The sequence below is a fragment of the Pseudomonas sp. P1_C12 genome, from assembly GCF_056406435.1.
The window spans coordinates 1-57,671 of sequence record NZ_JBFUAE010000011.1 but is presented as its reverse complement, the minus strand read 5'-3'; the positions used below and the strand labels follow the sequence as shown (position 1 = coordinate 57,671).

Sequence of the window (57,671 nt, the reverse complement as noted above, 5' to 3'; positions counted from 1 at the left end):
TTGTCTGAATGGTTGAACAATGAACACTGGAGCTGCGTTTCCAGCAGCACCAGTTGCCTGCGCAGGCGGGTGGCCTTGAGGTTGAGACTGCGGGCGGCCTGCATGAAGCAACCGCAACGGGCGCTGACGGTGAAACACAGCGCCAGTTCGGGGTCGATACCTGCTGCCAACTGGCGCCAGGAGGTGTTTTTATCAATGGCTACACGATACTCGGTAGCCCCCTGGCGGGTGCTGGTTTCCATGACTGACATCGAGGACTCCCTGTCGATCTGACACTGACATTTGCATCCTGCGGGTCGTTCATGAACCTGCCATGACAAAGACTCAGGCGCTGGGCGTCTGACGAAAGCTCACGGCCAGACGGTTCCAGCTGTTGATGGTGGTGATGGCGATGGTCAAGTCGACCATTTCACTTTCAGTGAACTGCTCCCGGGTTTGCGCGTAGACATCGTCCGGCACGTGGCTTTCGCAGAGCAAGGTGACCGCCTCGGTCCAGGCCAGCGCGGCTCTTTCCCGCGGATTGAAAAAATTACTGTCGCGCCAGACCACTATGGAATAGAGGCGCCGATCGCTTTCGCCCAGGCGCCGTGCATCCACCGAATGCATGTCTGTGCAAAAGGCACAGCCATTGAGTTGCGAAGCACGAATCTTGATCAGGTGCAGCAGGCCCTGCTCGATGCTCAGGCTGCTGGTCAGGGCCTCCATCGCGATCATGGCTTTCATCGCTTTGGGGGACGCGCTGTAGTAATCCAGGCGGGGGGTCATGGAGCGATCTCGTGCAGCAGTGATGTGACCTTCACGGTAGTCGCTGGCGCGCAGGCATGACAGATCCAATCAGGCGATTTCCCCGGGGACCACCGCCACCAGACCAATTGACGGTTTTTCCACTGCACAACTTCTGCACGACAAGCGGATAAGGGTAATCTTGCGCGACGCACACGCGCCTCAACAGACCCGGAGCCTCGCCGGTATGGAACTACATGTTGTCATCAACGGCCGCAAGGACCTGGCCGGCCAGCTGTACAACCAACTGCGCAGCGCCATCGAATCCGGTCGCCTGGCCGCCGGGACGCAACTGCCGCCCAGCCGCTTGCTGGCCGGGCAATTGGGTATTTCGCGCAAGACCATTTCCGATACCTACGCCCAGCTGACCTACGAAAACTTCCTCACCGGCGTGGTCGGCAAAGGCACTTACGTCAACGCGCGCACTTCAAAGGTGCAGCGTAAACAGAGCCATTGCGAGCTTGCCGGTTTCGAGGTGATCGAGTCCTGGCGCAACCTGCCGGTGTTTCTGCGTCACCCGACGCTTGAGGGCTCGCTGCGCTACGACTTCATCGGCGGCGCCACCAGCAAGGGCCAGTTTCCCCAGGATGACTGGCGACGCTGCACCTCTCACGCACTGCGCCAGATTGCCGGTTCCAAAGGCCTCTACAGCCTGCCAGAGGGTTTGCCAGCCCTGCGCAACGCCATTGCCCGGCACATCGCGTTCTCGCGCGGGGTCAATTGCCAGGATGAGGATGTGGTGGTGTGCAACGGCGCGCAGCAGGCGCTGGACCTGATCGCACGGGTGCTGATCAGTCCAGGCAGCCTGGTCGCCATGGAGGACCCCGGTTACCCGCCGGCGCGGCTGCTGTTCGGCACCCATGGCGCCACGGTGATTGGCGTACCGGTGGACGCCGAAGGCATTGTGGTGGACCAGATTCCTCGCGGCACGCGCCTGATCTATGTCACCCCTTCGCACCAGTTCCCGCTGGGCATGCCGATGAGCCAGGCGCGCCGGGAAGCACTGCTGGTCAAGGCCCATGAGCTGGGCGCAATCATCATCGAGGACGACTACGACAGCGAATTCCGCTATGAGGGCCGACCTGCCGATTCCCTGCAAAGCATGGATGAACGGGGGATCGTCGCTTACGTCGGCACGTTCTCGAAAACCCTGTTGCCGGAGCTGCGGCTCGGCTATGCGATCCTGCCACCAGCGATCCTCGAGGCCGTGGTGCGTGCCAAACAGCTCACCGACCTGCATACCTCGACCCTGCCGCAATGGGCGCTGGCCAAGTTCATTGCCGAAGGCTGCCTGCTCAAGCACATTCGACGCTGCCATACGATCTATGCCGGGCGCCGCGAGCGGATCCTGACGCGCATGGCCGGCGACCTTTCGCCCTGGCTGGAAGCGGTGCCGTCCACTGCCGGATTCCACATGGTGGTGATGTGCAAAGTGCCGATGGATATTCCATTGGTGATCGAACTGGCGAAAAAAGTCGAAGTCGGGCTCTATGCCATCGACAGCTTTTTCTATCAGCAAGCGCCCAGGGCCGGGCTTTTCTTCGGTTTTGGCGCCATCGAAACCCTCGACATCGACATCGCCCTGGACCGTTTGCGCGACATCCTGCAGCAGGTAGCCTGACGAATTGGCCTGCGCCTTTATCCGGCGATTGGCTATTGGCGGTCCCCGGGGGCAGGCCTATCCTGCATAGGCGTTATCCCTCAATGAGCAGGATTCGTCCGGCCTGATTCAGGAGTGTGAGCAATGTCCCATGAAGTGATCAATACCGTACAGGTACAGGCCGCCGCCGGCCGCTCGGATGAACTGGGTAAGCAACTGCAAAAGATTGTCGAAACCCTGCGTGAACTACCGGGCTGCGAATCCTATATGGTCGACCGCTGCCCCGAGGACACCAATCGCTGGACCGTCAGCGCCCACTGGCAATCGGAAGCGGCCATGCGATCGCATTTCAACTGCCCGCAGGTCCAGGGTTTTATCAGCCTGATCGATAGCCAACTGGCCAATGCCGTGGACTTCAACAGTTTTCCGATCGTTTAAAAACAAGATCAAAAGATCGCAGCCTGCGGCAGCTCCCACACGGAATTCTCCGTAGGAGCTGCCGCAGGCTGCGATCTTTGCTTTTAACGCCGGTTAATTGGTCCCCTCGCCTTCCCGAATATTGGCTGTTTGATCGTTACCACTTGCGCACTACTGTGGATTGCAACAACCAACCACCGCAGGTAACGAACCATGAACGTGTTGCGCTTCTGTGCTGCCCCCCTTGCCGCCCTGGCCCTGATGTTTTGTGCATCGGCTTTTGCCCATGATCCTGCGGAAAAGGTCACTGTCCTGCAGGACGAAATGCTGAAGAACGTCCCCGGTAAAAAAGCGCTGATGATCGAAGTCGATTACCAGCCCGGCCAGTCGTCCATCGCCCATAAACACGATGGCACCACCATGGCCTATGTCATTTCGGGAGCAATCGTTTCTCAGGTCAAGGGCGAGCCGGCGAAAACCTACAAGGCCGGTGAGTTCTGGTATGAGCCAGCGGGGTCGGAACACCTGGTGTCGAAAAACGCCAGCGCAACCAAGCCTGCCAAGTTGCTGGTATTCATGGTTTTGGCCCCGGACGAGAAAGTGTTGATCCCATTGGAACACTGATGGCTGAACGTACAGCTATAAATAAAAAGGCTCGAATCACGGATTCGGGCCTTTTAATTTCCTCACGCAATTAACCGAAAACTTTTAAACCAAACAAAACTATTGGCCACCGGACAAGTGCAGGTATTGGCTATTTAAATAAATCATTCAGGGTTTAGTCTTGAGTCACCGCCGGTACCACGCCGGCAACTTTAACTTTCGACTGAAGTTGTTTCACTGGAGAAACACCATGAAACTTGCGCTTGCCAGTACGTTGACCATGGCTGTTGTTTTAACCGGCTGCTCGATCCCCACCGCGCCCACGGCGATCTCTTCGCTGAACGGTATCTTCACCGAACCGGTGGGCCGCAGCGGTGCCACCAGCATTACCAACGGTAGCCAAGTTTCGTTGGGCGTTATCTACAGCCAATCCACTCAGACCAATCGTGCCTACCTTCGGGATTATCAAGCCAACGCCGGCACCGGTTTCGGCCAGAGCCTGCTGGTGCAGCCGATTCATGACGCCTACGTAGCCACCTCCAGGCCAGACCAGGCGGTGGATTGGGTCAAGGCCTCCCTGCAGCGGCAATTTGGCTCGGTTATCGTATACCCGGACATTCAGAGCCTCAGGGCAGCGAAACCGGATGTAATGGCAGTGATTGACACCCGCAGTCAACTGATGACCTCCCGCAGTTCGGATATCCAGGCGGATGTCCGTGCGGACTTTTATGACAAGAACTTCAACTACATCGGTACTGCACAAGGCCATGACGCGAAAGCACTCAGCCCGGTGTGGGCCGACTATAAGCGCAGTGAAGAGATAGTTGCGGATATTAATCAACAACAGAACGTGCAAGTAAGGGCCCTGCAAAAATTTGATCAGTCGCTCAGTAACTTACTGACCAGCCCGACAAGTAATGTCTCGATGAGCACTGAAAATTCTTCAGTCTTCCAGTAATTAGTTGATCCTTAGTCCCCCATCGCGGGCAAGCCCGCTCCTACAAGGTTCTTCGGTGTTCACAAAACCTGTGGGAGCGGGCTTGCCCGCGATGGGGACCTACCCTTCACTGCAAAAATTCAGGAAAAAAAACCCCGCATCTTTCGATGCGGGGCTTTTTCATTCAACGCCTGATCAGGCAGCCGGTTCCAGCTCGGCGGCGACAGCGGCAGGCACTACCGCTTGACCGCTCAACGCCAGGTCCAGCAGTTCGCGGTTGGCCACCGCGTACATGGCGTAGTCGGTGCCGCTGGCAGCACGGATTTCCACCAGCATGACGCGCCAGCGTTCGATCATGCTCTCGTGCTGATCCATCCACAGCGCCAGGCGTGTTTCCACGTCCCGGGTACCATCGCCCTGTTGCAGGACCGAGATGGTGATCGCACGTTGCTGCCAGTCGACGTCATCGCGGAACGCTTCACGGGCCAGGGCCTGCCAGTTGTTTTCAACCGGCAGAGCGCTGATCTGTTGGATGTACCAGGTGATGTCCAGCGCGCTGCCCACGGCGAAGTAGGCCTTGGCCACCTCTGCCGGGTCCTGGCCAGTCACGTCGGAAGCCTCGATGATCGGCAGCAGGGTATACAGGTGCGAGGTGCCAGCCACCATACGCGCCAGAAGCTCCGGAACACCGGCTTCGACGTAAGCCTGATAACGGCTCTGCCAGTTTTCACGGATCTCGCCACTGAGCAGCTCGTCGAGCTTCAGACCCAACTCCTTCAGGTGCGGACCGAAGTGCGCGACGTCACGTGCAGCGTTCTGCTCGTTGCGACGGGCACGCAGGAACCAGCGCGTGGCGCGGCGGCCCAGACGCATCAGCTCGTCCATCAGCTCCAGTTGCACGTCGGCGGAGACCTGGTAGTCCAGGTTCTCGATCTGACGGAACCAGTGCGGGAGGTGGAAAATGTCGCGCACGATCACGTAGGCGCCGGCCACGTTCGCCGGGCTCATGCCGGTCGACTCTTTGAGTCGCTGAACGAATGTGATGCCCATGTGGTTGACCAGGTCGTTGGCGATCTGGGTGCTGACGATTTCGCGCTTCAGACGGTGACGACGCATCGCCGCGGAGAACTTGCTCACCAGGGTTGGCGGGAAAGCGGTTTCCATGTCGCGGGTCAGGTAGTCGTCGTCCGGCACCAGGGAGCCCAGCAGCTGCTCCTTGAGGTCGATCTTGCTGTACGAGATCAGCACCGACAGCTCGGCACGGGTCAGGCCATGGCCTGCCGCGATGCGCTCGTTGATTGCATCTTCGGCCGGCAGGAACTCGATGGCGCGATCCAGCTTGCCACGGCCTTCCAGGTCGTTCATCAGGCGCTTGTATTCGGCAATCCGCGGCAAGGCGCGACGGGCTGCCAGGGACAGGGCCTGAGTCTGCTTGTAGTTGTTGCCCAGCACCAGACCACCGACTTCGTCGGTCATGCTCGCCAGCAACTGGTTACGTTGCTTGTCGGTCATGTCGCCGGCCTGAACCACTTCGTTCAGCAGGATCTTGATGTTCACTTCGTGGTCGGAGCAGTCCACGCCACCGGCGTTGTCGATGAAGTCGGTGTTGGATCCGCCGCCATTGAGGCCGAACTCGACGCGACCCAGTTGGGTCATGCCCAGGTTACCGCCCTCGCCCACGACTTTGCAGCGCAGTTCGTTGCCGTTCACGCGCAGTGCATCGTTAGCCTTGTCGCCGACATCGGCGTGGCTTTCACTGCTGGCTTTGACGTAAGTACCGATACCACCGTTCCACAGCAGATCCACCGGAGCCTTGAGCAAGGCGTTCAGCAGTTCGGTCGGGGTCAGCTTGTCGGCCTGGATATCGAAGCGCTCTTGCATCTGCGGGGAAATCGCGATGCTTTTCGCGCTGCGCGAGAAGATGCCGCCGCCTTCAGACATGATGCTCGTGTCGTAGTCCGACCAGGCCGAACGCGGCAGGTCGAACAGGCGCTGACGCTCGGCGAAGCTCGATGCCGTCTCCGGGTTCGGGTCGATGAAGATGTGCAGGTGGTTGAACGCTGCGACCAGTTGCAGCTTGTCGGACATCAGCAAGCCGTTACCGAACACGTCACCGGCCATGTCGCCGACGCCCACCACCGTGATGCTGTCTTCCTGGACATTGATGCCGCGCTCGCGGAAGTGGCGCTGTACGCCGACCCACGCGCCCTTGGCGGTGATGCCCATCTTCTTGTGGTCGTAACCGGCCGAACCACCGGACGCAAACGCGTCACCCAGCCAGAAGCCGTAGTCGATGGCAATGCCGTTGGCGATGTCGGAGAAGGTCGCAGTGCCCTTGTCCGCAGCCACTACCAGGTACGGGTCATCGTCGTCATGACGCACGACGTTGGCCGGCGGCACCAGGGCGCCGTCCTTCAGGTTGTCGGTGATGTCCAGCAGGCCGGAAATGAAGATGCGGTAGCAGGCGATGCCCTCGGCCGCGATCTCGTCACGGCTGCCGCCCAGTGGCAGGCGACGCGGCAGGAAGCCGCCCTTCGCACCCACCGGTACGATCACCGAGTTCTTCACTTGCTGGGCTTTTACCAGGCCCAGGACTTCGGTACGGAAGTCTTCTTCACGGTCGGACCAGCGCAGGCCGCCACGAGCCACGTTGCCGAAGCGCAGGTGCACGCCTTCGACGCGCGGCGAGTAGACGAAGATTTCGAACTTCGGTACCGGCTTGGGCAGCTCGGGAATCAAGTGTGGGTTGAACTTGAAGCTGAAGTACGACTTGTTATGGCCGTTGGCATCGGTCTGGTAGAAGTTGGTGCGCAGGGTGGCCTTGATCAGGTCCAGGTAGCGACGCAGGATGCGGTCTTCGTTCAGTACCTGAACGTCGTCCAGCGCGCTGAGAATCGCGTGTTCCAGGCGTTGCTGCTTGTCGTCCAGATCGTCGCTGGCCAGCTTGCGTGCCAGGTAGAAACGGGTCTTGAACAACCGGGTCAACTCGCGGGCGATGTCGGTGTGGTTGTTCAGGGTGCTGGCGATATAGCCCAGGTCGAAGCCCAGACGGATCTGCTTCATGTAGCGGGCGTAGGCACGCAGCAGCGCCACGTCGCGCCATGGCAGGCCGGCGGTCAGTACCAGACGGTTGAACCCATCGTTCTCGGCATCGCCACGCACGATGTGGACGAATGCGTCCTGCAGCGTGTCGTTAAGCTGCTGGATGTCGAGTTCCAGGCCTTCGGCGGCAGTGAACGCGAAATCGTGAATCCAGAACTCGCGACCACTGTTGTGGCGCAGGCGGTACGGGAACTCACCCAGCACGCGCAGACCGAGGTTTTCCAGGATTGGCAAAACGTCGGACAGCGCCAGCGGGGTATCGGCGTGATACAGCTTGCAATGCAGTTCGCGCTGGCCGGACACCTGGCCCAGCGGCTGGTAGAAGCTCATCACCAGCGGATTTTTTTCGCTCAGGCTCAGCAGGTGCTGCATGTCGACCACAGCCGAGTGGGCTGCGAAACGCTCGCGGTAGCCGGCCGGGAAGCCTTTCGGGAAGTCGGCCAGCACGTTGGTGCCGTGGGCTTCGCCGAAGCTTTCGACGGTCAGGGCGGCGTAGTCGTCCTGCCAGCTGCGGCAGGCCTGCACCACTTCTTTTTCCAGCAGCAGCGGGTCGATGTCGAGGCGGTTTTTCGGGTCGACGCGCAGGATCAACTGCACGCGGGCCAGCACGGACTCGGAGAAGAAGGTCCAGAACTCGCAGTCAGTGGCTTTCAGGCGATCCATCAGCACTTGCTGGATCTTCTGGCGCACTTCGGTGGAATAGATGTCACGCGGCACGTAGGCCAGGCAGTAGCAGAAACGGCCGTACGGGTCTTTGCGCAGGAACACGCGAATCTTGTTGCGTTCCTGGATCTGCACGATCGACATCACGGTGCTGAACAGCTCGTCCACCGGGGTCTGGAACAGGTCGTCGCGCGGCAGCACTTCGAGCACCTGCGCCAGTTCCTTGCCCAAGTGAGCCTTGGCCTGGAAGCCGGAGCGGTGTTCGATTTCCTCGACCTTGCGGCGGATGTACGGGATCACCCGCACGCTCTCGCCATACACCGACGAGGTGTACAGGCCCATGAAACGGCATTCCTTGATGACCTTGCCATTGGCGTCGATTTCGCGGATCGACACGTAGTCCGGGTAAGCCGGACGGTGCACACGGCTTGGGTGCGCGGCCTTGGCGAACGTCAGCAGGGTCGGTTCGCGCAGGTAGTTCACGGCGTAGTCTTCGATGCGCAGGTCATCGTAGGTCAGGCCGGCGCGCAGCAGCTTGGTCAGGCCAAGGAAGGAGTCATTGTCGTAGACGATGTGGCCGCCATCGGCTTCATCGCTGACCACGAACTCTTCGTAGCCGAGGAAGGTGAAGTGGTTGCCCACCAGCCATTCCAGAAAGCTCTTGATTTCGTTCTTTTCGTCGGCATCGACGGCGAACTGGCTGTTGTCCAGCTTGGTCAGGATGTCCTGGACCTTGGCCTTCATCGGCTCGAAATCGCCAACGGCAACGCGGACTTCACCGAGCACCTGCTCCAGCTCTTTGCTCAGGACATTGAGCTCGGCAGTGTTGGCGCAGCGGTCGATTTCCAGGTACATCAGCGACTCTTGCTGAATGTCGTCGCCCTGGGTGCCTTTAGGCAGGATTTCCAGCAACTCGCCCTTGCTGCCACGACGCACGCTGAGCACGGTGGTTTGCAGGGTATGGATGCTGTAACCGCGGCGGTTCAGTTCGGTACGCACCGAGTCCACCAGGAATGGCAGGTCGTGGTGCAGCACTTCGACCGCGGTGTGGGTCGACTGCCAGCCGTGGCGTTCGTAATCGGGGTTGTAGACGCGCACTTGCGGCTGCGCGTGATCGAAGCGCTCAAGCAGGCGCCACGCAGAAAGGGTGCAGCCAGCAAGGTCGGACAACCGACGCTGCGTCAGCTCGTCAAGGGAAATGATGCCGAAGAATTGTTCAGCGAACAGCGCCACTTGTGGCAGTGCCTGTTCACTGATGTGCTGCGCCAGTGCCGCTTGCAGTTGGTGCTGGAAGTCGGCTTTGCTGGCTGCGGTGAAGAACGCCATCTGTGGTACTCCGCTTGGGCTTGTTATTGATGGAAGCGTCGCGTGCAAAACCCCTGTTCGGGGCTACCCGTCACCCTGTTCCTGATTCTCGGGCAGAGGAAACAGGGTGACAGGTGGGTGAAGCTGGACGAGACACTCAAGTCACATTCACCTTCCGTGAATGGGCATCTGCAAAAACGACTGGGCCGGGTGCAGCGCAATGTCTTTACGGGTGCTCATCCGTTGCGCAGCTTAACGAGTGCGGCAAGGCCCATGCTTGCGGTGCTGCGACATATTCGGTCATCGGTACGCAGCTCAAGGCACGCGCATCGAACAACACTAGCATTCGCACAGAAAAATGACGGTTATTTGTCCGGTTTTACGGGACATGCGTACCAGAAATGACCAGCAACACTCTGGCCGTTCGCAACCCGGCCATTCACACGTGGACGAGCAGAAATGTGCGCGGGCTGGCAGAATCGCCCTTTGTTGCGTTTACCACGCCCGCCGGGCCAGGAATTTCCCATGAAAATGAATACCGCCCTCTTGATCGTCAACCCTTGCGACGACGAAGAAGACAACATGGCCATGCTCTGCTGCCACAGCGACCAGGGCGAAATGTTCCTGATGAGCCGCTACCCGGACGAAGACGAGCTGGAAATCACTCTGGACGGTGAGCCTTCGACCCTTGATGGCGTGAAAGTCACGCTCAGCCCTTCCCTGCTGAAGATAGAAATTGCGGCGGCGGACGCAGATGCGCTTAATGGGGATGATGTGCTTGAGATCACCTTTGATGCTGATATGACGGACCTGGCCGAAGTGGAAGAAACCTTGCAGAACATACTGAAGGGGACTGGAACCTATATCAGCCAGATTTGAGGTGTTTGATCTGCCCTCATCGCGAGCAGGCTCACTCCTGCAATTGATCGTCGTACACCGTCAATGTAGGAGTGAGCTGCTCGCGATGGGGCCGGCACAGCCACCCAATCACTCCCCTGCTACAAAAATCCAGCAATTACCCCAATCATTTCCCGCACTTTGCGCAAAATGCCGTTAGTCGCCGCCCCCCGCGATGGATTAAAGTAACGCCCCCAGCCCTGGCGTATTTCGAACGTCCTCGGCCACCCTTTTGCAGGAACAGTCATCGATGGAACATCGTGAAGCGCTGCTCGCGCTGCGAACCTTTCTTTCAACGCAGATTCTCGGCCAGGAAAAACTCATCGAGCGCTTGCTCATCGCCCTGCTCGCTGACGGCCACATGCTGGTCGAGGGCGCCCCTGGCCTGGCCAAGACCAAGGCCATCAAAGAACTCGCCGAAGGCATCGAAGCTCAGTTCCACCGCATCCAGTTCACCCCTGACCTGTTGCCAGCCGACATTACCGGTACGGAAATCTACCGCCCGGAAACCGGCAGCTTCGTGTTCCAGCAAGGCCCGATCTTCCACAACCTGGTATTGGCGGACGAAATCAACCGTGCCCCGGCCAAGGTCCAGTCGGCGCTGCTCGAAGCCATGGGCGAGCGGCAAGTCAGTGTCGGGCGCAGCACCTATGAGCTGTCGCCACTGTTCCTGGTGATGGCCACGCAGAACCCTATCGAGCAGGAAGGCACCTACCCGCTGCCCGAAGCCCAGCTCGACCGCTTCCTGATGCACGTGAAGATCGGTTTCCCGGACGCGACGGTTGAACGCAAGATCCTGCAACAGGCCCGTGGCGAAGCCCTGAACGGCGAAGCCAAGCCTGAGCGGCGGGTTACCCAGCAGACGATCTTCGCCGCGCGCAAGGAAATCCTCGGCTTGTACATGGCCGACGCCGTGGAGGAATACCTGGTGCAGTTGGTCATCGCCACCCGCACCCCGGCCAAGTTCGATCCGGAAATGGCCGAGTGGATCGCCTACGGCGCCAGCCCGCGCGGTTCGATTGCCCTGGACCGCTGCTCCCGCGCCCACGCCTGGCTGGCCGGGCGCGACTTCGTCAGCCCGGAAGATATCCAGGCCGTGCTGTTCGACGTGCTGCGCCATCGCATCATCCTTTCCTTTGAAGCTGAAGCCGCTGGCATCGACCAGGACCGGGTGGTCCAGCGGATTCTCGACGTCGTAGCCGTCGCTTGACCCCGATGAACGCCAGCCTGCCGCCCGAGCCGGGCATCCGTGTCAGCCTCGCCGACCTGATCGAGATGCGCCATCGCGTGCGCGAAGTGCAGCTGTTTTCCACGCCGAGCCAACGCAGCCCGCTGATCGGCCTGCACCATTCCAAATTGCGCGGCCGTGGCGTCGACTTCGATCAAGTGCGGGTCTATCAGGCCGGCGACGATGTGCGCACCATTGACTGGCGCGTGACCGCACGCACCCAGGAGCCTCACACCAAGCTGTTCCACGAAGAACGTGAGCGGCCGATTTTCATCATGGTCGAGCAAAGCCGTCGTCTGTTTTTTGGCTCGGGCCTGATGTTCAAGTCAGTGCTCGCCGCACAAGCCGCGAGCCTCATCGGTTGGGCAGCCCTGGGGCATAACGACCGGGTCGGCGGGCTGGTCTATGGCGACAATCAGCACTACGAAATCAAGCCTCGGCGCAGCAAGCAAAGTCTGCTGCAACTGCTCAACCGGCTGGTGCGGGTCAATCAGTCGCTGAACAGCGAAAGCGAGCCGGACCGTGATGCCTTTGGTATCGCCCTGCGCCGCGCCCGGGAAGTGTCCCGCCCGGGCAGCCTTGTCATTGTGATTTGCGATGAACGCGCGCTATCGGAAAGCGCCGAGCAACAGCTGAGCCTGTTATCGCGTCATTGCGACCTGTTGCTGCTGCCGGTGTCCGACCCGCTGGATCATGCCCTGCCCGCCGCGGGACTTTTGCGTTTCGCCGAGCGCGGAGCACAACTGGAACTCGATACGCTGAATTTCGACCTGCGCCAGACTTACCGGGCCCAGGCCGAAGCGCGCATCGCTCGCTGGGAGCTGCTCGCGCAGAAACTGCGCGTCTTGCTGATGCCCCTGAGTACCCAGAGCGAAATGGTCGAACAACTGCGCGAGTACCTGAACCCACAAAAGCCGGGGAAAGGTCGATGAGCGGACTGGAACAACTGCAACCGCTGATTTCTCCCCCGCCGATCGACTTTTGGCCGCCTGCGCCGGGCTGGTGGTTACTGCTGTTAGTGCTGCCGCTAGCCGGTTTCGGGCTGTGGAAGCTACGGCATTTCATTCCTCGTAAACGCCCCGTGGTGCGCGCCGAACAGCCGCTGGACCCGGTTCGCCTGGCTGCACTGGCCGAACTGGCGCTGATGCCCAAGCCGTATGACGGAGCACCGGCCGGTGCCTGGCTGCAGCAACTCAACGGTTTGCTCAAACGCCTGTGCCGCAACCATTACCCCTACAGCCAGAGCCACACCCTCAACGGCCGCAAATGGCTGGCGTTCCTCGACAACCGCTGCCCGGCGGCCGGGCTGACTCGCTGGATGGTGCTTGTGGAAGGCGCCTACAAACCCGAATGCAAGCTCGACGACAAGGCGATCGCCGGCCTGACCCAGGCCGTCGACACATGGATTCGCAAGCATGTTTGAATTTGCCTGGCCGTGGATTTTTGCCCTTCTGCCGCTGCCGTGGCTGATGCGCATCGTATTGCCGGTGGCCGACAGTGGCGAACCGGCACTCAAGGTCAGCTTCCTGAGCGATCTCGAAGGCCTCGCCGGGCGTCGCGCCCGGGCCAACCTGCCGGCATGGCGCCAACAGACGCCGTTCATTTTGCTGTGGCTGTTACTGCTGGTCGCGGCGGCGCGCCCGCAGTGGCTCGGCGAACCCTTGCCGATCGCCGCCAGCGGTCGCGATCTGCTGGTCGCGGTGGACGTTTCCGGCTCCATGGATTTCCCTGACATGCAGTGGCAGGACGAAGATGTGAGTCGACTGTCGTTGGTCCAGCACCTGCTCGGCGACTTCCTCGAAAGTCGCGAAGGTGACCGCGTCGGCCTGATCCTGTTTGGCAGCCGGGCCTACCTGCAGGCACCGCTGACCTTCGACCGCCACACCGTACGCGCCTGGCTCGACGACGCGCGCATCGGCATTGCCGGCAAAAACACCGCCATCGGCGATGCTATCGGTCTGGCCCTCAAACGCCTGCGTTTGCGTCCGGCAACAAGCCGCGTGCTGATACTGGTCACCGACGGCGCCAACAATGGCGGTGAAATCGATCCGCTCACCGCCGCCCGACTGGCGGCCCAAGAAGGTGTGAAAATCTACCCGATCGGCATCGGTGCCGATCCGGAACAAAGTGGCTCCGTGGGGTTCCTCGGTGTCAATCCGAGCCTGGACCTCGACGAGCCGTCCCTGAAAGCCATTGCCGAAGCCACCGGCGGCCAGTATTTCCGCGCCCACGATGGCAAGGAACTGCAATCGATCAAGGACACCCTTGACCAACTGGTGCCCGTGGCCCAACAACCTACCCAGGCCCGCCCGACTCAAGCGTTGTATCACTGGCCGCTCGCCTTGGCGCTGTGCTTGAGCATACTGCTGGTGGTTCCCGTACTCTGGCCGGACAACCCGTTGCAACGCCTGTTTACCAAGGATCTGTATTTGCAAACGCAATTGCTGTCCGACTGGCGCCAGCGTCTTAAACGCCTGCGTCTGCGGAGGCGCCGATGAGTGCGCTGTGGCCCTACTGGTTCCGGCCCTGGTGGTTACTGTTGCTGCCGGTGCTTGGCTGGTTGCTCTGGCAACTCTGGCACCGCAAGAAGCGCGCCGGGCGCTGGCAGATGATCCTGCCGCCGGCCTTTCACTCGACACTGCTCAGCGGTGGCAGTGGTCGCGACAGTAAACTGCCCTGGGTCGCGCTCGGCGTGGCGTGGCTGTTGACCGTGCTCGCGCTGTTGGGCCCGGGTTGGGAACGCGTCGAGCAAACCAGCCAGAAACCCGCGGACCCGTTGGTGGTGGTTCTTGAACTGACCCCGGAAATGCTCGCCACCGACGTCACGCCCAATCGGCTGGAACAGGCACGACGCAAGCTGCTTGACCTGCTGCAGATCCGCAGCGACGCGCAAACCGCCATCGTCGTCTACGCCGGCAGTGCCCACACGCTGGTACCGCTGTCGGATGATCTTTCCACCAGCCGCAACCTGTTGGATGCACTGAAACCGTCGTTGATGCCTGAACCCGGTCATCGCGCCGATCTTGCGGTGCTCAAGGCCCTGGCGCTGCTCGAACAGGCGGCTTTGGGCGACGGCCGGATCCTGCTGATTGGTTCGTCCCTGACCGAACCAGAGCGGCTGGGCATCCGTCGCGCGCTGAACGGCAAATCGACTCAGTTCCTGATGCTCGGCATCGGCACCGCCGAAGGCTCGCCGATCACCCAGGAGGACGGCAGCTTCCTCAAGGATGAACAAGGCGCCATTCTCGTGCCGCGCCTCGACGAGCCCGGCCTGAAAGGTTTTGCCAACGACCTGGATGGGCGCTATCGCCAGGCGCGCCTGGACGATAGCGACCTGCACGCCCTTGGCCTGCTCGACGGTCCACGCAATTTGCGCAACGACGGTCAGACCTTGCGCCTCGATACCTGGGCCGACCAGGGTTACTGGCTGCTGCTGCCACTGTTGCTGCTCGCGGCCTGCGCAGGACGTCGTGGTTGGTTGCTGTGTCTGCCGCTGCTATTCGCGCTACCGCAACCCAGCTATGCCTTCGACTTCGCTGACCTGTGGCTGCGTCCTGATCAACAAGGCGTGCAATTGATCAAGCACAAGCGTCCGGCGGAGGCCGCCCGGCGCTTCGAAGACCATCAGTGGCAAGGCGTGGCGCTCTATGAAGCCGGAGACTACGCCGGCGCCGCCGAGCGGTTCGCTGAAGGCAACGATGCCCATGCCCACTACAATCGGGGCAACGCCCTGGCCAAAAGTGGTGAGCTGGAGGCCGCCCTGGACGCTTATGAACAGGCACTGGAACGTCAACCTGATTTGCGTCCGGCACTGACCAACAAGGCGCTGGTGGAACGTCTGCTCAAGGAGAAAAACACTCCACCCGCTCCTGAGCCAGACGCAGCCAGCAACGCCCGGCCCGAAGCCGAATCGCAGGAACCACCGCCCGGTGCTGCTGCCCAACCCTCGAGCAGCGAAGATGGGCAACCGCCCAGCCCGGGTGAGCAACAACCGCCCACCACACCGCCGAAACCGGGGACCAACGAAGTACCAGGCAGCGAACTGGGTGACGAACAACACACCACACCACCCTTGCGCCCGGCCACCGACGGCATCGAAGGTGAACAGCGCCAGGCACTGGAGCAGTGGCTGCGGCAGATTCCGGATGACCCTGGTGAACTGCTCAGGCGCAAATTCTGGTACGAACAGCAACAACATCAGGATCAGGAAGAAACTCGATGACCCGCTTCACCGTTTTATTGCTCGCGCTGTTGCATGGCCTGTTGTTCTGCACCGCCCAGGCGCAGGCAGCAGAGCTGGTCGCCAGTGTGGACCGCAGTCGCCTCAGCTCAGGCGAGACGGTCGAGCTGACCCTGGAATCCACCGATGTCACTCAGTTCGGCAAACCCGACCTGACACCGCTGGAGCCGTTGTTCGAAGTGCGCGGCACACGCCAGGTCAACCAGTTGAACACCCTAAGCGGCGAAAACCAGGCTGCCACGCGGTGGATCGTCACCCTCCTGCCCCGGCAAAACGGCAGCGTGGTGATTCCGGCACTGCAACTGGGCGAACTGCAGAGCCAGCCGATCGCCCTGCAAGTGGTCGAGAGCGAGACACCGGACAACCCGAACAAACGGGCCCCGGTGTTCATCGATGCCAGCCTCGATCAAACCAGTGTGTACGTACAGGCCCAGGCGGTCCTGACCCTGCGTATCTACCATTCGGTGTCGCTGTACGACGACAGCAGCCTGCCACCCTTGCAGATACCTGACGCACGTATCGAACAATTGGGCGACTCACGCACCTACGAAAAAGACATCGATGGTCAGCGCCACGGCGTGATCGAAATGCGCTATGCGATCTACCCGCAACACAGCGGCGAACTGATTATTCCGGCGCAGGTCTTCAACGCCGCGCTGGTCGATGCGCAACCGACACAGGACGCCACCCAAGGGCCGAAATCCGGCAAGCTGATGCCCGTCACCTCGAGCGAATTGCTGTTGACGGTCAAGGCCAAACCCATCACCTATCCGGCCGACGCACCCTGGCTGCCCGCACGCAGCCTGAGCCTGAGCGAGAGCTGGAACCCGGAGCCGGATCACACCCAGGTCGGCGATTCACTGACCCGCAGCCTGACGGTGGAGGCCGAAGGCTTGTCCAGCACCCAACTGCCACCGCTGCCCGGCACCGATGTCGGCGGCTTGCGCCGCTATCCGGATCAACCGGTGCTCGGCAACCAGAACAGCGAACGCGGCCTGGTCGGCAGCCGTGAAGACCGCGAGGCCCTGGTGCCGACAAGGACCGGCGCCATCGAGCTGCCCACTGTCGATGTGGTCTGGTGGAACACCTTCGAAGACCATCTGGAACACAGCAGCCTGCCCGCGCGCACCTTGCACGTGGCGGCCAATCCGAGCCTGGTGGTCGACACCCCGGCCAGCGCCTCACCGGTCGATGCCAGCGCCGACAGCGAAACGCTCTGGCGCTGGAAGCTCAGCACCTTGATTCTGGCCTGCACCACCCTGCTCGGCTTCGGCCTCTGGTGGCGTGGCCGCTGGCAACCGGCGGTGGCGCGCGCCGCTCAAACCGGCCCGAGCCCGCGCACCGTACTCGACGACCTCAAGCGCGCCTGCCAGGCCAACGACTCCCACGCCACCCGCCAGGCCCTCGACGCCTGGGCCCGGCAACAGCCGGAAACCCTGGCCGACATGGCCGCCCGCTTCGTGCCGCTGTCCAACGCCCTCGACGGCCTGAACGGCGCGCTGTACAGCGAAACCGGCCAGTACTGGCAAGGTGACGAGTTGTGGCGGGCGATCAAGGCAATCCCGATGGCCGAACGGGTGCAGGACCCGGTTGGTGACAGTGGGTTGCCGCCCCTTTATCCGAAGTAAAAAAAAGATCGCAGCCTGCGGGGAGCTGCCGCAGGCTGCGATCTTTTAAGGCTCTCCAGCCATTTACATTGAATCTGCCTACAGATCAGGTGTGTACTTTCCAAAGCACATTGTCGCCCTCTCCAGGCGCCCACTCCTCTACGTGTGCCGTATGTGCCTGAATGCAGGACCAGTTCTGTCCGCCGTGGCGCACCACGTCATTTTTTGCATACACAGTACCCAGCTTCCACGCCGGATACTCGCCCCCGCCACCCAGGGTTCTGACGCTCAGGACGTTACTGGACAACGAAAGCTTGTTGTTCAGGTCGCGGGCTTTCACCGCGTAACGGTATTGGGTGTCGGGTGAGAGGTCAGAGTCGTCAAAAGAGGTCTGAGCGGCGCTCACGGATTTGATGTGAATGCCGTCCCGTTCGATCAGGTAATCCATTATTGGCGCACTGCCGGTGGAGGCACCCCACATCAGGCTGACGCTTTGCGCAGTCTGGCTCATGCTGTGCAGGTTCGTCGGTGCGGTAGGTCCCTCTCCACCTTCTGGCAAGGTGTGCACTTGAATTGGCCGGCTCGACGCCGAGACATTGCCGTTATCATCGACTGCGCTGATGGCATAGTTGTACTGGGTTTCAGGCGCCACGCCGTTATCTGCAAAAGCAAGATTCGGAGTGTCCACATGAACCAAAAAGCTTCCGTTACGCAAAATGCGGTAGGAAGCGATCGGAAACGGGCCGGTTGCTGCATTCCATTGCAACAGTACCTGCTTGTCAGTGACCTTGACTGCGGCCAGTCCGGTCGGTGTATCAGGAAGTTCACCCCCGCCATCCGGTGGCAGAAAATTCAGATCAATCACTTGGTAAAAAGCCATCGAAGTGTTGGCAACTTCCCAAACCGCCAGACAGACCTGGTACCCATCCCGTTTCGGTAGTGGGACGGCATGCGTGGTGGGTGAAGTGGGCAACATTTGCTCGCCATGGGCCCAATGTGGTTGCAGGTTGATTTGCGCTGTGTAAAACGGTACGTCTTCAAACTGGCTGCGCGACAAGACCTCGTCAGGATCCCAATCTGCCTTCGTCATGAAATAGTTCCAGCGCCGAGTAGCGTGCTTCGCGCTGAAATGCCAGGAAATATCCAGCGTTTCGCCACCTCTCACATCATGTTTTTGCCAGTGACTTCCTGGTTCATCCAGTAATGCGCCGGTCAGTTGATCCGCACTGGCAATTTTTCCATCCGGAGGTGGTGGGACGTTGGCTACATCATCTTTTGCAAAAGCATCTACCACTCCGCCGGAGGTGAGCGGAAAAAATTTTCCGGACTCGCGTTGATTCAAGGCCCCTTCGTCCAGTCGCCCCGCAAGCCATTCGAAATGAGCCCGTGAAGAGGGGGAAAAAACGTGGCCATGTTTCGGACTGTTACTTCTACTGATAGCGTTCGGGCGATCCTGTGACATAGTGTTTCTCCATTAAGGTAGCTTCGATAATCTTCGAATCACATGTAACGCCCTAACCACTTCAGGCACCGCACGACCTACCTCGCCTCCCTTCTATTGAAAGGCACATCCTGTCGATTGCACCGCAAGGCTCCATGCTCGAATCCATTAAATACCCCGCTCGCTGGTACGCCTACTGACAGATCTGACAGTAGGGACAGGCGGTCGCAAGTTTTCCTGCCGACTGAAAGCGTTGTGGCCTTTCAAAGGTGTTCTGCAACCACAGTCTTTTGTCAGTAAACTCTCTCCCCTTTCGCCGCCTTCATTTTTCCCGCGGCCATTACCTATTTTGTAGCGGAGTTCGCCTTGCGCTTGTTTCACACCTCCGACTGGCACCTCGGGCAGAACCTGCACGGCCAGGATCGCGATTTCGAACACGGCTGTTTTCTCGAATGGCTGCTGCGCCAGCTGAAACTGGATCAACCGGATGTGCTGTTGATCGCCGGCGACATCTTCGACACGGTCAATCCGCCGGTCAAAGCCCAGGAGCGCCTCTACGACTTCATCGTCAGCGCCCACGAACAGCAGCCGTTGCTGACCATCGTGATGATCGCCGGCAACCACGATTCCGGCTCACGGATCGAACTGCCCGCGCCTTTGATGCGGCGCTTGCGCACCCATGCCCTCGGTCGTGTGTTGTGGCTGGATGACGGGCAACTGGATGCCGAACGCCTGTTGCTGCCCTTGCCCGATGCCAGCGGTGAAATCGCCGGCTGGTGCCTGGCGCTGCCATTCCTGCGCCCGGCGGAGGTCACCGGCGCGCATTTGGGCGACAACTATTTGCGTGGGATCGGTCAGGTTCACGAGTGGCTGATCGAAGCGGCCAACGCCAAGCGCCAGCCGGGTCAGGCACTGATCGCCATCAGCCACGCGCACATGGCGGGCGGCTCGGTGTCGGAAGACTCCGAGCGCAGCCTGATCATCGGCAACGCCGAAGCCCTGCCCGCCAGCCTGTTCGGGCCGAGCATCAGCTACGTAGCCCTCGGCCACTTGCACAAGCCGCAGAAGGTCAACGGCGAGGAGCGCATCCGCTACAGCGGCTCGCCGATTCCGCTGTCGTTTTCCGAGATCAGCTATCAGCACCAGATTCTCGACATCAAGCTCGACGGCGAGACCCTGCTCAGCGTCGAGCCGAAACTGATCCCCCGCGCGGTCAACCTGCAACGCATCGGCCCGGCGCCATTGAGCGAGATCCTGTTGCAACTGGCGGACCTGCCGAACATCGACCTGTTGGCCGACATCCAGCGCCAGCCATGGCTGGAGGTGCGGGCGCGCCTCGACGAGCCGCAGCCCGACCTGCGCAATCAAGTGGAAACCGCCCTGCAAGGCAAGGCCGTGCGCCTGGTGCGCATCGCCGCCGAGTACGCCGGCAACGGCGGCCGTGACGGTGCCGACGAAGGCAGCACGCTGATCGAACTGGACCAGCTCACGCCTCAGGAACTGTTCAACCGCGCCTGGCAGGACAACTACGGCAGCGAGGTCGACGAGCAGACCCTCAAGGACTTCGCCGAGCTGTTGCAGGACGTGCAGATGGAGAGCGAACAGCCATGAAAATCCTCGCGATCCGCCTGAAAAACCTCGCCTCCCTGGCCGGGCCGTTTGAAATCGACTTCACCGCCGAACCCCTGGCCAGTGCCGGACTGTTCGCCATCACCGGCCCCACCGGCGCTGGCAAAAGCACCTTGCTCGATGCCTTGTGCCTGGCGCTGTTTGGCGCTGTACCGCGCCTGAACAACACCGGCCGTGACGCCAAGGTGCCGGACGCCGACGGCGAGATCGGTACCGGTGACCCGCGAACCCTGCTGCGTCGCGGCACGGGTGAAGGCTATGCGGAAGTGGATTTCGTCGGTGTCGACGGCCGCCGTTACCGCGCCCGCTGGGAAGCCAATCGCGCTCGGGACAAGGCAGGCGGCAAGCTACAGGCCAGCCGCCAGAGCTTGCGTGACATCGATCAGGATCAATTGCTCGCCAGCCAGAAAGGCGATTACAAGACTCAGCTCGAAGCCGCGCTGGGCCTGAATTTCGAACAGTTCACCCGCGCGGTGATGTTGGCGCAAAGCGAGTTCAGCGCCTTCCTCAAGGCCGACGACAACGACCGCAGCGAATTGCTGGAAAAACTCACCGACACCGCGCTCTACACCCGCCTCGGCCGTCGGGCCTTCGACAAGACCAAGGAAGCCCGCGAGGCCCACAAACTGCTGCAGGATCAGGCCAGCGGCGTGACGCCGCTGGCGCCCGAAGCCCGCGCGGAACTGGATCAGCGTTTCAACGAAGCTCAGCAGCAACTCAAGGCCCGACAGGCTCAACTCAAGCAGCTTGAACTGCAGGACACCTGGCTCAAGGACCTGCGTCGCTTGCAGGACGAGCATCTGGCCGCCAGCGAACAACTGCTATCGGCCCAGACTCACTGGGAAGCCCTGACCAGCGAGCGCTTGAGGCTCACCCGCCTCGAACAGTTGGGCCCGCAACGGCACCAGTTCGCCCGTAAAGCCGAGGTCGACGGACTGCTGACGCCGTTGGCGGCGCACATTGCCTTGCATGCGCAGCAACATGGCGAACTCGGCGAGCGTCAGACGCAGCTCGAGCAACAGCTTAGCGACGCCCGGATCGCGTTGAACGAAGCGCAACAACGGCAAACCGCCAGCGCGCCGTTACTGCGCCAGGCCTTCGAAGCGCAAAGCACCCTCGCCCGCCTCGCCAAGGACACCGCCCTCAGTGCCGAGGCAAAGCAAAATGCCGAGCAGGCCTGCGGCCAGGGCCAGAGCACGATTCAGACCTTACTCGATCAGCAAACCCGTGGCGCCGGGGACTTGCAGCGCATTGCCACCGAGCTGGAGCAAAGCACTCATCTGGCACCGTTGAGCGATGCCTGGAATGCCTACCGCGATCGCCTGCAACAGTTGATGTTGATCGGTAACCGGTTGAATCAGGGCCAGGCCGAACTGGCCAGCCTCGAGCAAAACGCCACGAGCGCCGAACAAACGCTCAGCGCACAGAAGCAGCAACTGGAGGTGCTGTTCAAGGAGGCCGGCGCCGAACCGGATGCCGTCGCCGAGCAGATCGGCATCTTGGGCAGCCTGTTGCAGGACAACCGCAAGCAACTGCGCGCCGTCGAAGACCTTGCGCGCCTGTGGGCCAGCCAGCAGGACCTGGACAAACGCGGTGCCGAGCTGCAACAACGCCAGCTCACCGCGCAGCAGGAACGTGAACGCCTGACCCAGGACGGGGTCAAGGCCAAGGCTGATCTGAGCGTTGCCGAACAGACCCTCAACGTCACCCGCGAACTGCTGGAGCGCCAGCGTCTGGCGCGCAGTGCCAGTGTCGAAGAGCTGCGCGCGCAGTTGCAGGATGACCAGCCATGTCCGGTGTGCGGCAGCAACGAGCATCCCTATCATCAGCCTGAAGCCCTGCTGCAGAGCCTCGGCCGTTTTGATGAAAGCGAACAGGCCAACGCCCAGAAGGCCGTTGACCTGCTCAAGGAAAAACTCACCGACCTGCGTGCCGAAGTCGGCGGGTTGATCGCCCAGCAAAAGGAACTGCTGCAACAGCAGGAGCATCTGGCGACCCAACAGCAAGCCCTCGCCCCAAGTCTGGAAGCGCATCCGCTGGCTGCCCAACTGCTGAATCAGGACGCCGTCAAACGCGACGCCTGGCTCACCCAGCAAAACAGCCAGCTCAACCAGAGCATCAGCCAGGACGAGCAACGGCAGAGCGCGCTACTCACCCTGCAACAGGATGCCGCACGCCTGACCCAGCAACTGCGCCATGCCGAAACCGCGCACCAGCAAGCGACCCAGCACCTGGGCAACCAGCAACGCGAGCTGGGCAACGACCGTCAGCGCCTGGACGAAGAGCTCAACGCATTCGCCAATCTGCTGCCAGCTGAAACCCTGCAAGCGCTGCGCGTCGAACCGGCCGCGACCTTCATGCAGCTCGACCGGCAGATCGCCGAGCGCCTGGCGCAACTGGAACAACAAAAGGAAGAACTGGCCGAGCAGCAACAGCGCCAGCAAAACCTGGAGAAGGAACAGGATCGCCAGCAGAGCCGCGTGCAGCAATTGCAGGCCGCCGAACAGCAGTTCACCGGGCTGGCCGAGCAGCAACAGGCGAGTCAGCACACGCTCGGGCAATTACTCGGCGAACACAGCAGCGCCGAGCATTGGCAGCAGCAACTGGAACAGGCCGTGGAACAGGCGCGCAGCGCCGAAACCAGTACCGCGCAGACGCTGCAAAGCGTCGTTACGCAATCAGTACAAATCGCCGCCGAGCTCAAGGCCCAGCAAGAGCGCTTGCACGCACTGGAAGGCGAAGCGCATGAACTCGCCAGCAAGATCGGCGACTGGCGTGCCCGCCATCCCGAGCTGGATGACGATGGCCTCGAAGACCTTCTGCGGGTTGACGACACTCAGGTCAGCGAACTGCGCCAGCACTTGCAACACAGTGAAAAAGCCATCGAGCAAGCCAGCGTCCTGGTGCAGGAACGCGACAAGCGCCTGCTCGATCATCAAGCGCAACACAACGGCAACCTCGACGCCGAGCAACTGACCGCCGCACTGGTCGACCTGCAAAACCTGTCCGCCACCAGCGAGCAACACTGCGCCGAACTGCGTGCCGAGCAGGCCGAGGACCAGCGCCGGCAGAACGCCAATCAGGCCCTGGCGCAGCAGATTGCCGACGCTTACAGCGAGTATCAACGCTGGGCACGCTTGAATGCGTTGATCGGCTCCGCCACCGGCGACACCTTCCGCAAGATAGCCCAGGCCTACAACCTCGACCTGCTGGTGCATCACGCCAACGTGCAATTGCGCCAACTGGTGCGCCGCTATCGCCTCAAGCGCGGCGGCAGCATGCTCGGCTTGCTGGTGATGGACACCGAAATGGGCGACGAACTGCGTTCGGTGCATTCGCTGTCCGGTGGCGAGACGTTCCTGGTGTCGCTGGCACTGGCCCTTGGTCTGGCGTCGATGGCGTCGAGCACGCTGAAAATCGAATCGCTGTTCATCGACGAAGGTTTTGGCAGCCTCGATCCGGAATCCCTGCAACTGGCCATGGACGCCCTCGACGGCTTGCAGGCCCAGGGCCGCAAGGTCGCGGTGATTTCCCACGTACAGGAAATGCATGAACGGATTCCAGTGCAGATTCAGGTCCAACGCCAAGGCAACGGCCTGAGCACCCTGGAGGTGAAATGAACACCCTGTATTCCTTCCGCCGCTGCCCGTACGCCATGCGCGCACGCATGGCCCTGCGCTACTCGGGCGTCGCCGTGGACATCGTCGAAGTCAGCCTGAAGGCCAAGCCCGCCGAAATGCTCGCGCTGTCGGGCAAAGGCACGGTGCCGGTACTGAGCGCCGATGGCCGGGTGATCGACGAAAGCCTCGACATCATGCGCTGGGCCCTGGCCCAGAACGATCCGCAAGACTGGCTGCTCAAGGATGATCCTGTGGCAGCGGCGCAAATCGCCCCGCTGATCGAACAGAACGATCAGGTGTTCAAGGTGCACTTGAATCGCTACAAGTACGCCGAGCGTTATCCCGAGCAGCCGATGGCGGTTTATCGCGCCGAGGGCGAGGTATTTCTGCAAAGGCTGGATGAGTTGCTGGAGGGACGCGACTACTTGCTGGCCAGCCATCCAAGCCTGGCCGATGTGGCCTTGATGCCCTTCGTGCGCCAGTTCGCCCATGTCGACCGCGACTGGTTCGCGCAGACACCGTATCGGCGTTTGCAGGATTGGTTGCAGCGGTTTCTGGAGTCGGACTTGTTTACCGGTGTGATGCGCAAGTAAGCCCCCTCGCCACAAAAGCCCTCATCGACAGCAGGCTTCAGGCCAACACCTCACACATCCCGATCGCCGAGCAATCGACCTGGAACGGCCCGAAAACCACGCCTTCATTCCTGATCGGTGGATTGCCGGCCAACATCCCCTGGGCACTGGCGCTTTCGATGCTGCGGGCAATGTTGTGGTTGGCTTCGATGGCCCGTGCCACCGAGCCTGCCGAGCCCTGTCCGATCCCCAGCAGGGAGGATCCGTTGGTCATGAACGCCAGGAAGGCAATGACCCAAAGTCTGTGCCCTTTCATGCGCCGGCGACCCCTGCGAGTTCAGCCTGAGCTGAAAGGCTGACAACCAGCACCATGGCCAGGTAAAGACCGATCGCCACATAGGCGCCATGTTTGGCAGAAGTGAGAATTGTGCTGGCCATGATGTTCTCCGCAGGCATGTTTCAATGCCCACAGAATCGATCAAAAAAGCCTGGATAACCACTCAGGGTTATCCATAGTAACCATCAACTTCATTGATCATTAAGCCAGACTATTTCAGTCTTCAATAAAACTGATCAAGCGCTCGCGCGCAGCATCCGGCTCACCCGGAACAGGCTCGGCTGCCGACAAAATGGGGGTGGAATAGAGAAACAGAAGAACCAATGCCAGACGCGTCACCATGCTGCCGATCCTTGCCGTGAGGAGGAGTCAAAAAATCAGCGTCAATTTAAACGTATGGCAATGTGATATCAAGCGAGACATTTATGGCAAAATGATACTGTCGTAAATGCGTTATGCAGGAGCGACATCACTCTGATCGTTTCCGACACTCGGGTTTTCAACACAAGTGTCTTCGATCATCAGTGACTTCGCTCCTGCATAAAGGCAGGGGTAAACGCTCAGGCTTGGGTTTTGTGATCCAGCGCGGCGTAGAAGTTGGCGCTCTGTTGCAGGTACTTCTGGGTGTAGCTCTGGGTGTGGGCTTTTTTGTCGCTGATTTCAACGTTGGCACTGGCTGGCAGCGCAACGGTGGCAGAAATGGCGGAAGCGGCGATGACAGAGAAGATGTTGAAGTTCATGGCGGTATTCCTCGGATTCAGTTGGCTTGCTTGCCCGGTGGGGCCGTGAAGCAAACTTAACCCTCGAGGGTCCGTGCCTTGAAATGCTTTGTAGCAGTACCAGATATCAGCGCCATTGATAAAAGCAGGCAGGCCCCATCAACCGGGGCCTGCGGCTTATTGACGCAGCAGAAACCTGAGATCGCTCGGGGCGTCCATCGGCAGTTTTTGCACGGTCTTGCCCAGCAGACCAGTCTTGGCATCGCGTTCGACGACGACAATCTGGTTGCTCTTCTGGTTGGCGATCAACAGGAATCTGCCGCTCGGATCGAGGCTGAATTCCCGCGGATGATCGCCCTCCACCGCCCGACGTTGCAGCTCACTGAGGTGGCCGGTCGCCGGATCGATGGCAAACACCAACAGTTGATTGGCCGTGCCACGGTTGCTGACGTAGAGGAACTTGCCGTCAGCCGAGGCATGCAACGCCGCTGCAGCCTTGTCCGAGACCGGTTGCCCGGCAGCCAGATCGACCATCTGCGTCTGCTTGAGTTGGCCGTCGTGGTAATCGAACACCGCCACCTGGGCGCTCATTTCCATGGTCAGCCAGGCGTGTTTGCCATCGGCGCTGAACAGCAGATGACGCGGTCCGCTACCGGGCGGCAGTTGCACGAATGCCGGGGTCGCCGGAGTCAATGGTAGTTCGGGGTTGGCCTTGGGGTCGAAGCGATAGGCAAACACCTTGTCGGCGCCCAGGTCGTTTGCGAACACGTATTGGCCATCCGGCGACGGGATCGTCGAATGCACGTGGGCCGAGGCCTGGCGCTCGGGATTGACCCGGCTCGCCGGGTGGCTGCTCATCTGCACCACCGGTTTGAGCTTGCCATCGACCGCCACCGGCAATACCGCGAGGGTGCCGCCCGGGTCCTCGGCCACCGAGTAATTGCTGACAAACAGATGGCTGCCATCGGTGCTGAGGCTGGAATGGGTGGGCTCGTTGCCCAGGCTTTGTACCTGGCTGATCAGGCTCAGCGCATGGGTCTTGGGATCGATCGCGAAACTGCTGACGCGCCCTACCGGATCGGTCTGGCCCGGGCCGTTTTCGTTGACCACGAACAGGTGTCGCTGATCCTTCGACAGGGTCAGCCACGACGGGTTTTCGCTCTTGATCACTTGCAGGGGCGTGGCATCGATCTGCCCGATACTACTGTCGAAAGCCAGGCGGTAGATGCCCTGGCTTTGACCGGCGGTGTAGGAGCCCACCAGCAGTTGATAGTCATCGGCGGATGCGACCTGGACGCCTATGGCACCGATGCTGCCGGCCATCAATAGTGGCCAGAGTTTAAGCATCGCCATTCGCATCTTCGCTGTCATCGTTGTCACCGCGGGATGCAGTCATGCACACCAGACGGTGCTCGCCGGAATCACCGATGATCAGCCAGCTTTGCAGTGTCGGATCGAAGCTCGCCGTCTGGATCTGCGCCGGGGTGAACTCCCAGTGCAGCGCCTTTCGACCGTCCATGCATTCAATGTGCAGGTTATCGTCCTCGTCGAGGGAGAATTCGAACGCGTGCAAGCCGTCGATTTCCACCATATCGCAGTGTTCGAGGACGTTGAGCAGGGTGTCGGTTGCTGAAGTCATGGCAGTCAATCTTTGAATGGGAAAACGCCAATGATAGCTCATGCACCACATCCCCTGTAGGAGCGAGCCTGCTCGCTCCTACAGGGATTGTGGTCAGCGGCTACAGCGCCTCGCGGGACGATTGCCCATCCACCAGTCGCTGGATACGTAGCGGATTGCCGTTCTTCAGCGCCTCCGGCAGCAAATTGTCCGGATAGTTCTGGAAGCACACCGGGCGCAGGAAACGATCGATGGCCAGTGTGCCCACCGATGTACCGCGCGCATCGGACGTTGCCGGGTAAGGCCCGCCGTGGACCATCGAATCGCAGACTTCCACGCCCGTCGGATAGCCATTGAGCAGGATGCGTCCGACCTTCTGCTCAAGCAACGCCGTCAGTCCGGCAAACTGTTCGAAGTCTTCCGGCTCGCCAATGACGGTGGCGGTCAACTGGCCGTGCAGGCCATTCAAGGCGGCCAACAGTTGCGCATGATCCGCCACTTCAACCACCACCGTGGTCGGACCGAACACTTCCTCTTGCAACACTTCATCGCCATCGAGCAGCAGGCTGACATCGGCCCTGAACAATTGCGGCTGCGCCTGATTGCCCTGCTGCGGGTTGCCGGCCAGATGCTCGATCCCCGGATGCACGAGCAGTTTTTGCAAGCCCTGGCCGTAGCTGCTCAAGGTTCCGGCATTGAGCATGGTTTGCGCCGGCTGGTCACCCATCAACCCGGCCACTTGCTGCACAAAGGTGCTGAACGACGCTGAGCGAATGCCGATCACCAGACCGGGATTGGTGCAGAACTGGCCGCAGCCCTGAACCACCGACGCCGTGAGGTCGCGCGCGACGGTGCCGGCCCGCGCCTGCAACGCCTGGGGCAACACGATCACCGGGTTGATGCTCGACATCTCGGCGAACACCGGAATCGGTTGCGCACGGGCCGCGGCCATGTCGCACAAGGCCCGACCGCCCTTGAGCGAACCGGTGAAGCCCACAGCCTGAATTGCCGGATGCTTGACCAGCGCCTCGCCGACGCCCCCGCCGTAGATCATGTTGAACACGCCGGCCGGCATGCCGGTTTTCTCGGCGGCGCGGATGATTGCGTCAGCCACCCGCTCAGCCGTGGCCATGTGACCGCTGTGGGCCTTGAACACCACCGGGCACCCGGCGGCCAGCGCCGATGCGGTATCGCCGCCTGCGGTAGAGAACGCCAGCGGAAAGTTGCTGGCACCGAACACCGCCACCGGCCCGAGGCCGATACGGTATTGACGCAGATCCGGGCGCGGCAACGGTTGACGCTCCGGCAATGCCCGGTCGATCCGTGCGCCGTAGAAATCACCACGCCGCAGCACTTTGGCAAACAGGCGCATCTGGCCGCTGGTGCGTCCACGCTCGCCTTGAATCCGGCCAGCGGGCAACGCCGTTTCGCGGCAGACCACCGCGACAAAATCATCACCGAGGGCATCCAGTTCATCGGCAATGGCCTCGAGAAACTGCGCCCGACGCTCCGCGCTCAGCATGCGATAGACCGGGTACGCAGCCGCCGCCGCGGTGGCCGCCGCATCGACTTCCTGCGCTGTCGCCTGAGAAAAATCCTGGGGCAAGGCCTCGCCCGTTGTCGCATCGAAACTCCGCAACTTGACGCTGCCAGCGGCGCTGCGTTGGCCGCCGATGTAGTTGTGACCAAGAATCCGGGTCATGGGTAAGTCCTCAAAGTGTGCCGACGGTGCCGGGTTCGAAAGCCGCTGCGACCGGTGCGATGCCATTGATCAATGGCGCGCCGAATTCGGCCTGGGTGATCTCGAACACGTCGCCCGGTTGTGTGCGAATGCCGTCGGCAAAGGACAGGGTCGCGGTGCCGAAGAAGTGAATGTGAACATCCCCCGGGCGCAGAAACTGGCTGTACTTGAAATGATGGAATTCGAGGTTGGCGAGGCTGTGGCACATGTTCGCCTCGCCACTGAGAAACTCGTTCTGCCACAGCACTTCGCCGTCGCGCAGGATGCGGCTGGTACCGGCCAGATGCTGCGGCAGTTCGCCGACCCGCAGTTCCGGGCCATAGCTGCAGCTGCGCAGTTTCGAGTGGGCCAGATACAGGTAGTTCTTGCGCTCCATGACGTGATCGGAGAACTCGTTGCCCACAGCAAAACCCAGGCGATACGGCTTGCCGTCGCGACCGATGACGTACAGGCCAGCGATCTCCGGCTCTTCACCGGCATCTTCGGCAAACGGCGGCAGGGGAAACGGCTGGCCCGGCCTGACGACGATGCTGCCATCGCCTTTGTAGAACCATTCCGGCTGCACACCGGCTTGATCTTCTGCCGGTTTGCCGCCCTCCACGCCCCATTTGAAGATGCGCATGGTGTCGGTCATCGCCGATTCGTCGCCACTTTGCTGGTGCATCTTGTCCCGGGCCGATGCACTGCCCAGATGGGTCAGGCCCGTGCCACTGACCAGCAAGTGCGCCGGGTCCGGATGGTCCAGGGGCGGCAGGATGCGCCGTTGCGTCAGCAGTTCGGCATAGCCGTGGCTGATGCCCAGCCCCAGACTTTGCACCTGTTGCTCAAGATTGGCGCCTGCCTCGATCGCCGCCAATGCCAGATCGCGCACGGTGCGCATGTCCTGCACTTCACGAACCAGCCCCGCCTCGACAACGCCGACACGGCGTTCGCCGTTACTCAATTCGAACTGAACCAAACGCATGAATTTTCTCCTGTAAACAATACTTCAGAACACCGCAGAACTCCTGTAGGAGCTGGCTTGCCAGCGAATGCGATTGAACATCCAACATTCATGCTGGCTGACCCACCGCTTTCGCTGGCAAGCCAGCTCCTACAGGTCCGTATCCTGTCAAGTGCGGGAAGCCCCACGTGCACTTGCTGCAAATTGATCGGCTGGCAGGACGTGTTTGCGTTCCAGCAGGCGATAGACAACGCCAGTCAGAATCAGGCCAAACACCATCACCCCGGAGAGGAAATACAAGCCGGACGCAAGATTGCCGGTGTACTCCTTCAACGCGCCGATCACGAATGGACCGAGGTAACCACCGAGGTTACCCACCGAGTTGATCAAGGCGATCCCCGCCGCCGCACTGGCGCCGGCGAAGAAGCGACCCGGCAAGGTCCAGAACACCGCCGTGCAGGAGAACAATGCGAATGCCACCAGGCACAACGCCGCCAGTTGCAGCACCGGCACCGACAGCCAGGCGCTGAGGAACAGGCCAATCGCACCCAGTACGTAAAGCACGGCGAGGTGGCCGTAGCGGTCGTTCAAGCGGTCGGAACTGCGTGGAATGATCAGAAGGCCAACGATCCCGAAGATGTACGGCACTGCGGAAACGAAACCGGTCACCAAGTCGCTGCCACCGAATTGCTTGATCAAGGTCGGTAGCCACAAACCCAGACCATAGATGCTCAGGGTCACCGGCAGGTAGAACAGCGCCAGCAGCAGGACGCGTTTGTCCTTGAGAGCGTGCAGCGGGTTGCCATGGCGGGTCTGGCCGTACGCGTCCAGGTCCTTTTTCAGCTCGGTGCTCAGCCAGTCCTTTTCTGCCTGGTCCATCCACTTCACTTGTTGCGGGCCGTCCGGCAGGTAACGCAGCACCGGCCAGGTCAGCAGGATCGCCGGGCAACCGATGACGATGAACAGCCACTGCCAGCCATGCAGCCCCAACACGCCGTCCATGCCCAGCAAGCCACCGGACACCGGGCCGGTGACCATCATCGCAATGGGTTGCGACAGGATGAACAGCCCGAGGATCTTGCCGCGATGGCGCACCGGGAACCATTGGGTGATGTAGTACAGAACGCCCGGGAAGAACCCGGCTTCGGCGGCGCCGAGCAAAAAGCGCATCACATAGAAGCTGTTCGGCCCCTGGACGAAGGCCATGCCGATGGTGATGGCGCCCCACGTGACCATGATCCGCGCGAACCAGCGCCGTGCGCCGAAGCGGTCGAGCATCAGGTTGCTGGGGATCTCCAGCAGGAAGTAGCCGATGAAAAACAGCCCGGCACCAAGACCGTAGGCGGCATCGCCGAGGCCGATGTCCGCGCCCATGTGCAGTTTGGCGAAGCCCACCGCGGAGCGGTCCACATAGGCGATCAGGTACAGCAGGATCAGGAAGGGAATCAGTTTCAGCGTGATGCGACGGATAAGCCGCAGTTCCTGGCTCATGAGATCGGTCTCCGATTGTTGTTGTTATGGAACCTCGGGGGACGCCTCTCGCGAAATAGTCGCCAGGGCCATCCCTCCGTTTGATCCGACTATATAGTATTACTATTTACTCAACAACACTTCCAAACAACGCAATTTGAGCCTATGTTACGCCTCAGCTAGAACAAAATAGTCATACAATAAGAGAATCGATCATGTCTGATAAGAAACCCACCCTGCGCTCCGCCCAATGGTTTGGCACCGCCGACAAGAACGGCTTCATGTACCGCAGCTGGATGAAGAATCAGGGCATCGCCGACCACCAGTTCCATGGCAAGCCGATCATCGGCATCTGCAACACCTGGTCGGAACTGACCCCGTGCAACGCGCACTTCCGCCAGATTGCCGAGCACGTCAAACGTGGGGTGATCGAGGCCGGCGGCTTTCCAGTGGAGTTCCCGGTGTTCTCCAACGGCGAATCGAACCTGCGCCCGACCGCCATGCTCACCCGCAACCTGGCGAGCATGGATGTCGAAGAAGCCATTCGCGGCAACCCGATCGATGGCGTGGTGCTGCTGACCGGTTGCGACAAAACCACCCCGGCCTTGCTGATGGGCGCCGCCAGTTGCGACGTGCCGGCCATCGTCGTCACCGGCGGGCCGATGCTCAACGGCAAGCACAAGGGCAAGGACATCGGCTCCGGCACCGTGGTCTGGCAGCTCAGCGAACAGGTCAAGGCTGGCACCATCAGCATCGACGATTTCCTCGCGGCCGAGGGCGGCATGTCCCGCTCGGCCGGCACCTGCAACACCATGGGCACCGCCTCGACCATGGCCTGCATGGCCGAAGCGCTCGGCACTTCCCTGCCCCACAATGCGGCGATTCCGGCCGTGGATGCGCGCCGTTATGTGTTGGCGCACATGTCCGGCATGCGTGCCGTGGAGATGGTGCACGAAGACTTGAAGCTGTCGAAGATCCTGACCAAAGAGGCCTTCGAGAACGCCATTCGCGTCAATGCCGCCATCGGCGGTTCAACCAACGCAGTGATCCATCTGAAGGCTATTGCCGGGCGCATTGGCGTGGAACTGGACCTGGATGACTGGACCCGTATCGGTCGCGGCATGCCGACCATCGTCGACCTGCAACCGTCCGGGCGCTTCCTGATGGAAGAGTTCTATTACGCCGGTGGTTTGCCGGCGGTGCTGCGTCGCCTCGGTGAAGCCAACCTGATCCCGAACCCGAATGCCTTGACCGTCAACGGCAAAACCATTGGAGAGAACACCAAAGACGCGCCGATCTATGGCGAGGACGAAGTGATCCGCACCCTCGACAACCCGATCCGCGCCGATGGCGGCATCTGTGTGTTGCGTGGCAACCTGGCGCCACTCGGCGCGGTACTCAAGCCGTCCGCCGCCACGCCCGAACTGATGCAGCATCGCGGTCGCGCGGTGGTGTTCGAGAACTTCGACATGTACAAGGCACGGATCAACGATCCGGAACTGGACGTGGATGCCAACTCGATCCTGGTGATGAAAAACTGCGGGCCGAAGGGTTATCCAGGCATGGCCGAAGTGGGCAACATGGGCCTGCCGGCCAAGCTGCTGGCCCAGGGTGTGACCGACATGGTGCGCATTTCCGATGCGCGCATGAGCGGCACGGCATACGGCACCGTTGTCCTGCACGTTGCTCCCGAAGCCGCCGCTGGCGGGCCTTTGGCGGCGGTGAAGGAAGGTGACTGGATCGAACTCGACTGCGCCAGCGGCCGCCTGCACCTGGATATTCCGGACGCCGAACTGGCCGCGCGCATGGCCGATCGGCAACCGCCACAGCCATTGTTGGTGGGGGGTTATCGCCAGCTGTACATCGACCACGTGCTGCAAGCGGACCAGGGTTGTGACTTCGACTTCCTGGTCGGCTGCCGCGGGGCTGAAGTGCCGCGTCACTCGCACTAACCCCACCACCTCCCTGTAGGAGCTGGCTTGCCAGCGAAAGCGGATAGTCAGTCGACATCAATGTTGGCTGTGCCGCCATCTTCGCTGGCAAGCCAGCTCCTACAGTGTCTTTATCCCTGCCTCAAGATTGCGCCGCGCCTGCTATCATGCGCGACACCTATTCGCACAGGACCGCGTCGTTCCCCATGGATTACCGCAAACCCTCCGACCGCAAAAGCATGCACTCGCGCATCGTCCAGGAACTGGGCATGCAGATCGTCTCGGGACGTTTCCTGCCCGACGACAAGCTGCCCGCCGAAGCGCTGTTGTGCGAAGAATATGCGGTCAGCCGGCCGGTGCTGCGTGAAGCCACCCGGGTCCTGGTTGCCAAAGGCCTGGTGTATTCCCGTCCGCGGGTCGGGACCGTGGTCAAGCCGCGCAAGGACTGGCACATGCTCGATCCTGACGTGCTGCACTGGTTGATGCAAAGCAGCCCGCAGAATCAGTTTTTCGACCTGCTGACCAGTGTGCGCAGCATCATCGAACCGGCCGCCGCCGCCCTCGCCGCGCAATTCGCCACGCAAGCGGACATTGCATCCATCGGTGAGGCCTACCAGCGCATGGAAGCTGCACCGACGCCGGAGGCGCTGTTGCAGCCGGACCTGGACTTCCACAGTCGCATTGCCGATGCCACGCACAACGACTTGCTGGCCAACCTGTGCAACATGCTCTCGGTGGCCATCGCCGAAGCCTTGAAACACTCGAACCAGCGGCCGAACCTGCATGAACTGGCGCTGCCACGGCACAAGGCAATCCTGACCGCCATCGAGAATCGTGATGCATTGGGTGCGCGGCATGCGACGCTGGTGCAACTCGATGATGCGCGCAGTGCGTTGAATGTGGTGCTGGGTAGCGATCCTTCGTAATGGCAAAGTCAAAAGATCGCAGCCTTCGGCAGCTCCTACATTGATCGAATACACCCACAATTAATCGGTGTAGGCAATCCCAAGTAGGAGCTGCCGAAGGCTGCGATCTTTTGATCTTCGCCCAAATAAAAAAGCCGCAACCCAAGGTTGCGGCTTTTTTGTTTCAGCGACCGATCAGTGGGCAAACAACGAGTTGCCCTTCTGCCCCGCCAGTTTCTCCGGTTTGATCAGGAACCGTGCCAGTGCCGGCAACAGCCACAGCGCACCGAACATGTTCCACAACAGCATGAAGGTCAGCATCAGACCCATGTCGGCCTGGAACTTGATGGCCGAGAAGATCCAGGTGCACACGCCGATGGCCAGGCACAGACCGGTGAACAGCACCGCCTTACCGGTGGACTTCAGCGTCTGGTAGTACGCTTCTTGCAGCGGCAGGCCGGCACGCAGGAAGCTTTCCAGACGGCTGTAGATGTAGATACCGTAGTCCACGCCGATCCCCACCCCGAGCGCCACGACCGGCAGGGTCGCCACTTTCACGCCGATGCCCATGAAGGCCATCAGGGCGTTGCCGAGTACCGAGGTCAGCACCAGTGGCAGCACGATGCACAAGGTCGCCGCCCACGAGCGGAAGGTGATCATGCACATGACCGCCACGCAAATGTACACCAGGATCAGGATGGTCAGCTCGGACTTCTTGATCACCTCGTTGGTGGCCGCCTCGATCCCGGCGTTACCGGCCGCGAGGATGAACTCCAGGCCTTCCTTGTTGTTCTCCTTGGAGAACGCCTGCACCGCATGTACCGCGCGATCCAGGGTCTCGGCCTTGTGATCGTTGAGGAACACCAGCACCGGCGCCAGGGAGCAGCTGTTGTTGTACAGGCCGTCAGCGCGGGCAATGGAGTTGTTCAATACATCAGGGTTACGCGACAGGGTTTCCCATTTCAGGTTGCCCTCGTTCATGCCCTTGATCATCTGCTTGGACACGGTCACAAGGGAAATCGCCGATTGCACGCCCTCGGTGTTCTGCATCTTCCACATCAGCTCGTCGATCGGCGCCATGGCTTCATAGCGCGAGCAACCTTCGGCCTTGGTCTTGACCATCACCACCAACACATCGGAACTGGTGGAGTAGTTGTTGATGATGAAGTTGTTGTCCTTGTTGTAGCGCGAGTCCGGACGCAACTCCGGGGCACCCTGGTCGAGGTCGCCGATTTTCAGGTTCTGGCTGTACCACAGGCCGCCGCCAAAGGCGATCAACGCCAGCAGGATGGACACCGGTGCAACTTTGGCGCTGGCGAAATTCGCCAGCAGGCGCCAGAACGGGTGTTCGCGCACCGCGTCTTTCTTGCTGCGCTCGACCGCACGCTTGCTGATGCCGACATAGGAAATCGCCACCGGCAACAGGATCAGGTTGGTGAACACGATCACCGCCACACCGATGGATGCGCCGATGGCCAGTTCACGGATCACGCCGATATCGATGATCAGCAGCGTGATGAAACCCACGGCATCGGCGAGGATCGCGATCATCCCCGGCAGGAACAATTGACGGAACGTACGGCGCGCGGCCGTCAGGGCGTTGTCCGCCTCGCTCGATTGCAGGGCGATCCCGTTGATCTTCTGCACGCCGTGGGAAATACCGATGGCGAAGATCAGGAACGGTACCAGCATCGAGTAAGGATCGAGCCCGAAGCCGAAGAAGTGCATCAACCCCAGTTGCCAGACCACTGCCACCAATGTCGTGCTCAACACGGCGACGGTACTGCGCAGGCAGTTGGTGAACCACAGCAGGAGGATCAGGGTGATGACGAAGGCGATGCCGAAGAACATCACCACCATCACCAGGCCGTCGATCAGGTCACCGACTTTCTTGGCGAAACCGACGATGTGGATCTTCACATTCGGGTTCTGCGCTTCGAACTTGGTGCGGATCTTGTCCTCAAGCTCGTGGGAGAACTGGCGATAGTCCAGCGCCAGCAGCTTGCCCTGGTCTTGCGGGTCCGGGTAGGACTCCAGCAACGGAATGTCGACGATGCTCGACTTGAAATCGTTGGACACCAGGCGCCCGACCTGGCCGGACTTGAGCACGTTGTTGCGCAGCAAATCGAGGCTGGCCTGGGAGCCGTTGTAGCTCTGCGGAATCACTTCACCGCCGGCGAAGCCCTCTTCCGTCACTTCGGTCCAGCGAACACTCGGGCTCCACAGCGACTTGAGGCCGGAGCGGTCGACACCGGAGATGTAGAACACCTCATCGTTGATCTGACGCAAGGTCTCCATGTACTCCTTGGAGAAGATGTCGCCATTGGTGGCTTCCACCGAGATCCGTACAGTGTTGCCCAGGTTCGCCAGATCGTTGCGGTGCTCCATCATCTTCTGGATGAAGGGATGCTCCAGCGGGATCATTTTTTCGAAACTGGTGGACGGACGGATCAGCGTCGCCTGCCAGAACAGGAAAATACTGACCAGCAGACAGATCGTGATCACTGCCGGGCGGTTGTTGAAGATCAGGCGCTCGAGGAACGTCGCCTTGTCCTGGTGATGAGAACTCAAGGAAGTCATAGCTCCGCCTTCTTATTATTAACCCGGCTCATTTGCCCGACTCGGTACCGTTGGGCGAAGTGACGCGAACGCCGCCCTGCCCGGCCAGAACCAGATTGCCATTGCCTGCCGCAGTCACTGCCGAGACCGAAATACGGTCCGCACGGTTGACCACTTTGAAGGTTTCGCCATTGTCGCTGCTGCGGATCACCGAGCCGCCGTTGCCGACAATCACGATGGAACCGTCGTCGAGCAGCGTGCCGCCGGACAGCCCGAACTCCAGGTCGCCACGTTCAGCCTTGAGCTCGACCTGCTCCCAGGTGGTGCCGAAGTCCGTGGAACGGTAAAGGTTGCCACGCAAGCCGTAGGCCAGCAGCGTATTGGGCTGCGCCGTGCCGATCACGCCGAACAGCGAGCCTTCGTACGGACCTTCGAGTTTCTCCCAGGTCTGGCCCCAGTCCGCGGAGCGGAACATGCTGCCCTGCTCGCCGACGATGAACAGCCCGGCGTCCTTGACCGCGGCAATCGCGTTCAGGTGGTACTGGTCTTCATTGTCCAGACGGTCGCTGGCGTCTTCCCAATGCTTGCCACCGTCGGTGGTTTCCATCAGCGAGCCGTAGGCGCCCACGGCAAAGCCGCTGTCGACGTCCTTGAACCAGACATCGAGCAGCGGCGATTCGCGTTTCAGATCTTCGAATTGCCTGGTCCAGGTAGCGCCGCCGTCCTCGCTGGCGAGGATCTGTGCGTCATGACCGACGGCCCAGCCGTGTTTGTCATCGACAAAGAACACTGACGTCAGCAGGGCCCGGGTCGGGACCTTGGCCTGGGTCCAGGTGGCGCCCTGGTCATCGGAATACAGGATGTGCCCACGATCCCCGACCGCCACCAGGCGCTTGCCGGCGTGGACGACATCGAGCATCAGGCTTTTGGCAGCCTTGGCAGATTCAATGGAATAAACAACATCGGATGCTGGCGCCGCTGCGGCCAGCGCAGGTGCCGACAGCATGGCAGAACCCAACAGCGAGAGCGCTGTAGCCAGCAACGCGAATTTGCGCAGTGCCGGCGGGCGGCAGATACCCACACCCATGACAGGCTCACTCATAGACCTTCTCCCATTATTATTGTTAGGTCGTTCAACCTTTCTGGGCGCCGCAAGGGTGCGTGTCTGGACCGGCTGTTTCAGAGCATAGTCCTGAAACCCGCAATCCAGAGCCCCTTCGGAAGCTGGCTTATCCTATCGGTGTTTTTTAATGTCTGACAATCGACGCCACGTTATGTTTTGTTAACCGGGGGGGATGGGGGGGTGTTCTGAATGGTTGAGTATCAGGTGGGGTGTTTGGTGTTTGGTGTTTGGTGTTTGGTGTACATATCCGTTGCTGCGGTAACGGCCGCTATTGGTTCCGCCCTTACGGCGGGTCACTTTCGAAAAGCCTGCGCGGCCCGGCGCAAAGTAACCAAAGCGCTTTGCCCCTGACATTCGGTGCCTCGCTGTGGCTCGGCATGCCCTCGCTCCGGTCCTGCTCCGTGGGCCCGCCGCCATCGGCCATCCATGGCCGGGGGCGGCTAACCCGGCATCCATGCCGGGTTGCCCACTGCGCAGAACCTCCACTCGGCCTCACGAGGGGGCGTGTACCGCAAAAGCAAAAACGAGGCGGCCTACCGGCCGGCCTGGTTCTGATGCGTGCGTGTTTCCCTGTAGGAGCTGTCGAGTGCAACGAGGCTGCGATCTTTTGATTTTTGACAATGTCGAAGGGTGCGGAAGATCAAGATCAAAAGATCGCAGCCTGCGGCAGCTCCTACAGGGGGAATGCGTTTAGCCGAAAGAGATTGGTCGGCCATAAGGCCGCCTTCGCGAGCAAGCTCGCTCCCACAATGGGTCGGCGTACACCAACTGCTCTTCACCACTCAACAGGCCGAGCGTTAGCTCGCCTGCAGCTCTTGATCTTGATCCACCCGCCCCCTCGGAAGGCTGAGCGGAGGTGTTCATCCGGGGATTGGCGCGCAGCGCCGTTCGACGCAGTCGAACTCATCGCATGTAGGTCGAAGCGAAGCCGACCGGAGGGCAATGCCCCCGGATGAATACCGCAGCGAAGGAACGCCGAGCCTTAGCGAGGGGCCGTACGTTCGGGGCGAGCGTTTTTTTGGTTACTTTTTTTAGGCGCTTGTAAAAAAAGTGACTCGCCGTAAGGGCGAAACCGCTAGCCGCCGTTACCGCAGGAATGGATATGTACCCAATCAACCCATGACCCTGGTCGGCCCGAAGGCCGCCAAGGTCAACAACAGACTCAAGCCAAACTCTTGCTGACCACCTCAAACACATCGCTAGACAGTTGCCCCGAAGCCCGAATCCGCTCCAGCTCCCCCTTCATCAAAGCCTGACGAGCACTGTCGTACTTGCGCCAGCGAGTCAAAGGCGCCAACTGGCGAGAAGCAATCTGCGGATTGAAGCCATTCAACTCGATCACCAGATCCGCCAGGAAGCGATACCCGGAACCGTCGGCCGCGTGGAAGTTGATCAGGTTCTGCCCGGCAAACGCACCGACCAGTGCCCGCACCTTGTTCGGGTTCTTGATGTTGAACGCCGGGTGCTGCATCAACGCCTTGACTCTCTCCAGGCCCCCAGGCAACACACTGCCAGCCTGGACGCTGAACCACTGGTCCATGACCAACGGGTTGTCCTTGAAGTGCTCGGCGAAGCTGGCCAGCGCCTTGGCCTTCTCGGCTTCGTAGGGTGAATTGACCAACACGGCAAGTGCGGTCAGGCGCTCGGTCATGTTGTCGCACGAATCGAACTGCTCCAGAGTCGCAGCCACAACTTCCGGCTTGCCGCTGAGCATCAGGTACGACAGCACGATGTTCTGCAAGGCACGACGGGCGAAATGCTCGGCTTCGGCCACATACGGAGTCTGCTTCGACAATTCGCGATTGGCCTGATAACGCAGCCACAGGCCTTCGAACAACGCACCGGCCAATTGCTTGCGAGCGAACTCACGAGCAGTGTGAATGGCATCGACATCCGCCACTTCGCTGATCTCGGTCAGGTACGCCTCGCTTGGCAGCGAGAGCATTTCAGCGACCATGGCCTGATCCAGCGACTCGTCCGAGAGCACAGTACGCAGTGCCGACACCAGCCGCTGATCGAGTACCAGCGCTTCGCCCTTCTGCTGCTGGGCAATCAACTCTTGCAGCACCTGCACCGACAGTTGCTGGCCGGCATCCCAGCGATTGAAACCGTCGCTGTCGTGCTGCATCAGGAACATCAACTGGTCGCGGTTGTACGGGAAGCTCAGTTTCACCGGCGCCGAGAAGCCACGCAGCAACGACGGCAGCGGTTGTTCGGCGATGTCGACGAAGGTAAAGGTCTGCTCAGCCTCGGTCACGGAAATGACTCGCGAAGTGCCTTGCGCGACGGCTTCACCAGCAAGGCGCAGGGCAATCGCTGCCCCTTTGGAATCCAGCAGGCCCAGCTCGACCGGGATCACGAACGGTAGTTTTTCGACCTTGTCCGGAGTTTGCGGGCAGCTCTGGCGGAAGGTCAGGCTGTAGGTTTTCGCCGCTGCATCAAAGGACTCGCTCACCGCCAGACGCGGTGTACCGGCCTGGCTGTACCAGCGTTTGAACTGGGTCAGGTCGACACCGTTGGCATCTTCCATGGCCTTGATGAAGTCATCGCAGGTCACGGCCTGGCCGTCGTGGCGTTCGAAGTACAGGTCGCTGCCTTTGCGGAAACCTTCGGCACCGAGCAAGGTGTGGATCATGCCGACCACTTCCGAGCCCTTCTCGTACACAGTCAGGGTGTAGAAGTTGGAAATCTCGATGAAGCTGTCCGGGCGCACGGCATGGGCCATGGGGCCGGCGTCTTCGGCGAATTGGTGGGTGCGCAGGTAGGCCACGTCCTGGATGCGCTTGACCGTGGCCGAGTTCATGTCCGAGGAGAAACCGGCATCGCGGAACACGGTGAAGCCTTCCTTCAGCGAGAGCTGAAACCAGTCGCGGCAGGTCACGCGGTTGCCCGACCAGTTGTGGAAGTATTCGTGGGCGACAATCGCCTCGACCCGCTGGTGCGCGGCGTCGGTGGCGGTTTCGGCCTTGGCCAGCACGGCGCTGGAGTTGAAGATGTTGAGGCCCTTGTTTTCCATGGCGCCCATGTTGAAGTCATTCACGGCGACGATCATGAAGATGTCCAGGTCGTACTCGCGACCGTAGACCTCTTCGTCCCAGCGCATGGATTTCTTCAGGCTGTTCATGGCGTGCTGGCACTTGTCGATGTTTTCCGGCTCGACGTAAATGCGCAGCGCCACATTGCGCTCGCTCATGGTGGTGAAACTGTCTTCGACGCACCACAGGTCGCCGGCCACCAGCGCAAACAGGTACGCCGGTTTCTTGAACGGATCTTCCCAGGTCGCCCAGTGCCGGCCGTCTTCGCCGGGACCGGAAGCAATCGGGTTGCCGTTGGACAGTAGCACCGGATAGCTGTGCTGCTCGGCGACCACCGTGGTGGTGAAGGTGCTCATCACGTCCGGGCGGTCGAGGTAATAGGTGATCTTGCGAAAGCCTTCGGCCTCGCACTGGGTGCAGAACATCGTGCCGGACTTGTACAGGCCCTCCAGCGCGGTGTTGGTTTCCGGGTGGATCCGGACGCTGGTGTCGACCGTGAAGGTGGCGCTGGTCGGGTGCAGGGTCAGGTGATTCTCGGTCAGCTGATACTGCGCCTCGGAAAGCTCCTGGTCGGCCAACGTCACCGCCAACAGCTCAAGCTGCTGGCCGTCGAGCACCAGCGGCGGCAGGCCCGGGCCACGCTCGGGGTTGCGGCGCATCACCAGTTGCGCATGGACCAGGCTGTGGTCCTCGTACAACTCGAAGGTCAGGTGCGTTTCGTCGATCAGGTACTCGGGCGCCTGATAGTCCTTGAGGTAGATCATCTTCGGTTGTTCGGTGCGCATGCTGGAGTCCTTACTGATGCACGGCGAGCTGGTAAGCCGTGTATTTACGAATATTGATCACGCCGGTGTCGAAGATCAGGTATTGACCCTTGACCCCCATCAGCGTGCCTTCGGCAATCGGGTTCTTGTCCAGGTTGAAGCTGACGATCTTCGCCGGGTACTGCTCGACCGGATAGCGAATTTCCAGCGGTTCGACATCGGTCACCGGCTGGATCGCCTGCAAGCCAAATCGCTGCTGCAACCCCAGCAAGCCTTCAGCGCAGCTGTCGAACAGCTGATCGCGGACTTCGGCCAGGTTCACCGCCGCCGCATCGCCCTTGAGCAAAGCACGCCAGTTGGTCTTGTCGGCCACCTGGCTGCGGAACAGATCCTCGACGAAACCGGACTGCTGACGGGTCGATACGCGCATGATCGGCAAGGCCTGGCTCGCACCCTGGTCGAGCCAGCGGGTCGGCAATTGGGTGGCACGGGTAATCCCGACTTTCACCCCCGACGAGTTGGCCAGATAAACCACGTGATCAGTCATGCAAAACTTCTCGCCCCATTCCGGCTCGCGGCAGGTGCCGGCGTCGAAGTGGCAGCGTTCCGGGCTCATGATGCAGACGTCGCACTGGGCCAGTTTGGTCATGCACGGGTAGCAGTAGCCCTGGCTGAAACTGGTCTTGGTCTTGCGTCCGCAATGGATGCAGTGGATCGCACCCAGGTATTCCAGACGCACCGTGGTGCCGATCAACGGATTGACCGGGACCTCGGTTTCGCCCAGACGCAAAGCGTATTGCACGTTTGGCCCGTCCAGGCGCGCCGACATTTTGCTGATTGCACCGCGGCCAATCTCGATCAATGGATGGCATCCGACTTGAACAGGATATTCGGCACTTCGATCGACTTCGAGGCGCATTCCTGCGGCCCCATGTAGCCGGTACGCTGGTCTTCTGGCAGGTTCTGGATTTCCCAGGCGATCATCGCCTGCAACGACAGCTCGCGTTGTTCGGCGGTGAGCTTGCCACCGTCGGACCATTTGCCGATTTCCACGGCCAGTTTCAGGCTCTCGTAGATATCGGAGGTGATGTTGTTGATCATTTCGTTAAAAGAGGACATTGAGTCTCCGTCTCTTCATTGCAGGTTCTGAATTAGGCGGCCAGTTTACGGCGGTTATACAAACCGCCCAACAAACCGCTGAAGCATCCGATGAGTAACCCGCTGACGTGGGCCGCGTTGGCGATTTCGCCGAAGCCGATCATCGACACCAGCCCGGACAGGCACAACAACAACCACACCAGCATCATCACCAGCACGCCTCGCGGCAGGCGATAAGCCGGGTTCGGCGCCAGCAGCTGGAAGATCCAGCAATGCCCGAGCAAGCCGTACAGTACACCGGACAAACCACCGAACAAGGTCGGGCCGCTGAAGTAATACTGGGCGTAGTTGGACACCAGGCTGAACAGCAGGGTCAGGCCGATCAGGTTGATACTGCCCTGACGCGACTCGATGCGCCGCCCCAGTTCCCAGTACCACATGCCGTTCATCGCCAGGTGCAGGATGCCGAAGTGAATCAGCATCGGCGTGAACAGGCGCCACCACTGCCCCGCCGCCAGGCTGTCGGCCAGTGGCGTGAAGTGGAGGTACTCGCCGACCACGCGGAATTCGAGGAAGGTCAGCCAGCGCATCGTTTCAAGGTTGTCGCCGAGCAGGGTCACTGCACCGACAATCACGCTCAGCAACAGCACCAGCGCGGTGGCCCTGGCGTATTTCAATTGCTCGACGAACCCCGGGCGCTTGATGGTCTGCGCCAGCGGAATGTCCAATTGCTGATCGGGATCGCCCGCCGGAAACCGTTCGTACAACGCGCGCACGTCTTCACTGATGTTGTCGGGCACCCACAGCACTTGCTCGCCTGCCTCTTCACTGACCCGATGGGGCACTTGCATGCGCTTGAGCAGGGTGACGAACCCGCTCAAGTCCACCGCCAGGGGCAGACGCAATACCGCTACAGCACTCATTGCAGCACCTCCGGCCGTTCGACATCGACCCAGACGAATTTATGCGGATCCAGGCGGGTTTCCTGATCCAGTCGGTAGGCAACCAGCTTGCCGTACAGCACCGCGCTGTAATCCAGACAGGCCAGGTTCGGCCGGATCGGTGCCGGTTTGCCGCTGCGCCAGTAATGGCCGACGAACAACAACGGCTCATCGATGCCATAGCGCAGCAAACTGTTCTTTTCGGTGGGTGTCAGCGGCGTCCGGGCCACGGGTTCGGGCAGTGCATCGGGCTGGAACACGATGTCGCCGTAGGTTTTCGGATCGTCTTCCCAGAATTTGGTCCGGAAGAACGAACGCACCAGCCCATCGCCGCTGGTCATGGTCAGGCCATGGGGCAAGCGCATGTCCGTACCGCGCAGCAGCCGGTCGAACACGGTGCAGGCAAACGAACCCGCCTGCGCCGAAGCCTGGAGAAAATGCTCGTCGACACAACCGCTGGGGAACAACGCCCGCAGCGGCTCGATCAGCCCGGCGTCCCAGCAGGCGTGGACCACGCGAAAACGCCCGGCATCGACGAACAATGGCAGCTTATAGAACCATTGCTGGAAGTCGTGCCAGTCACCCGGATGGTGTTCGAACTGGGTCAGGGTTTCGTGTAGCAGGCGGGCATGGCGCGGCGTGTGCTCGCGCACGAATTGCTTGCCGCTGCCGGGCAGCGCCGGCGTGCTCCAGCCCAGCGCATTGAACTCGTGGTTGCCCATGATGCACAGCGCCTGACCGGCCTCGACCATGTCGTGGACGATATGCAGCGCCTCGCGAATCCGCGGGCCGCGATCGATGATATCGCCGACGAACACCGCCATGCGCGACGCGTGCCGCCAAACGCCACCTTGCTTGTGATAACCGAGTCGGTCGAGCAAGTGCTCCAGGGTCAGAGCGCAACCGTGCACGTCACCGATCAGGTCGTAGCTACGCGCGGGATCGAGCATCAGTCGCCTCCACCCCCCAACTTGCTGCCCCAGCCGAGCTTGGTCCGGCAAACTTCATAGTAGTTGTGGTCGAGCGGGTGAATCAGCCGCAGTTTCTGGGCTTTCTTGCTGACGGTAATGGTGTCGCCGGGCGCGCAGGTAAAGTGGTTCTGCCCGTCACACGAGACTTGCGGGTAAATCTGCATATCCTTGGACACGACGATTTTCAGCTCACTGTTGCCATCGACCACAATCGGTCTACCCGACAAGGTATGGGGGTACATCGGCACAATCACAATAGCGTCGAGCTTGGGATGCATGATCGGCCCGCCGGCAGACAGTGCATACGCGGTGGAACCGGTCGGCGTGGCGACGATCAGGCCGTCGGCCTTCTGGCTGCAGACGAACTGGCCGTCGATGTACAGCTCGAATTCGATCATTCGCGTGGATTTGCCAGGGTGCAGCACCACATCGTTCAGTGCATCGCCCTGGCCGATGGCCTCGCCGTGGCGACGGACTTCGGCCTGCAACAGGAAGCGGTTTTCCACCAGATAGTGGCCATCCAGCACTTCGGCGACCTTGGTTTCCAGTTCATCGGGGCGAATGTCGGTCAGGAAACCCAGGCTGCCCCGGTTGATGCCGAGCACCGGAATATTGTGCCTGGCCAGCGCCCGGGCGGCACCGAGCAGACTGCCGTCACCACCGACCACAATGACCATGTCGCAGACTTCGCCGAGCATCTTGCGCGACGAGGTTTGCAGGCCGTGCCCTGGCAGCACTTCGGCGATGGTGTCTTCGAGGATCACGTGCAGGTGACGATCGAGCAGAAACCGTTTCAGTCGGCGGACGGTATCCAGCACCTGGGAACTGCCCAGGCGACCGATGATGCCGATATTGCGAAATTGCTCCATGGGGCTCCTGCGGGGATCTGTGTGGCGGCGAAAACCACGATTATGGGCGAAAGCCGCCCGTAGACAAAATCCTTTCAGCTTCAAGGGTGTGCCCGGGTTTCGGGCTATGCTCGCAAGATGATGCTATTTCCTGATTTGCTCCACCTGCCCCATCAGTTACGCCATCCCGAAGTGCGTGACCTGGCGTGGGTCATCCTCGCGCCGCCCATGCTGGACGATACCCCGTGGCCGCAGCGTCACCCGCTGGCCGGCAGCGACTGGGTGCAGGCACCGCAACGGCTGGAGCATTGGCTGCGGCAACTGGACCGGGACAGTTATAGCTTACTGCACTGGCTGGCCCAGGCCCGGACACGGCGTCTGGGCCTGTATTACGAACGCCTCTGGCAATTCGCCGTGCAGCATGCGCCCGGCATTGAACTGATTGCTGCCAATATGCCGATTCGCCGCGAGGGGCACACCCTGGGTGAACTGGACATGCTGCTGCGCGACCGCGACGGCGTACATCACCTGGAACTGGCGATCAAACTTTACCTCGGCCCGCAATCCGGCGACGGGCATGACACTGCCCAGTGGCTGGGTCCGGGGTGCCACGATCGGCTCGACCGCAAGCTGGCGCACCTGAGCCAGCATCAATTGCCGATTTCCGCGCGCCCCGAGAGCCGTGAGGTGCTGGCGGCGCTGGATATCCAGGCCTTCAGCGCGCATTTGTGGCTGGGGGGTTACCTGCTGTACCCGTGGCCCGGACAGGCCACCCCGCCGTCGGGCGCCCATCCGCAGCATTTGCGGGGTCGCTGGCTGCATCAAAAGGATTGGCCTGCATTGTTGGCCCAGAGCCCGCCCGGTCGCTGGCAACCCCTGCCCCGCCATGCCTGGCTGGCGCCGGCGCATTATTCGGCGGAGCACACCTGGAACCCCGGACAGATGCAGGCCTGGCTCAATGACCTGGACCCTCTTGCGCCGGCACAATTGCTGGTGCGCCTGACAGAAAATGCCGAAGGTGACTGGGAAGAGGCCGAGCGATTGTTTCTGGTGGCGGATCTCTGGCCGAATGTGCCGGGACAAAGCTGAGAGTTGTGTTGTTTGGCCGGGCCTCTTCGCTGGCAAGCCAGCGCCTACAAGTTGTGCGCATAACCTGTAGGAGCTGGCTTGCTAGCGAAGGGCCACCCCGGTCTAACCTCGCCGAATCACTTCACAAGCGAATCACATGCCCCTCGACCGGTGCCACCTGGCCATGGAACAGACGGGAAATGACGTTTTGCGCCGCCTCGTAACCCCGGCTTTCAACGACTTCCAGCAATGGCTTTTCGCTCACCGTCAACTGCTGAAAAAACCGCACCAACCCTTCGCCGATATGCTGGCTGACCCCTTCCGGCCCCCATTCGGCATTGCGCTTGCGGATCTGCACCGGGGCAAAGAAGAACACCGGTTGCGGCCCCTCGATGGCCGTCATCTGCGCTTCATCGGTACTGTGCGCAGAGCCAGCGAAGCAACTGTAGACCAGTTGCCCGGCAAAGTGCTGGTGGACCTGATCGCGTAGTCCCAGGTCGCCGGAAAAATCCACGTACAGCGTAGGACGGTCACCGGCGAGGTTGGCCAACTCGGCATAAGACACCACGTATTCGTAACAGCCGAGGTTTTCGACAAATGCTTTGTTGCCGGCGGACGTCAGCGCCACACGCTCCAGTTGCGGATGATTGTGCAGACACACGGCCGTGCCGTAGGCGGTTTTGCTGGACGCGCTGGAGAACACCAGGCGGGTCGCATCGAAAAACCGGTTGTCTTGCAGGAAGTCCGCCAGCATCGATGAAGTCAGAAATAGCGGCTTGAGCAGAATCTGCAGGTTTTCGGCTTCAGGGCTGTAGTACGCATCCCAACTGCAGCGCGTGTATTGGTTGTACGCCGAGGTCAGCCACGACCGGTGTTCGGCCCCATCGTAAAAGCCGCGCTCGGTGACCTGTTCCGGGCGCACCCACAGGTGGCTGGCCAGCGGAAAGGGGTGATCATGGCCTGGGGCGGTCGCCGCTATTGCGTCACGGCGCAACCGGCGGCGGAGCAAACTGCCGCCTGGCTGTCGGAAATTGAAACAATGATTTGTAGCCGGTTATCCAGCGCTTCGTAGGACAAAGCGCTGGCCAATGAATATCAAACCTTCTTGTGCTGCTCGACCCATTGCCCATACGCATTGATGAAATTTTGCAGGAATGGCTTGACCGACTCTGACAGTTTGCCCGCCTCGTCGAACGCCGAACCGGCGTTCCCCAGATAGGCCTCCGGTTGCTGCATCAGCGGCACATTGAGAAACACCATGGATTGACGCAGGTTGTGGTTGGCACCAAACCCGCCGACGGCCCCCGGTGAAACACTGATAACGGCGCCCGGTTTGCCGTTCCAGGCACTTTTGCCATACGGACGCGAACCGACGTCAATCGCATTTTTCAGCGGCGCCGGCACCGAGCGGTTGTATTCCGGGGTCACGAACAGCACCGCGTCGGATGAGCTCACTTGTTGCCGGAAAGTGCTGTAGGCTGCCGGCGGTGAAGCGCCATCGATATCTTCGTTATAGAGCGGCAGGTCGCCAATTTCGACGATGTTAAGCTTGAGATTGGCCGGCGCCAGTTCTACCAGGGCCCGTGCGACCTTGCGGTTGATCGATTCCTTTCTCAAGCTGCCGACCAAGACGGCGATCGTATAGACGTTGCTCATGGGAGATTCTCGACTGTCCAATATGAAGAGCTTGTAGTTATAGATGACGATTCAAGCAGCGGGCGACTGAAAACGCCGTCCCTGACTATTTTTTTCCTGTAGGAAAACTTACCTCGCCCAAGCACGGTCTACAGAGCCGCAAATTGAGTGATTTATCTCCAGAGGTTCTAAGCAGATGGCAGCAGTACTCGTCGGTCAGTTCCATGCAAGAGACGCGCAAGGCCGTATTTATTCGGTGCACGAGTTCCAGGACTCCACCCCGGCGGTAGACGGTTCAGGCCCTGTCACCACCTACAAGCTGGCCATTGGCGACCGCGTCAACAAGGTCGACGACAATGAATTCATGCTGGTGCAAACCGGCGTGACCATTACCCGCGAACCGCAAACCGTCAGCGTTTCATAACCCGTCGTTATGAGCAGAAGTCATATGCGCGGACTTGGGGTAGGATTCAGCCACTGACTCCTCCACCTGCTGAACATGGACTTCATGCATGCGCTTACGCCATATCGAAGTGATCCAGGCGCTCTTGCAGACCGGTCACCTGGGCACCGCCGCCGAATGGCTGCAGTTGCCGGTGACCGAAGTCGAGCGTTTGCTGCGCGACGCCGAGGATCAGTTGGGTTTCATGCTGTTCGCCAGCGTTCGCGGACGATTGCAGGCCACCCGCGAGGCGCGGGAACTGCAAGTGGAAATTGCCCGGGTCTACGACGCGCTCGACCCCGTGCAGCGTCTGGCCAACAGCCTCAGGCAATACCTGGCGCCGCCGCTGCGCATCATCTGCACCCCGCCTCTGGCTAACCAATTGTTACCACACAGCATCGCGGCCCTGCGCCGACGCCTGCCCGACGCGCCTTGCACACTGCTGAGCCAGCCCACCCGCGACATCGTCAGAAGCCTGCTGCTGCGTGAAAGCGATCTGGGGCTGAGCCTGCACGACCCTGATCACGCCGACCTCGATTGCCAGGCGATTGCCCAGGGCAAACTTCAGTTGCTCGCACCCCATGGCTGGCTGCAACCGAAACAGAAATACATTTCACTGCAGGATCTGGCCGGTCAATCGATGATCGGACTGGAGGGGCACGACCCGCTGAGCCCGGCACTGGAAAACAAACTGCACGGTTTGCGCCCTGCTCCGGTGATTCAAACCCGGGTCCAGACGCATCAGATGATGCGCAGCATGGTCGAGGCCGGCGAAGGCCTGGCCATCGTCGACCCCTTCACCGCCCTCGGCGCCAAAGCCTCGGGACTGGACGCCTGCCCGCTGGCGCCGGCCGTTCCGATCAGTCTCTACGCCTTGTCGCTGAAAAACGTCGAACCGTCTCCGGCGGTTCAGGCATTGTTGGCCATCGTCACGGAACAAGCCGCGGCGATGCTGACGAACTGAGCAGATTTTCCAACGGATTTTCGAACATTCGATACCAGAACAGCGCCACTTCGGCGGTGTTCGGATCGATGCCGCGATAGCGCAGATGGTCGATCCCGCCCATCACGTAACCGCAACGCTCATAGAGCCTGCAGGCCCCCAGGTTGTTGTTCTGGGTTTCGAGCATGATGCCCGGGAGCTTTTTCTTGCGGCTCCAGAACTGCGCCACATCCAGCAAGGCCTTGGCCACGCCGTGCCGTCGGGCCGGTGCATGCACCGCCAGTTCGTCGATATGGGCAAAGCCGTTCCAGTTGGTGCTGACCACCAGATGCCCCACGGGCTGGTCATCCAGATAGGCCATGAAAATCGCGCTGTCGGCGGCATCGCGAAAGCTGCTGAACTCCTCGGGGTCGATGCCGTAACACTTGCGATATGGCGTGATCCGAGTGACCGGCCACTGTGCCACCGGTGCACCTATTTCGGCCGCACCGTAGACCGCGACTTCAAAACTGAAATCACTGCCCCAGATATAGGCGGCAAAACCTTCATCGGCAACCCGTACCGACAACCCTGGGTAATTCGGATTTATAACCGGCTGCATACTGGGAAAGGTCCTCACTCCTTGATGCAATCGACGGTATAGCACCGCCCACTGCCCTGATCTTCGTGTTGCAATCCGTGCACATCAGCAACGAACCCCGGGAAACTGCTATCGAACGTACGGGCAAATGCCAGATAATCGATGATCGAGCGGGTCGACTCGGTAAAGCGCTCGCCCGGCATGATCAACGGAATGCCTGGCGGGTATGGCACCAGCATCACCGCGGCGATCCGCCCGTCCAGCGCATCGATCGACACCGCTTCGACTTCACCCCGCACCAATTGATCATAGGCGTCCGCCGGCTTCATCGCGACCTCCGGCAGTACGGTGTACATGCGCTTGAGGTGCCTGGCGGTGGCGTTGCTGCGATAACAGGCATGCAACTGATCGCACAGATCACGCAGGCCCATGCCCTGATAGCGCGCGACATTCTCTTGCGCCACGCAAGGAAGGCAACTGGCCAGACTGACGTTGGCGTCATAGCTGCGCTTGAACTCCAGCAATTCGGTGAGCAGCGTGCTCCACTTGCCTTTGGTGATACCCATGGAGAACAACACCAGGAACGAATACAGCCCGGTCTTCTCGACAACCAGGCCGCGCTCCCAAAGGAACTTGCTGACCACCGCCGCCGGAATCCCGTGCTCGCTGAGGGCGCCACCGGCCGTCAGCCCCGGCATCACCAGCGTGACCTTGATCGGGTCGAGCAGCACATAATCTTCGGTCACGCCGCCAAAGCCATGCCAATCGGCATCGGGTTGCAGCAACCAGTCCTCGGTGACGACCCGCTCGATGCCTTCCGCCGACGGCGGTTGCCAGATCGAAAACCACCAGTCATCCGCGGCAATGTGCTGTCGCAAGTTAGCCAGCGCCCGGCGAAAACTCAGGGCTTCGTCGAACATTTCCTGCAACAGCGAACGCCCGGCCGGTCCTTCCATCATCGCCGAAGCCACATCCAGCGAGGCAATGATGCCGTACTGCGGCGAGGTGGAGATGTGCATCATGAACGCTTCGTTGAAGCGATCCCGGTCCAGTTGCCGCGCGCCGCCATCGCGCACGTGAATCATCGACGCCTGACTGAAAGCCGCCAGCAACTTGTGGGTGGAATGGGTGGTAAACACCAACGGGCTGTCTTCATCACGGGACGTGCCCATGCCGTAGCGCCCGGCAAAAAACTCATGAAACGCCGCATAGGCGTACCAGGCCTCGTCGAAGTGCAGCACCTCGACGCTATTGCCCAGTTGCTGCCTGATCAGCTCGGCGTTGTAGCAGAGGCCGTCATACGTCGAATTGGTCACCACCGCGAGCTTGACCTTCGGTGCACGGCCCTTGGTCAGCGGACTGGCGTCGATCTTGGACTGGATCGATTCGCGGCTGAACTCGCTCAGGGGAATCGGGCCGATGATCCCCAGCTCATTACGCTCCGGACACAAGTACAGCGGGATCGCGCCGGTCATGATGATCGAGTGCAGCACCGACTTGTGGCAATTGCGATCCACCAGCACCAGGTCATCGCGGGCGACCACCGAGTGCCAGACAATCTTGTTGGCCGTGGAGGTGCCATTGATCACGAAAAAGGTGTGATCGGCGCCGAAATTTCGTGCTGCACGGGCCTCGGCTTCAGCCAGGGGACCGGTGTGGTCGAGTAAAGAACCGAGCTCCGGCACCGACACCGAAAGGTCCGAGCGCAGGGTGTTTTCCCCGAAAAACTGGTGAAACGCCTGCCCGACCGGACTCTTGTGATACGCCACGCCACCGCCGTGACCGGGGGTGTGCCAGGAATAGTTGGAATCCGCGGTGTGTTGCACCAAAGCCTTGAAAAATGGCGGCAACAGTCCATCGAGGTATTTGCGCGCGGCGCGGGCCACCTGTCGGGCGAGAAAGGGCACGGTGTCTTCAAACAGGTAAAGAATGCCGCGCAACTGATTGAGCTCGGCCATGGCGTCGGCAGGCGCGTTTTCCAGGGTCACTGTTTCGCCCAAGGCGAAGATCGGCAGATCCGGTGCACGCACTCGCGCCAGACCGATCAGTTCGGCCATGTTTTGCAACAAATGGGAGTGGCTGCTGGCGTCCTCGGAGGCAATCAACATGCAGGACAGGCCATGGTAAGTCGACGCCACCAATCGTCCTTCGGTGTAGTCCACCGCCGAAACGACACTGAACCCTTCCTGCTCCAGCTCCCGGGCAATCCCCCGCACGCGGTCGCCAGCGACGCTGTCGGCCTTGATGTCGCGATGGACAATCAGGACCGGGAATTTCAAATCTTTATACATGAGGCTCAGTGTCCTGAGGCGGCAGACCATAGCCTGCCAATCACCTCAGGGTAGAGTGTTGCAGAGGATGTGGCGAGTGTCGCGCCCTGAAATGGGTCATCGGATGCATGCCAGCGGCGCGGCTATTCGAAGATCCTTTCGAAACATCTACGCCTGCGCTTCAGCCTCAGCCAGCTGCACCCACAACGCCGGAGCACCTGCGGATTTGCCGATGATTTCCAGGCGCGCCGCGTGGCGGGCGAGGTCGTCTTCGCTGGCGCGGATGATGCGCGTCGGCTGGCGATCTGCTGGCAAACGGCGGATCTCGGTGGCCGAATTGTCCGCCCCATCACCGGAGCCATTGCCATCGGAGGCGTTACCGGCCAGGGACAGACTGGTCTGCCCCCCGGTCATGGTCAGGTAGACGTCGGCGAGAATCTCGGAGTCGAGCAAGGCGCCGTGCAGTTCACGGCCGGAGTTGTCGACACCATAGCGCTTGCACAATGCGTCGAGGCTGTTGCGCTGCCCCGGGTGACGTTCCCGGGCCATCATCAGGGTGTCGAGGATCGAGCAGTGCTGCGTGATGTCCGCGCGGTCCTGCTGCCCCATCAGGGCGAATTCGTTGTTGATGAAGCCAACGTCGAACGCCGCGTTATGGATGATCAGCTGCGCGCCCTTGATAAACTCGAAGAATTCTTCGGCCACTTCGGCAAAACGCGGCTTGCCCACGAGGAATTCGTTGGTGATGCCGTGGACGCCGATGGCACCCTCGTCACTTTCGCGATCGGGTTGCAGGTACACGTGAAAGTGCCGGCCCGTCAGGCGTCGGCCGATCAACTCGACACAACCGATTTCGATAATCCGGTGGCCGTCGGTCACCGGCATGCCGGTGGTTTCGGTGTCGAGTACAACGGATCTGGTGGCCATCAGTGCTCAGCTCTCAATCGGTCAATCGTGCAAAAACGCGAATATTAACATGCTCGCGGGCCACCGCCATTGCGCTGCTGCGAACACAATCCTTGTAGGAGCTGCCGCAGGCTGCGATCTTTTGATCTGGCTTTTGATTTTCTGCGGCCTAAAAAAGATCAAGATCAAAAGATCGTCCGATCGCGGCCCGAGCCTTCGGCAGCTCCTACGGCAGACATTGCGATCAGCCCTGCTTGTACCCGCGCACTTCATCGACGCCACGGTTGGCCAACTGGTCGGCCCGTTCGTTGCCGTGATGGCCAATGTGCCCGCGCACCCATTTCCAGGTGACCTTGTGGCGGTTGACCTGCTCGTCGAGCAACTTCCACAGGTCAGCGTTTTTCACCGGTTCCTTCGCCGCGGTTTTCCAGCCGCGCTTCTTCCAGTTGTCCATCCACTCGTTGATGCCTTTCATCACGTACTGGGAGTCGGTCACCAGCAGCACCTCGCAGGGACGCTTGAGTTCTTCCAGGCCACGGATTGCACCCATCAGTTCCATGCGGTTGTTGGTGGTATTGGCTTCGCCGCCCCAGAGTTCCTTTTCGACGCCCTTGCACACCAGCAGTGCGCCCCAGCCGCCAGGGCCAGGGTTGCCCTTGCAGGCGCCGTCGGTGAACAGTTCTACGCTATCGCTCATGCCAATCTATCCAGAAAATGCGCTGGCCCGCCGATCGCTGATCGACGACGCCCGAAGCCGGGACAGGCCCGGCCGCAAATGAAAAGTGTGTATTACGGTTCGATGTTGCGACGGTTGACCTTGGCCATCGGCAAAGGAATCAACTTGCCCTTCGGCTCGCGCCGCTCCTGACGGACCGGTCGCAGGCCCACCACGATCTTGCGCGCCACCAATAAATAGAAGCCGCCGCCCGACAATTGCCAGTCACCGGCCTTGCGCTCCCAACCGGCCAGTCGGGTCTGCCACGCCGGTGACGCAAGCGGCGGACGATAGCACCCGAAGCGGCGTTTCTCCAGCGCGAAGCCCAGCAGGTTCAGCCAGTCCGCGACCCGTGACGGCGAAATGCAGCGTGCCTTGCGCAACGCATCCTGGGCAAACACATGCCGCAGACCCCAAGTGCTCCAGGGATTGATGCCGATGATCAGCAAATGCCCGCCGGGCCGTACGCTGCTGGCCGCCTCGCGAAGCAAACCATGGGGCGACAGGCAGAAATCCAGACCATGCTGCAGCACCACCACATCGGCAGCATGTTCGCTCAACGGCCAGGCCTGTTCCTCGCAGACGATCTCGACCCCCGGCAACGGCGCGCCAAGGCGCACATTGCGCTGCACCTGCGGCGCTGACGGCGGGGTCTGGGCCGAGGGGCCGTAATGCACCAGATAGCCACCAAAGAACCGCCCGAGCTCGTCTTCGAGCATGCGCTGCTCTTCGTCCAGCAGAAATTGCCCGATCGGACCTGCCAGCCACTCGCGGGCCGCGCTGATCAACGCGAGCCAGTCAGGATCAGCCTGTGCGAACGCTTTATCAGTCATTGCATTCTCCAACACGCCAGGAAGTTCTAAGATGCGCTATTGTTTTCCGCTTGGCGAATCCGACGATGATACAGATCACTGCCCTGCCCGCCTTCTCCGACAACTACATCTGGTTGTTACAAGACCACGGCAGCAAACGCTGCGCGGTGGTGGATCCGGGTGATGCCGCCCCGGTACAAGCCTGGCTCGCGGCCAATCCGGGTTGGATACTGAGTGATATTTTGATCACTCACCACCATCATGACCACGTCGGCGGCGTCGAATTGCTGAAGAAAGCGACAAACGCGAAGGTCTCTGGCCCGGCCAGCGAAAAGATCCCGGCGCGGGACGTTGCGCTCAAAGACAACGACAAGGTCAGCGTGCTCGGCCTGGACTTCGATATCTTCGCGGTCCCCGGCCACACCCTGGGGCATATCGCCTATTACCACCACGGCTTGCTGTTCTGCGGCGACACACTGTTCGCCGCCGGCTGCGGACGCTTGTTCGAAGGCACTCCACAGCAAATGTACAGCTCGCTGACACGCCTCGCCGGGTTGCCGGATGACACGCGGGTGTACTGCACCCACGAATACACCCTCAGCAATCTGAAGTTTGCCGCGGCCGTCGAACCGAACAACCCGGACACCGCCGAACGCCTGGCCAAAGTCACCCGCCAACGGGAATCCGGGATCATGACGCTGCCGTCGACACTGGCACTGGAAAAGCTCACAAACCCGTTTTTGCGCTCCGGTGAAACATCCGTTAAAGAAAAAGCGGACGAACGGACCGGCACCGATAACTCGGTGCCCGATATGGTTTTTGCTGCGCTTCGAGCGTGGAAAGACAGGTTCTAAAGGGGCTTCTCAAGATTGCAACAATTCTGAAAGGTTGACCGCGCAGGGTGCGCTTTCTAGAATCGCCCGACATTTTTGCCCGGAACTTACTTCCAGCCAATGTCGTCACCTATTCGCAAAGCCATCAGTTCAGACGCATTGACCCGCTTGGCTCAAGCCATTGCGGTGGCTGTGTCCGCCACCCTGGCGGGCTGTTCCAGCCAAGCGCCGCAGACCGATGCGGCGCACGCGCAGAACATCGCCGCGCGCGCCAAGCAGAAGCCGGTCTGGCTCAGCGAAAAACCCAGCCCGCAAATTCCCCAGGACGTCTGGGAGCGCATGCGCCAGGGCTTCCAGCTGCAGGACGGGCTGGGCGTCAACCCGCGCATCGAGCAACAACGCCTTTGGTTCGCCAGCAATCCATCTTTCCTCGAAAACGCCGGCGAACGTGGCAGCTTATACATTCATTACATCGTCGAACGCCTTGAAGAGCGCAACATGCCGCTGGAACTGGCACTGCTGCCAGTGATTGAAAGTGCCTACAACCCGATGGCCTATTCCCGGGCCGACGCGGTGGGCCTTTGGCAATTCATCCCCTCCACCGGTCGTTACTTCAACCTGCGCCAAACCCGTTTCTATGATGGCCGTCGCGACATCACCGCCTCGACCACCGCCGCGATGGATTACCTGACCCGCCTGCACGACATGTTCAATGGCGACTGGTTGCTGGCCCTGGCGGCCTACAACGCCGGCGAAGGCACCGTCAGCCGGGCCATCGAGCGCAACGAGCGTCTCGGCCTGCCGACCGACTACTGGAACCTGCCGCTGCCCGCCGAAACCCAGGCCTACGTGCCAAAGCTGCTGGCACTGTCGCAAGTGGTGATGGCGCCGGAAGCCTACGGCGTGAACCTCAACCCGATCGCCAACGAACCCTACTTCCAGGTCGTCGAAATCAACCAGCGCATGGACCTGTCCAAGGTTGCTGAAGTCGCCAACATCGACGAAGACGAACTGTTCCAGCTCAACCCGGCCTTCAAGCAGCGCACCACCATCGACGGTCCGCAGCACCTGTTGGTGCCGACTTCCAAGGCGCAACTGCTGACCAGCAGCCTGCAGACCATGCGCCCTGAAGAGTTGATCAGCAAGAAATCGCTCAAGCCGGTCTTCGAAGGTGCCGATGATACCCAGGTCGCCAGCGTCAAGCGTTCCTACCGGGTCAAACGGGGTGACAACCTCGGCTCCATCGCCAAGGCCAACAACGTTGACGTGCAGGACCTGCAACGCTGGAACAAACTGACTGGCAAGAACCTCAAGCCTGGCCAGACCCTGGTCATGCAGGACAACAGCAAACGCAGTTCCGGGCGCGTCAACACCGTGATTGCGGCGAATACCAGGAAGCAGCAGACCACGTACAAGGTCCAGCAAGGCGACTCGCTGTACATCGTGGCCAAGCGCTTCAACGTGGAGATGCAGCACCTCAAGCGCTGGAACCCGCGTGTCGGCCAGGCGCTGAAGCCTGGTCAGATGTTGACGGTGGCCAATCCGCACTAAGAAACAGCCCCCGAATCCTGGGGCTAATGAGATGGTCACCCCCACACCCTGCGAGGGCTACGCTTTCGCAGGGTGTTTTGTTTTCGGAGGCCATCATCATGATCCAGTCAGCACTGATCGGTATCGATCTCGGCAAACATAATTTCCACCTTCACGGCCAGGATAAATCAGGCCGCGAGGTGTTTCGCAAGAAGCTCTCTCGGGCGCAGATGATGCAGCTTTTCGGCAACGTGCCGAGTTGTATCGTGGTGATGGAAGCCTGTGCGGGG

General features: G+C 60.8%; 48 protein-coding genes and 2 pseudogenes (1 of these 50 running past the window's edge). 22 read left to right on the top strand and 28 right to left on the bottom strand.

Annotation, left to right across the window (positions count from 1 at the left end; translation table 11 throughout):
• Together AC1D19_RS19170 and AC1D19_RS19165 are read right to left on the bottom strand one after the other, a co-directional pair.
• A protein-coding gene (locus tag AC1D19_RS19170; RefSeq protein ID WP_477764141.1) for a LysR substrate-binding domain-containing protein crosses the window boundary here: on the bottom strand, positions 1 to 251 show its start. It extends 730 nt beyond the left edge of the window; the window shows 251 of its 981 coding nt (coding positions 1–251); the start codon lies at positions 249 to 251; the stop codon falls past the left edge of the window.
• Between the two features lie 73 nt (positions 252 to 324).
• Positions 325 to 765, bottom strand: a complete 441-nt coding sequence (locus AC1D19_RS19165) for a carboxymuconolactone decarboxylase family protein (protein ID WP_477764140.1) — start codon at positions 763 to 765, stop codon at positions 325 to 327.
• Between the two features lie 205 nt (positions 766 to 970).
• On the opposite strand from AC1D19_RS19165, the gene pdxR reads away from it, so the two are divergent.
• The 4 genes from pdxR to AC1D19_RS19145 all read left to right on the top strand — a co-directional run bounded on the left by pdxR (position 971) and on the right by AC1D19_RS19145 (position 4,361).
• Entirely contained in the window at positions 971 to 2,404 is a 1,434-nt protein-coding gene (pdxR, locus tag AC1D19_RS19160) for a MocR-like pyridoxine biosynthesis transcription factor PdxR (protein ID WP_477764139.1), read from the top strand.
• 123 nt (positions 2,405 to 2,527) lie between these two features.
• Positions 2,528 to 2,821, top strand: coding sequence for a putative quinol monooxygenase (locus AC1D19_RS19155; RefSeq protein WP_108215849.1), 294 nt, complete (start codon positions 2,528 to 2,530; stop codon positions 2,819 to 2,821).
• A 192-nt stretch (positions 2,822 to 3,013) separates the two neighbouring features.
• Positions 3,014 to 3,424: a cupin domain-containing protein gene (locus AC1D19_RS19150; protein ID WP_477764138.1), complete on the top strand. Its 411-nt coding sequence runs from the start codon at positions 3,014 to 3,016 to the stop codon at positions 3,422 to 3,424.
• A gap of 229 nt (positions 3,425 to 3,653) precedes the next feature.
• Complete coding sequence (locus AC1D19_RS19145; protein ID WP_477764137.1) at positions 3,654 to 4,361, top strand: ATPase; 708 nt, start codon at positions 3,654 to 3,656, stop codon at positions 4,359 to 4,361.
• 174 nt (positions 4,362 to 4,535) lie between these two features.
• Here the strand turns inward: AC1D19_RS19145 and AC1D19_RS19140 are convergent, their stop codons facing one another.
• Positions 4,536 to 9,431 carry an NAD-glutamate dehydrogenase gene (locus tag AC1D19_RS19140; protein ID WP_477764136.1) on the bottom strand — a complete coding sequence of 1,632 codons (4,896 nt, stop codon included), beginning with the start codon at positions 9,429 to 9,431 and terminating at the stop codon, positions 4,536 to 4,538.
• 504 nt (positions 9,432 to 9,935) lie between these two features.
• On the opposite strand from AC1D19_RS19140, the gene AC1D19_RS19135 reads away from it, so the two are divergent.
• The 7 genes from AC1D19_RS19135 to AC1D19_RS19105 all read left to right on the top strand — a co-directional run bounded on the left by AC1D19_RS19135 (position 9,936) and on the right by AC1D19_RS19105 (position 17,403).
• Positions 9,936 to 10,289, top strand: a complete 354-nt coding sequence (locus AC1D19_RS19135) for a hypothetical protein (RefSeq protein ID WP_477764135.1) — start codon at positions 9,936 to 9,938, stop codon at positions 10,287 to 10,289.
• A gap of 268 nt (positions 10,290 to 10,557) precedes the next feature.
• Positions 10,558 to 11,517 carry an AAA family ATPase gene (locus AC1D19_RS19130; RefSeq protein WP_477764134.1) on the top strand — a complete coding sequence of 320 codons (960 nt, stop codon included), beginning with the start codon at positions 10,558 to 10,560 and terminating at the stop codon, positions 11,515 to 11,517.
• 5 nt (positions 11,518 to 11,522) lie between these two features.
• On the top strand, positions 11,523 to 12,467 hold the full coding sequence (locus tag AC1D19_RS19125) for a DUF58 domain-containing protein (RefSeq protein ID WP_477754552.1): 945 nt from the start codon (positions 11,523 to 11,525) through the stop codon (positions 12,465 to 12,467).
• Positions 12,464 to 12,958, top strand: a complete 495-nt coding sequence (locus AC1D19_RS19120; RefSeq protein WP_477754553.1) for a DUF4381 domain-containing protein — start codon at positions 12,464 to 12,466, stop codon at positions 12,956 to 12,958. The genes AC1D19_RS19125 and AC1D19_RS19120 overlap by 4 nt, the downstream gene beginning before the upstream one ends.
• Positions 12,951 to 14,033, top strand: a complete 1,083-nt coding sequence (locus AC1D19_RS19115) for a vWA domain-containing protein (protein ID WP_477764133.1) — start codon at positions 12,951 to 12,953, stop codon at positions 14,031 to 14,033. The genes AC1D19_RS19120 and AC1D19_RS19115 overlap by 8 nt, the downstream gene beginning before the upstream one ends.
• Positions 14,030 to 15,757, top strand: coding sequence for a VWA domain-containing protein (locus AC1D19_RS19110; RefSeq protein WP_477764132.1), 1,728 nt, complete (start codon positions 14,030 to 14,032; stop codon positions 15,755 to 15,757). The genes AC1D19_RS19115 and AC1D19_RS19110 overlap by 4 nt, the downstream gene beginning before the upstream one ends.
• On the top strand, positions 15,754 to 17,403 hold the full coding sequence (locus AC1D19_RS19105) for a BatD family protein (protein ID WP_477764131.1): 1,650 nt from the start codon (positions 15,754 to 15,756) through the stop codon (positions 17,401 to 17,403). Before AC1D19_RS19110 ends, AC1D19_RS19105 begins: the two co-directional genes overlap by 4 nt.
• Before the next feature lie 85 nt (positions 17,404 to 17,488).
• On the opposite strand, the gene AC1D19_RS19100 is transcribed toward AC1D19_RS19105, so the two are convergent.
• A complete protein-coding gene (locus AC1D19_RS19100) occupies positions 17,489 to 18,844 on the bottom strand; it encodes a lytic polysaccharide monooxygenase (RefSeq protein WP_477764130.1) in 1,356 nt (451 codons plus the stop codon).
• A 345-nt stretch (positions 18,845 to 19,189) separates the two neighbouring features.
• Between AC1D19_RS19100 and AC1D19_RS19095 the strand changes: the two genes are divergently transcribed.
• From AC1D19_RS19095 to AC1D19_RS19085, 3 genes are read left to right on the top strand one after another with little or no spacing between them, the layout of a single operon-like run.
• Entirely contained in the window at positions 19,190 to 20,434 is a 1,245-nt protein-coding gene (locus AC1D19_RS19095) for an exonuclease SbcCD subunit D C-terminal domain-containing protein (RefSeq protein ID WP_477764129.1), read from the top strand.
• Positions 20,431 to 24,072 carry an AAA family ATPase gene (locus tag AC1D19_RS19090; RefSeq protein ID WP_477764128.1) on the top strand — a complete coding sequence of 1,214 codons (3,642 nt, stop codon included), beginning with the start codon at positions 20,431 to 20,433 and terminating at the stop codon, positions 24,070 to 24,072. Before AC1D19_RS19095 ends, AC1D19_RS19090 begins: the two co-directional genes overlap by 4 nt.
• On the top strand, positions 24,069 to 24,665 hold the full coding sequence (locus AC1D19_RS19085) for a glutathione S-transferase (protein WP_477764127.1): 597 nt from the start codon (positions 24,069 to 24,071) through the stop codon (positions 24,663 to 24,665). Before AC1D19_RS19090 ends, AC1D19_RS19085 begins: the two co-directional genes overlap by 4 nt.
• Before the next feature lie 37 nt (positions 24,666 to 24,702).
• On the opposite strand, the gene AC1D19_RS19080 is transcribed toward AC1D19_RS19085, so the two are convergent.
• The 9 genes and pseudogenes from AC1D19_RS19080 to AC1D19_RS19040 form a co-directional block, all read right to left on the bottom strand.
• Positions 24,703 to 24,960 carry a hypothetical protein gene (locus AC1D19_RS19080; protein WP_477754135.1) on the bottom strand — a complete coding sequence of 86 codons (258 nt, stop codon included), beginning with the start codon at positions 24,958 to 24,960 and terminating at the stop codon, positions 24,703 to 24,705.
• Positions 24,957 to 25,082: a hypothetical protein gene (locus AC1D19_RS19075; protein WP_477764283.1), complete on the bottom strand. Its 126-nt coding sequence runs from the start codon at positions 25,080 to 25,082 to the stop codon at positions 24,957 to 24,959. The genes AC1D19_RS19080 and AC1D19_RS19075 overlap by 4 nt, the downstream gene beginning before the upstream one ends.
• Before the next feature lie 115 nt (positions 25,083 to 25,197).
• Positions 25,198 to 25,323, bottom strand: coding sequence for a hypothetical protein (locus tag AC1D19_RS19070; RefSeq protein WP_263287176.1), 126 nt, complete (start codon positions 25,321 to 25,323; stop codon positions 25,198 to 25,200).
• Between the two features lie 218 nt (positions 25,324 to 25,541).
• Positions 25,542 to 25,721, bottom strand: coding sequence for a hypothetical protein (locus tag AC1D19_RS19065; RefSeq protein WP_007979950.1), 180 nt, complete (start codon positions 25,719 to 25,721; stop codon positions 25,542 to 25,544).
• A gap of 156 nt (positions 25,722 to 25,877) precedes the next feature.
• Positions 25,878 to 27,047, bottom strand: coding sequence for a lactonase family protein (locus AC1D19_RS19060; RefSeq protein ID WP_477764274.1), 1,170 nt, complete (start codon positions 27,045 to 27,047; stop codon positions 25,878 to 25,880).
• Positions 27,040 to 27,339: a DUF5629 family protein gene (locus AC1D19_RS19055; RefSeq protein ID WP_477764126.1), complete on the bottom strand. Its 300-nt coding sequence runs from the start codon at positions 27,337 to 27,339 to the stop codon at positions 27,040 to 27,042. The genes AC1D19_RS19060 and AC1D19_RS19055 overlap by 8 nt, the downstream gene beginning before the upstream one ends.
• 98 nt (positions 27,340 to 27,437) lie before the next feature.
• Positions 27,438 to 29,020 (bottom strand): annotated as a pseudogene (locus tag AC1D19_RS19050) (aldehyde dehydrogenase (NADP(+))); the annotation flags it as partial.
• A 10-nt stretch (positions 29,021 to 29,030) separates the two neighbouring features.
• Entirely contained in the window at positions 29,031 to 30,023 is a 993-nt protein-coding gene (araD1, locus tag AC1D19_RS19045) for an AraD1 family protein (RefSeq protein ID WP_477764125.1), read from the bottom strand.
• Between the two features lie 147 nt (positions 30,024 to 30,170).
• Positions 30,171 to 31,493 carry an MFS transporter gene (locus tag AC1D19_RS19040; RefSeq protein WP_477764124.1) on the bottom strand — a complete coding sequence of 441 codons (1,323 nt, stop codon included), beginning with the start codon at positions 31,491 to 31,493 and terminating at the stop codon, positions 30,171 to 30,173.
• A 194-nt stretch (positions 31,494 to 31,687) separates the two neighbouring features.
• On the opposite strand from AC1D19_RS19040, the gene AC1D19_RS19035 reads away from it, so the two are divergent.
• Together AC1D19_RS19035 and AC1D19_RS19030 are read left to right on the top strand one after the other, a co-directional pair.
• Positions 31,688 to 33,424 (top strand): IlvD/Edd family dehydratase, encoded by a 1,737-nt coding sequence (locus AC1D19_RS19035; protein WP_477764123.1) that lies wholly within the window; start codon positions 31,688 to 31,690, stop codon positions 33,422 to 33,424.
• A 185-nt stretch (positions 33,425 to 33,609) separates the two neighbouring features.
• Positions 33,610 to 34,329 (top strand): FadR/GntR family transcriptional regulator, encoded by a 720-nt coding sequence (locus tag AC1D19_RS19030; RefSeq protein WP_477764273.1) that lies wholly within the window; start codon positions 33,610 to 33,612, stop codon positions 34,327 to 34,329.
• Positions 34,330 to 34,503: 174 nt separating this feature from the next.
• On the opposite strand, the gene AC1D19_RS19025 is transcribed toward AC1D19_RS19030, so the two are convergent.
• The 8 genes from AC1D19_RS19025 to AC1D19_RS18990 all read right to left on the bottom strand — a co-directional run bounded on the left by AC1D19_RS19025 (position 34,504) and on the right by AC1D19_RS18990 (position 45,668).
• Positions 34,504 to 36,888 (bottom strand): efflux RND transporter permease subunit, encoded by a 2,385-nt coding sequence (locus AC1D19_RS19025; protein WP_477764122.1) that lies wholly within the window; start codon positions 36,886 to 36,888, stop codon positions 34,504 to 34,506.
• Between the two features lie 28 nt (positions 36,889 to 36,916).
• The gene (locus tag AC1D19_RS19020; protein WP_477764121.1) at positions 36,917 to 37,969 is read right to left on the bottom strand and encodes a WD40/YVTN/BNR-like repeat-containing protein; all 1,053 of its coding nucleotides are present in this window, start codon (positions 37,967 to 37,969) and stop codon (positions 36,917 to 36,919) included.
• A gap of 1,183 nt (positions 37,970 to 39,152) precedes the next feature.
• Positions 39,153 to 41,810 carry an aminopeptidase N gene (gene pepN, locus AC1D19_RS19015; RefSeq protein ID WP_477764120.1) on the bottom strand — a complete coding sequence of 886 codons (2,658 nt, stop codon included), beginning with the start codon at positions 41,808 to 41,810 and terminating at the stop codon, positions 39,153 to 39,155.
• Between the two features lie 10 nt (positions 41,811 to 41,820).
• Complete coding sequence (locus tag AC1D19_RS19010; RefSeq protein WP_477764119.1) at positions 41,821 to 42,651, bottom strand: DUF2797 domain-containing protein; 831 nt, start codon at positions 42,649 to 42,651, stop codon at positions 41,821 to 41,823.
• Positions 42,648 to 42,908, bottom strand: coding sequence for a YeaC family protein (locus AC1D19_RS19005; RefSeq protein WP_477755643.1), 261 nt, complete (start codon positions 42,906 to 42,908; stop codon positions 42,648 to 42,650). The genes AC1D19_RS19010 and AC1D19_RS19005 overlap by 4 nt, the downstream gene beginning before the upstream one ends.
• A 32-nt stretch (positions 42,909 to 42,940) precedes the next feature.
• Positions 42,941 to 43,810 (bottom strand): rhomboid family intramembrane serine protease, encoded by an 870-nt coding sequence (locus AC1D19_RS19000; RefSeq protein ID WP_477755642.1) that lies wholly within the window; start codon positions 43,808 to 43,810, stop codon positions 42,941 to 42,943.
• Entirely contained in the window at positions 43,807 to 44,778 is a 972-nt protein-coding gene (locus tag AC1D19_RS18995; protein WP_477760273.1) for a metallophosphoesterase, read from the bottom strand. Before AC1D19_RS18995 ends, AC1D19_RS19000 begins: the two co-directional genes overlap by 4 nt.
• Positions 44,778 to 45,668, bottom strand: coding sequence for an NAD(+) kinase (locus AC1D19_RS18990; protein WP_057398469.1), 891 nt, complete (start codon positions 45,666 to 45,668; stop codon positions 44,778 to 44,780). The genes AC1D19_RS18995 and AC1D19_RS18990 overlap by 1 nt, the downstream gene beginning before the upstream one ends.
• A gap of 117 nt (positions 45,669 to 45,785) precedes the next feature.
• Between AC1D19_RS18990 and AC1D19_RS18985 the strand changes: the two genes are divergently transcribed.
• Positions 45,786 to 46,736, top strand: a complete 951-nt coding sequence (locus AC1D19_RS18985; protein WP_477764118.1) for a DUF1853 family protein — start codon at positions 45,786 to 45,788, stop codon at positions 46,734 to 46,736.
• 121 nt (positions 46,737 to 46,857) lie between these two features.
• Here AC1D19_RS18985 and AC1D19_RS18980 read toward each other — a convergent pair whose 3' ends face one another.
• Both AC1D19_RS18980 and AC1D19_RS18975 read right to left on the bottom strand, forming a co-directional pair.
• Positions 46,858 to 47,724, bottom strand: a complete 867-nt coding sequence (locus AC1D19_RS18980; RefSeq protein WP_477764117.1) for a DUF2855 family protein — start codon at positions 47,722 to 47,724, stop codon at positions 46,858 to 46,860.
• A gap of 86 nt (positions 47,725 to 47,810) precedes the next feature.
• Positions 47,811 to 48,371 carry an NADPH-dependent FMN reductase gene (locus tag AC1D19_RS18975; RefSeq protein ID WP_477764116.1) on the bottom strand — a complete coding sequence of 187 codons (561 nt, stop codon included), beginning with the start codon at positions 48,369 to 48,371 and terminating at the stop codon, positions 47,811 to 47,813.
• A 175-nt stretch (positions 48,372 to 48,546) separates the two neighbouring features.
• Between AC1D19_RS18975 and AC1D19_RS18970 the strand changes: the two genes are divergently transcribed.
• On the top strand, positions 48,547 to 48,774 hold the full coding sequence (locus tag AC1D19_RS18970) for a hypothetical protein (protein WP_056727634.1): 228 nt from the start codon (positions 48,547 to 48,549) through the stop codon (positions 48,772 to 48,774).
• Positions 48,775 to 48,862: 88 nt separating this feature from the next.
• On the top strand, positions 48,863 to 49,756 hold the full coding sequence (locus AC1D19_RS18965) for a LysR substrate-binding domain-containing protein (RefSeq protein WP_477764115.1): 894 nt from the start codon (positions 48,863 to 48,865) through the stop codon (positions 49,754 to 49,756).
• Here the strand turns inward: AC1D19_RS18965 and AC1D19_RS18960 are convergent.
• The 5 genes from AC1D19_RS18960 to AC1D19_RS18940 all read right to left on the bottom strand — a co-directional run bounded on the left by AC1D19_RS18960 (position 49,722) and on the right by AC1D19_RS18940 (position 55,039).
• Positions 49,722 to 50,336 (bottom strand): GNAT family N-acetyltransferase, encoded by a 615-nt coding sequence (locus AC1D19_RS18960; protein WP_477764114.1) that lies wholly within the window; start codon positions 50,334 to 50,336, stop codon positions 49,722 to 49,724. The two genes, AC1D19_RS18965 and AC1D19_RS18960, sit on opposite strands and share 35 nt — an antisense overlap.
• 14 nt (positions 50,337 to 50,350) lie before the next feature.
• Complete coding sequence (locus AC1D19_RS18955; protein WP_477764113.1) at positions 50,351 to 52,606, bottom strand: Orn/Lys/Arg family decarboxylase; 2,256 nt, start codon at positions 52,604 to 52,606, stop codon at positions 50,351 to 50,353.
• 147 nt (positions 52,607 to 52,753) lie between these two features.
• On the bottom strand, positions 52,754 to 53,512 hold the full coding sequence (gene dnaQ, locus AC1D19_RS18950; RefSeq protein WP_477764112.1) for a DNA polymerase III subunit epsilon: 759 nt from the start codon (positions 53,510 to 53,512) through the stop codon (positions 52,754 to 52,756).
• 223 nt (positions 53,513 to 53,735) lie between these two features.
• On the bottom strand, positions 53,736 to 54,188 hold the full coding sequence (gene rnhA, locus AC1D19_RS18945) for a ribonuclease HI (protein WP_007979123.1): 453 nt from the start codon (positions 54,186 to 54,188) through the stop codon (positions 53,736 to 53,738).
• A gap of 92 nt (positions 54,189 to 54,280) precedes the next feature.
• Entirely contained in the window at positions 54,281 to 55,039 is a 759-nt protein-coding gene (locus AC1D19_RS18940) for a class I SAM-dependent methyltransferase (protein ID WP_477764111.1), read from the bottom strand.
• A gap of 65 nt (positions 55,040 to 55,104) precedes the next feature.
• On the opposite strand from AC1D19_RS18940, the gene gloB reads away from it, so the two are divergent.
• The 3 genes and pseudogenes from gloB to AC1D19_RS18925 form a co-directional block, all read left to right on the top strand.
• On the top strand, positions 55,105 to 55,872 hold the full coding sequence (gloB, locus tag AC1D19_RS18935; protein WP_477764110.1) for a hydroxyacylglutathione hydrolase: 768 nt from the start codon (positions 55,105 to 55,107) through the stop codon (positions 55,870 to 55,872).
• Between the two features lie 99 nt (positions 55,873 to 55,971).
• Positions 55,972 to 57,402, top strand: a complete 1,431-nt coding sequence (locus tag AC1D19_RS18930; protein ID WP_477764109.1) for a transglycosylase SLT domain-containing protein — start codon at positions 55,972 to 55,974, stop codon at positions 57,400 to 57,402.
• A 98-nt stretch (positions 57,403 to 57,500) separates the two neighbouring features.
• Positions 57,501 to 57,671, top strand: a pseudogene (locus AC1D19_RS18925) (IS110 family transposase); the annotation flags it as partial.

Bases quoted from the DNA above. Each gene is read 5' to 3' on its own strand.
- AC1D19_RS19165 (WP_477764140.1), bottom strand. From the start codon at position 765: ATGACCCCCCGCCTGGATTACTACAGCGCGTCCCCCAAAGCGATGAAA.
- pdxR (WP_477764139.1), top strand. From the start codon at position 971: ATGGAACTACATGTTGTCATCAACGGCCGCAAGGACCTGGCCGGCCAG.
- AC1D19_RS19155 (WP_108215849.1), top strand. From the start codon at position 2,528: ATGTCCCATGAAGTGATCAATACCGTACAGGTACAGGCCGCCGCCGGC.
- AC1D19_RS19150 (WP_477764138.1), top strand. From the start codon at position 3,014: ATGAACGTGTTGCGCTTCTGTGCTGCCCCCCTTGCCGCCCTGGCCCTG.
- AC1D19_RS19145 (WP_477764137.1), top strand. From the start codon at position 3,654: ATGAAACTTGCGCTTGCCAGTACGTTGACCATGGCTGTTGTTTTAACC.
- AC1D19_RS19140 (WP_477764136.1), bottom strand. From the start codon at position 9,431: ATGGCGTTCTTCACCGCAGCCAGCAAAGCCGACTTCCAGCACCAACTG.
- AC1D19_RS19135 (WP_477764135.1), top strand. From the start codon at position 9,936: ATGAAAATGAATACCGCCCTCTTGATCGTCAACCCTTGCGACGACGAA.
- AC1D19_RS19130 (WP_477764134.1), top strand. From the start codon at position 10,558: ATGGAACATCGTGAAGCGCTGCTCGCGCTGCGAACCTTTCTTTCAACG.
- AC1D19_RS19125 (WP_477754552.1), top strand. From the start codon at position 11,523: ATGAACGCCAGCCTGCCGCCCGAGCCGGGCATCCGTGTCAGCCTCGCC.
- AC1D19_RS19120 (WP_477754553.1), top strand. From the start codon at position 12,464: ATGAGCGGACTGGAACAACTGCAACCGCTGATTTCTCCCCCGCCGATC.
- AC1D19_RS19115 (WP_477764133.1), top strand. From the start codon at position 12,951: ATGTTTGAATTTGCCTGGCCGTGGATTTTTGCCCTTCTGCCGCTGCCG.
- AC1D19_RS19110 (WP_477764132.1), top strand. From the start codon at position 14,030: ATGAGTGCGCTGTGGCCCTACTGGTTCCGGCCCTGGTGGTTACTGTTG.
- AC1D19_RS19105 (WP_477764131.1), top strand. From the start codon at position 15,754: ATGACCCGCTTCACCGTTTTATTGCTCGCGCTGTTGCATGGCCTGTTG.
- AC1D19_RS19100 (WP_477764130.1), bottom strand. From the start codon at position 18,844: ATGTCACAGGATCGCCCGAACGCTATCAGTAGAAGTAACAGTCCGAAA.
- AC1D19_RS19090 (WP_477764128.1), top strand. From the start codon at position 20,431: ATGAAAATCCTCGCGATCCGCCTGAAAAACCTCGCCTCCCTGGCCGGG.
- AC1D19_RS19085 (WP_477764127.1), top strand. From the start codon at position 24,069: ATGAACACCCTGTATTCCTTCCGCCGCTGCCCGTACGCCATGCGCGCA.
- AC1D19_RS19080 (WP_477754135.1), bottom strand. From the start codon at position 24,960: ATGAAAGGGCACAGACTTTGGGTCATTGCCTTCCTGGCGTTCATGACC.
- AC1D19_RS19075 (WP_477764283.1), bottom strand. From the start codon at position 25,082: ATGGCCAGCACAATTCTCACTTCTGCCAAACATGGCGCCTATGTGGCG.
- AC1D19_RS19070 (WP_263287176.1), bottom strand. From the start codon at position 25,323: ATGGTGACGCGTCTGGCATTGGTTCTTCTGTTTCTCTATTCCACCCCC.
- AC1D19_RS19065 (WP_007979950.1), bottom strand. From the start codon at position 25,721: ATGAACTTCAACATCTTCTCTGTCATCGCCGCTTCCGCCATTTCTGCC.
- AC1D19_RS19060 (WP_477764274.1), bottom strand. From the start codon at position 27,047: ATGCTTAAACTCTGGCCACTATTGATGGCCGGCAGCATCGGTGCCATA.
- AC1D19_RS19055 (WP_477764126.1), bottom strand. From the start codon at position 27,339: ATGACTTCAGCAACCGACACCCTGCTCAACGTCCTCGAACACTGCGAT.
- araD1 (WP_477764125.1), bottom strand. From the start codon at position 30,023: ATGCGTTTGGTTCAGTTCGAATTGAGTAACGGCGAACGCCGTGTCGGC.
- AC1D19_RS19040 (WP_477764124.1), bottom strand. From the start codon at position 31,493: ATGAGCCAGGAACTGCGGCTTATCCGTCGCATCACGCTGAAACTGATT.
- AC1D19_RS19035 (WP_477764123.1), top strand. From the start codon at position 31,688: ATGTCTGATAAGAAACCCACCCTGCGCTCCGCCCAATGGTTTGGCACC.
- AC1D19_RS19030 (WP_477764273.1), top strand. From the start codon at position 33,610: ATGGATTACCGCAAACCCTCCGACCGCAAAAGCATGCACTCGCGCATC.
- AC1D19_RS19025 (WP_477764122.1), bottom strand. From the start codon at position 36,888: ATGACTTCCTTGAGTTCTCATCACCAGGACAAGGCGACGTTCCTCGAG.
- AC1D19_RS19020 (WP_477764121.1), bottom strand. From the start codon at position 37,969: ATGAGTGAGCCTGTCATGGGTGTGGGTATCTGCCGCCCGCCGGCACTG.
- pepN (WP_477764120.1), bottom strand. From the start codon at position 41,810: ATGCGCACCGAACAACCGAAGATGATCTACCTCAAGGACTATCAGGCG.
- AC1D19_RS19005 (WP_477755643.1), bottom strand. From the start codon at position 42,908: ATGTCCTCTTTTAACGAAATGATCAACAACATCACCTCCGATATCTAC.
- AC1D19_RS19000 (WP_477755642.1), bottom strand. From the start codon at position 43,810: ATGAGTGCTGTAGCGGTATTGCGTCTGCCCCTGGCGGTGGACTTGAGC.
- AC1D19_RS18995 (WP_477760273.1), bottom strand. From the start codon at position 44,778: ATGCTCGATCCCGCGCGTAGCTACGACCTGATCGGTGACGTGCACGGT.
- AC1D19_RS18990 (WP_057398469.1), bottom strand. From the start codon at position 45,668: ATGGAGCAATTTCGCAATATCGGCATCATCGGTCGCCTGGGCAGTTCC.
- AC1D19_RS18985 (WP_477764118.1), top strand. From the start codon at position 45,786: ATGATGCTATTTCCTGATTTGCTCCACCTGCCCCATCAGTTACGCCAT.
- AC1D19_RS18975 (WP_477764116.1), bottom strand. From the start codon at position 48,371: ATGAGCAACGTCTATACGATCGCCGTCTTGGTCGGCAGCTTGAGAAAG.
- AC1D19_RS18970 (WP_056727634.1), top strand. From the start codon at position 48,547: ATGGCAGCAGTACTCGTCGGTCAGTTCCATGCAAGAGACGCGCAAGGC.
- AC1D19_RS18965 (WP_477764115.1), top strand. From the start codon at position 48,863: ATGCGCTTACGCCATATCGAAGTGATCCAGGCGCTCTTGCAGACCGGT.
- AC1D19_RS18960 (WP_477764114.1), bottom strand. From the start codon at position 50,336: ATGCAGCCGGTTATAAATCCGAATTACCCAGGGTTGTCGGTACGGGTT.
- AC1D19_RS18955 (WP_477764113.1), bottom strand. From the start codon at position 52,606: ATGTATAAAGATTTGAAATTCCCGGTCCTGATTGTCCATCGCGACATC.
- dnaQ (WP_477764112.1), bottom strand. From the start codon at position 53,512: ATGGCCACCAGATCCGTTGTACTCGACACCGAAACCACCGGCATGCCG.
- rnhA (WP_007979123.1), bottom strand. From the start codon at position 54,188: ATGAGCGATAGCGTAGAACTGTTCACCGACGGCGCCTGCAAGGGCAAC.
- AC1D19_RS18940 (WP_477764111.1), bottom strand. From the start codon at position 55,039: ATGACTGATAAAGCGTTCGCACAGGCTGATCCTGACTGGCTCGCGTTG.
- gloB (WP_477764110.1), top strand. From the start codon at position 55,105: ATGATACAGATCACTGCCCTGCCCGCCTTCTCCGACAACTACATCTGG.
- AC1D19_RS18930 (WP_477764109.1), top strand. From the start codon at position 55,972: ATGTCGTCACCTATTCGCAAAGCCATCAGTTCAGACGCATTGACCCGC.